This is a genomic window from Foetidibacter luteolus (assembly GCF_009650435.1).
In the GTDB taxonomy this organism is placed as follows: domain Bacteria; phylum Bacteroidota; class Bacteroidia; order Chitinophagales; family Chitinophagaceae; genus Foetidibacter; species Foetidibacter luteolus.
The window spans coordinates 1-43,051 of sequence record NZ_VVIP01000092.1 but is presented as its reverse complement, the minus strand read 5'-3'; the positions used below and the strand labels follow the sequence as shown (position 1 = coordinate 43,051).

At 44.6% G+C, this 43,051-nt stretch carries 24 protein-coding genes; 8 read left to right on the top strand and 16 right to left on the bottom strand.

The features are described from left to right. The 4 genes from F0364_RS27635 to F0364_RS27620 form a co-directional block, all read right to left on the bottom strand. Positions 1-259: Arm DNA-binding domain-containing protein (locus F0364_RS27635; RefSeq protein ID WP_235921332.1), on the bottom strand; the 259-nt coding region annotated here is incomplete at its 3' end. A 448-nt stretch (positions 260-707) separates the two neighbouring features. After that, positions 708-2,033, bottom strand: coding sequence for a tyrosine-type recombinase/integrase (locus F0364_RS27630; protein WP_153801064.1), 1,326 nt, complete (start codon positions 2,031-2,033; stop codon positions 708-710). Positions 2,034-2,298: 265 nt separating this feature from the next. Continuing rightward, positions 2,299-3,060, bottom strand: a complete 762-nt coding sequence (locus tag F0364_RS27625; protein WP_153801063.1) for a LytR/AlgR family response regulator transcription factor — start codon at positions 3,058-3,060, stop codon at positions 2,299-2,301. Between the two features lie 16 nt (positions 3,061-3,076). Next, the gene (locus F0364_RS27620; protein WP_207632916.1) at positions 3,077-6,166 is read right to left on the bottom strand and encodes a sensor histidine kinase; all 3,090 of its coding nucleotides are present in this window, start codon (positions 6,164-6,166) and stop codon (positions 3,077-3,079) included. Positions 6,167-7,232: 1,066 nt separating this feature from the next. Here F0364_RS27620 and F0364_RS27615 point away from each other — a divergent pair. Beyond that, positions 7,233-9,380: a T9SS type A sorting domain-containing protein gene (locus tag F0364_RS27615; RefSeq protein WP_153801061.1), complete on the top strand. Its 2,148-nt coding sequence runs from the start codon at positions 7,233-7,235 to the stop codon at positions 9,378-9,380. On the opposite strand, the gene F0364_RS27610 is transcribed toward F0364_RS27615, so the two are convergent. Then, positions 9,327-9,623, bottom strand: coding sequence for a hypothetical protein (locus F0364_RS27610; RefSeq protein WP_153801060.1), 297 nt, complete (start codon positions 9,621-9,623; stop codon positions 9,327-9,329). The two genes, F0364_RS27615 and F0364_RS27610, sit on opposite strands and share 54 nt — an antisense overlap. 50 nt (positions 9,624-9,673) lie before the next feature. On the opposite strand from F0364_RS27610, the gene F0364_RS27605 reads away from it, so the two are divergent. Both F0364_RS27605 and F0364_RS27600 read left to right on the top strand, forming a co-directional pair. Next, positions 9,674-10,525 carry an alpha/beta hydrolase family protein gene (locus F0364_RS27605; RefSeq protein WP_153801059.1) on the top strand — a complete coding sequence of 284 codons (852 nt, stop codon included), beginning with the start codon at positions 9,674-9,676 and terminating at the stop codon, positions 10,523-10,525. Between the two features lie 220 nt (positions 10,526-10,745). After that, a complete protein-coding gene (locus F0364_RS27600) occupies positions 10,746-11,831 on the top strand; it encodes a Gfo/Idh/MocA family protein (RefSeq protein WP_207632915.1) in 1,086 nt (361 codons plus the stop codon). 157 nt (positions 11,832-11,988) lie between these two features. On the opposite strand, the gene F0364_RS27595 is transcribed toward F0364_RS27600, so the two are convergent. The 10 genes from F0364_RS27595 to F0364_RS27550 form a co-directional block, all read right to left on the bottom strand. After that, entirely contained in the window at positions 11,989-12,414 is a 426-nt protein-coding gene (locus F0364_RS27595) for a DUF1801 domain-containing protein (RefSeq protein ID WP_153801057.1), read from the bottom strand. 196 nt (positions 12,415-12,610) lie between these two features. Continuing rightward, positions 12,611-13,189, bottom strand: coding sequence for a dihydrofolate reductase family protein (locus F0364_RS27590; RefSeq protein ID WP_153801056.1), 579 nt, complete (start codon positions 13,187-13,189; stop codon positions 12,611-12,613). Positions 13,190-13,325: 136 nt separating this feature from the next. Continuing rightward, positions 13,326-13,934, bottom strand: a complete 609-nt coding sequence (locus tag F0364_RS27585) for a hypothetical protein (RefSeq protein WP_153801055.1) — start codon at positions 13,932-13,934, stop codon at positions 13,326-13,328. Between the two features lie 663 nt (positions 13,935-14,597). Further along, a complete protein-coding gene (locus F0364_RS27580) occupies positions 14,598-15,590 on the bottom strand; it encodes an ROK family protein (RefSeq protein WP_153801054.1) in 993 nt (330 codons plus the stop codon). A 15-nt stretch (positions 15,591-15,605) separates the two neighbouring features. Further along, entirely contained in the window at positions 15,606-17,075 is a 1,470-nt protein-coding gene (locus F0364_RS27575; RefSeq protein ID WP_153801053.1) for a family 43 glycosylhydrolase, read from the bottom strand. A gap of 624 nt (positions 17,076-17,699) precedes the next feature. Next, positions 17,700-19,073: a sugar porter family MFS transporter gene (locus tag F0364_RS27570; protein WP_153801052.1), complete on the bottom strand. Its 1,374-nt coding sequence runs from the start codon at positions 19,071-19,073 to the stop codon at positions 17,700-17,702. A 298-nt stretch (positions 19,074-19,371) separates the two neighbouring features. Next, complete coding sequence (locus F0364_RS27565; RefSeq protein WP_153801051.1) at positions 19,372-21,093, bottom strand: RagB/SusD family nutrient uptake outer membrane protein; 1,722 nt, start codon at positions 21,091-21,093, stop codon at positions 19,372-19,374. Positions 21,094-21,280: 187 nt separating this feature from the next. Continuing rightward, complete coding sequence (locus F0364_RS27560) at positions 21,281-24,355, bottom strand: SusC/RagA family TonB-linked outer membrane protein (protein WP_153801050.1); 3,075 nt, start codon at positions 24,353-24,355, stop codon at positions 21,281-21,283. Between the two features lie 364 nt (positions 24,356-24,719). Continuing rightward, positions 24,720-25,736, bottom strand: coding sequence for a LacI family DNA-binding transcriptional regulator (locus F0364_RS27555; RefSeq protein WP_153801049.1), 1,017 nt, complete (start codon positions 25,734-25,736; stop codon positions 24,720-24,722). Positions 25,737-26,089: 353 nt separating this feature from the next. Further along, entirely contained in the window at positions 26,090-27,667 is a 1,578-nt protein-coding gene (locus F0364_RS27550) for a Na+/H+ antiporter (RefSeq protein ID WP_153801048.1), read from the bottom strand. 911 nt (positions 27,668-28,578) lie between these two features. Between F0364_RS27550 and F0364_RS27545 the strand changes: the two genes are divergently transcribed. The 3 genes from F0364_RS27545 to F0364_RS27535 all read left to right on the top strand — a co-directional run bounded on the left by F0364_RS27545 (position 28,579) and on the right by F0364_RS27535 (position 37,149). Then, entirely contained in the window at positions 28,579-35,316 is a 6,738-nt protein-coding gene (locus tag F0364_RS27545) for a fibronectin type III domain-containing protein (protein WP_153801047.1), read from the top strand. A gap of 273 nt (positions 35,317-35,589) precedes the next feature. Next, a complete protein-coding gene (locus F0364_RS27540; RefSeq protein WP_153801046.1) occupies positions 35,590-35,934 on the top strand; it encodes a hypothetical protein in 345 nt (114 codons plus the stop codon). 300 nt (positions 35,935-36,234) lie between these two features. Further along, positions 36,235-37,149, top strand: coding sequence for a thioredoxin family protein (locus F0364_RS27535; protein WP_207632914.1), 915 nt, complete (start codon positions 36,235-36,237; stop codon positions 37,147-37,149). 14 nt (positions 37,150-37,163) lie between these two features. Here the strand turns inward: F0364_RS27535 and F0364_RS27530 are convergent, their stop codons facing one another. Next, positions 37,164-38,036: a sterol desaturase family protein gene (locus tag F0364_RS27530; RefSeq protein WP_153801044.1), complete on the bottom strand. Its 873-nt coding sequence runs from the start codon at positions 38,034-38,036 to the stop codon at positions 37,164-37,166. A 905-nt stretch (positions 38,037-38,941) separates the two neighbouring features. On the opposite strand from F0364_RS27530, the gene F0364_RS27525 reads away from it, so the two are divergent. Continuing rightward, entirely contained in the window at positions 38,942-40,759 is a 1,818-nt protein-coding gene (locus tag F0364_RS27525; protein ID WP_153801043.1) for a hypothetical protein, read from the top strand. 62 nt (positions 40,760-40,821) lie between these two features. Further along, on the top strand, positions 40,822-43,051 hold a 2,230-nt coding region (locus F0364_RS27520), incomplete at its 3' end, for a hypothetical protein (RefSeq protein ID WP_207632913.1).

Below are 43,051 nucleotides of genomic sequence, written 5' to 3'. Positions count from 1 at the left end.
TAGAAAACTCAACGATATCTTCCGCAATGCGCAGCATTCGCTTGAGTTCACTATTTAAATTCATAAGGTTGCCATAAATTGCTGGCAAATCATCAGAAATGGATAAGCGTCTTTTCATCCAGTACGGTGGCGGTATCGCTATACCGGTATTAAGCAGTGTTTTTTTGTCTCCACTGTAACAATACTGAATCTGGATAAGACTTGTTCCGTCTCTGCGGGTTTTCCCTGGATTGCAAATTGGTCTGATTGGAAACAACATAATTAGTCGAATTTTTAGTCGAATAAATTGTTGCTACCCTTTGTAAAGTTCAAGGCTAAAAAAGTGATAAGTGTTGCAATTATTTAAAAGTCAATCACTTATTGACAAGTTCTATAAGGTGGAGATAAGTAACGACTCGTCCGAGCTTTCCCGGCGGGATTTTTAGTGAGGTCGATTTATTCTGTCGGGCCTTCAGAATCGCTACCACCACTAGCAACAACCAGAAATACCTTCGTATTATCAGGCCTTTCACACATTTTGTGTATACTGCAATCTGACGTCTGCACATATTAGATGGTCTAATTTATCATGTAAGCAAGGGAGGAATGCCGAATTGAATGTAGATACATCTACCACCCCTTATGCAGACATTCCTTCCTAGATGTCATCAGAGCAGGATAATGCAACATACAATTCCATTGATAAGATTGCAGGAATTGCTTCGACTTTAAGATTTGCAATTGACAATCTTCATATCCCCACGTTTTTCCCAAAGCTGCCTTATTTTATGGCCCGCTTCCTCAGGGGTGATACGTATATATCGATAAAAATCCCGCAGGCTTTTATGCCCACTGATTTTCATAATGAGATCAACCGGTGTTCCTGCCAAAAATTCATTGGTGCAGAAAGAACGACGACAGGTATGTGAAGTGATCCAGGCATATTTTGGTTTAACTTCCACTATGTCTTTATTTCCCTTTTTATGGGAAAACTTGATTAATGCATTAATGCCGGCAAGTTTAGCGACTTCTTTAATATAGAAATTAAAATCGGAGTTAGTGATGTTTGGTATGTTCTTTTTATAATTCATAAATATATTGTAAGCTTCGTCCCTTAAGGGAATAACAACCCAATGATCTGATTTATTCTGTTTCTTATAAAGCATCCTGCCTCTCACGTCATCTGAACTGATTGTTGAAAAGTCAGAAAAGCGAAGTCCTGTTAGACAACCGAAGACAAAGAGGTCTCGGTACTTACATAGGTATGGATGGGCAGACAAGTCCATTTCATATATGTGGTTAATCTCACCTAATGTCAAGTAAACTGCGTCCGTTTCTTCATCAAGTATTCTAAAATCCTCTAGATTAATTGGTGCAATAATTTTTCTTCGTATCCTGTTACGTAAAAAAATACGCAACTGTTTAATAGTTTTGCCTATGGTACTGATCTTGAACCCCTTGACTATTTCTTTCCTTCTTCGCTGAATATGCTCATATGTCATATAGTCAACGAATTCCTCATAAAAATTGAAATCAAAAGACTTAAAGCTGATTGGGGTTTTACGATGATCCTGAAATGCTTTCAATGTATCCCGCATGTTATTATAGACATTGATCATTTTAGGCGTTACCTGTTTTCTTTTAGAATTGATATATTCTTCAATCTGAAAAAAAACATCCAGGTTAATGTTGGGTTCTTCCACCTCTTTAGCTTTTTCTTCCAATCTTGAAATATCAAAGTCTGGCCTAAAGGTCTTCTTAAGAAAATGCAGTGGATCAGGAATCTTGTTTGCTATGGCGAAAGATACGATATCCTCGGCCAGCCTTGTCATTCGTTTCACCTCATTGTTTAAAACGTCAGGAACTCCAAAGACTGCCGGGAGGTCGGATGTCACTTTTAAACTTTTTCTATTCCAGAATGCCGGAGGAATAGAAATTCCTGTACTTACTTCTGTTCTCTTTTCGGAGCGTAAACAATACTGTATGCAAATAAGCGAGGTGCCATCACGCCTCATCTTCGTTTTCTTGCAAATAGGCTTGATAGGTAATAACATAATTTAGTCTATTTTTTAGTCTATTAAGATGTTATTAACCGTAGTAAAGATATAATGGAAAGAAATTGTAAAAAGTTATAAAATACTGAAAATCAACAAATTAAAATAACAAAAGATAAGACTATGTAAGATTAAAAATTGCCTTACCAATCCCAGCGGGATCACAGAAAAGGGATTACTTAAAAAGTAGTCCCTTTTTGTTTTTTGCCTGCAACTGCAAAAAACTTATGTTTTCCGGCCTTTGAAATTATTTAATGCTTATCGCTTAGTGGTGGAAATTTTCCCGGATCATTTCCAGGAACAGTTCTTTTTTCCTGCGGCTTACGGATATCTCCGACCCATTATTCATGACTACTGTGCCTCCCTCGCCCTTGATGTATTTTTTTATATATCTCGTGTTGATTAGATAAGACTTGTGTATGCGGGTAAACATCTTATCCTGCAGCAGCAATTCATAATCAAGCAACGGACGCGACGCACATAATTTCTTACCGCTGGTTAAATGAAAATTTGTGTAGGCGCCATCAGCCTCGCAAAAAACAATTTCTGAAACACTGATCATTTCAAAACCGTTTAAAATAGGAATGCACAGCTTGGGGTCGCCATCTATACTGTGCTTTTGCATATTGTGCAGCAGCGAAGCCATGCTGTTGCGAAAGCTTTGCTCCTCCACTCTTTTTACTGCCCTGTGAACGGCTTTAACAAGGTCTTCCTCGTCAACAGGTTTCAGCAGGTAGTCTATTGCGCTGAACTTAAATGCCTGTTCCATATAGTTGTTGTGTGCGGTAACAAAAATGATAGCAAAATTAATGTCACCAATTTCACGCAAAAGATCGAATGCCGTTTTACCCGGCAACGATATATCAAGAAATACCAGCCCCGGCTGCATGGTTTTTATTTTATCTATGGCCGTTGCCGGGTTATCGCACATGGCGGTAACTGTTAGCTGGGGGCAATACAACTCAATCATATTGCTAAGGCTGCTTAACAACCGCAATTCATCATCTACAAGAATGGTTGTGATCATAAGTGATGTTTTGATTTTATACCGTTTTGAGCAAGGGCAAGAGCAGTGTTGCCACCGTACCGCGTTGCGTACCGCCACCAGTGCTTTTATCGGTAAGCACCAGTTGCGCTTTATAACCGTATTTGCTGTTTAATAACTGCAGCCGTTTATTCAGGTTTTCCAGCCCTATGGAATGATGGTCCTTTGAAGTATTCCTGGTGCTGTTAATGCCTACGCCATTATCATCCACCTTGCAGATAAGCATATCCTCTTCTTCAGCATACTCTATGCGCAGTATTTTTTCTCCGCTGATGGATTGCAGTCCATGCCAGATAGCGTTTTCAGCAAGTGGCTGTATCATGAATGGTGGTATCATGGTATGGGCATCGTCAATATTAGCTGCAGTTATTATGCTGAAGCCGAATGAATTGTTAAGCCTTAGCTGCTCCATAACCAGGTAATTCTGCAGGTAACCGTTATTATCGCTTAAGGCGATAGAATCCTTCATGGAATGTTCCAGTGTTAGCCTGATAAGTTTAGCGAACTTGTTAAGATAGCGGGATGCATTTTCTGTTTCATTGGCCATTATCATTTGCTTGATGCTGCCCAGGCTGTTGAAGATAAAATGCGGGTTCATCTGCGCATGAAGGGCTTTGAATTCGTATTCAGATAACAGCCTGTCCATATCTGCCTTTTCACGTACGGTTGTCAGTCCTTTGCGGTAAATGAGCATGAATAACCCTGCCAGCGAAACCAATGCAATTAGCCTGAACCACCATGTTTGATAAAAAGGGGGTACCACCATCAACGAAAGCTCTTTTACCTGTTCCGGCCACCTGTTGTTTTCGGAGGTAAGCTTTATCTGGATAAGGTGGTTACCAGCCGGAAGGCCATACAGGTTAAGGATGTTTTTGTTGGAAAGCTTTTGCCAGGCGCTGTCTTTGGAAGAAAGAAAACGATATTCAAAAAGGTTGCATTCCGGGTTGGAATAATTGATGGCGGTAAAATGCACCTGTATGTTAGACTGATGGTAATCAAGCGTAACAGGCCCCGTTACATTATAGTAAGAGCTGTCGGATGTAGTGATGTCTTCAATTACCAAAGCTGGCCTTACAAGGTTAAGTGCCTTTTTAGGTGTATTGAACAGTGTAAGGTAATACCTGGTGGCATGGTACAGCAATTGTTCTGTAGAATCGTAAAACATGTTCTGGTCCTGTATGGATGTACTTATAGCTGGCAACCCATCGCCGGCATTAAATTTTTGCAGGGAGTAATCGCGGGTATCAAAACGTATAAGGCCATCATCGGTTCCCATCCATATGCTGCCGGGTATAAGCTTAAAGCATTTTACCATCTCGCCTATCTTGGCTTGCGGCAGCCGCAGGTATGTTGCACCCGTATTTAAATTGTACTCTATTATTTCATTATCTGGGTTAATCAGCCAGGCACTGTTGTTTTCGTCAATGCCTACCACATCCAACCTGCCGTTGTTGCAGGCAGATACTTTGGGGAAGAGCAGGGACTGGTCTATTTTTTTACTGCCGGTATTCCAGCGGCAAATACCGTTAGCGCCACCAATCCATACATTACCTTGTTTATCTTCTGCCAGCGACGAAATTATTGCCAATGGCTTAAACAATGGGTTTTCTTCTCTTGATACAGCAGTAAACACACCTGCAGCAGGATTGTAAATATCCAGCTCTTCGCTGCCTTTATACCGGTTAAAACCTGCCCAGGCATTGTTCTTCGAGTCACGCAGGTACACAAAACTAGGTGTCATTGTATGCCGTTCAGGCGAGGCCGGTATGCTTACCTTGCCGCTTTGCAATGTTTTAATATTAACCCAGTAAATACCCCTGTTGGTACCGGCCCATAATGTGTCTTCACTAATGCGCAAAAGATTAAATAAATCGTTGGAAGGTGGGTCGCCAGGGTCAAACAAAATCTTACTCCGGAGTGTAAAAGTAGTTTTATCCAACACCAGCAAGCCATGCAGGTTCAGCGAGGCAAGAAAAATTTTACCATCAGCCACTTCAATATCTTTTACCAGTACTGTTTCATTTCCCCCAGGCAATTTTGCCAGGTTAATGTTTTTAAAAAGGTTCATGGTAAAGCGTTGCTTGTACAGGCCATTCTCTGTACCCACCCATACAAAACCATCTTTGTCTTTTAGTATAGCGTAGCAATGCTTACCTGGAAAATACTTCACGCCATCACAGGTTACCTTGCGGGTCTGGGGGTTAAAATTGAGTATATAAAAACCGGTTGAGTTGGAATTAACAGCAATACTCGTTGGTGAAAGTTCCCAGAAATGAGTACGCCAACTAATCTCCGTTTTTAAATCAAATGGCAATATGGAAGACACAAAATTGCTTTTATCAACATCACCCACTTCTACTCCATTAATTTGCTCGTTAAAAAAGAAAAGATTGTTACCAGGCCCCCAAATGCAACGTGTTTCAAGACCTGTTCGTTTGCTGATATACCTGCTCCTTAAAAAATCAGCGGATTCTTTATCCGGTATTTCAATTTGTTGCTTAAACGGGTCATAGCGGGAAAATATAAAAGTGTAGGGATTGTTGTGCATAATCACACCACTTTGCAATTCATACAGATCGGTTCCGTAGTTGGGCGGCAGCTTATCCAGTTCAGGCATCCTCTCGGTTACATTTTCCCGCAACAGTATGCCTGCGCTGTCAAATATAAACAGGCCGGAACGGGTAGAAACAACGTAATTGCCTTGCGCATCCAGCCATGCATCCCTGCCGGTATTGTGATAAGTATACAGCTCCTTTGAGGCAGGTACCAGTAACGATGTAAACACATAAGTATCTGTATTTACAGCGAATGCGCCACCCAGCGTACTGCCGACAAGGCGGTTGCCATTTTTTATTTTTAGTTTATAAATGTAATTATTGGGCAGGCTTGTTTTAGGCGTGCTTTTGTCAAATTTTTTAAAGCTGCTGCCGTCAAACCGGTTTAAACCATTAGAGGTAGCTATCCATATAAAACCCTTGTTATCCTGCACAATACCAGTAACAACGTTAGACGATAAACCTTCCGCAGTAGTGTAACGGGTAAACTGGTTTTCGTCCGGCACCTGTGCATTTATTGCAGTGCCGGCCATAGCTGCAAGTAAGATTAAAATAGTTTTGGCTAAAAGGGGCATAAGTGTTTTTCAGGAGCCATTAAAGTTAAGCTAATCTTGTCATGGCATACCCTGCATATGAAGGCTATAAAAGTTCTATTGCCACAGATAGGTTTGTTTCCGCCGTTCACTATTTATAACCAACCGTTGAGTAATTGGACTGGCAAAAAATTTTATCGTAATTAACATATTGTCACATCTCTTTTACACCGTACGTCCCACACCTAGCATCTTACATTTCCTTTACATCGTGCATCCCACATCAAATATCTAACATAAAAAAAGTATTTCGTACTTCACTCTTCGTACTTGCTTACATCGTACATCCCACACCTAACATCTTACATGTCCTTTACATCATACACCCCACATCGTACATCTTACATATTTAAGTACTTCGTACTTCACCCTTTGTACTTGCTTTTGGGGGTGCCCCCAAGCTGCGCAAGGGGTCGGGCTTTCCGCTATTACTCCGGCACAAAAGCCCTGCTGCAACGGCTTCACCGGGGTAGCCGCTGCAATCCCTCACCCGAAAGTGTAACACGCCGCTGCTTTTACCGGGAGCCCTCTTTTATTGCTTTATTAGTAAAAGCAATTCAAAAATGATTACACAATCATCCCCGCCGTTCATTTCTATTTTACCGCCGTTGCTTAAAGCGTACTTGCAACCATGAGTAAGGTTTTGAAATTTTGTTGAAACCTCCCTGCAACAATATCCTTCCTGTATAACCAAAAATCATGTTGGTGAAGATGCTTCTTGTTGAAAACGCCTCAAGGTTGCCCCCTCTTTACAGGCCTTAACAGCAGCTAAAGCTTAACGGCTAATCTACTAACGAAGATGATTGTGGCAGCAGCCTGGCCAGGCAATAATCGCCTTGTTTGCTTAGTATCCATCTAAGCAACCGGGGTTTTTAACCGTGCCCTTATCGGGGGAGAAAACTTTTAAGTAGCAGTGTTGAGTGAGATGGACGGGTGGCAGTTTAAAACTGCCACCATTTTTCAACATTGTTGCCATACACCATTATTGGATCATTAAAAAAATTGTATGTCTTCAAAAATCTACAAAGCGGCCTTAATGGCCCTGGCAGTTTGCGCATATCAAAACAACCATGCGCAAAACGCGAATCAAAAGCTTTCCAACCTTACAGCGCCAACGGCTGTAAACACGGCTTTGCTGCCAAACGCTAATTCAACCATAGATCTCGGCAGCAGTACTTTTAGCTGGCGAAGCCTTTACCTGCGTGGAAGTTTTATTTTTAAAGGAGAGCCTATTTTGCAACGGCCCGGAACCACCAACTTTTTTGCAGGTCCCGTATCCGGCAAATCAACCGCTACGGGCACAAAAAATATCGGGTTTGGCGATTCGGCGCTAACAGCGCTTACCACCGGCTCTAATAATACTGGTGTGGGCTTTATGGTTCTGCCCTTTAACACCACGGGCAACAACAATACAGCAACAGGGCAGAGCGCTTTGTACGCTAATACCACCGGCAGTAACAATACAGCCATGGGCTCGGGCAGTTTGTACAAAAACAGGTCCAGCTTTAATACAGCCCTTGGCTATCGCAGCCTTTACAACAACATTTCCGGCAACAACAATACTGCTGTAGGAAATGATGCGTTGCTTGCCAATACTACCGGCATCTTCAACACCGCGGTGGGGAGCCTTGCGCTTAAAACAAACACAACCTCCAATTATAATACAGCGGTAGGTTATGGTTCCATGTTTTTTAATACAGATGGTACGTCTAACACAGCCATTGGCTACCGCTCTATGTATTATAACAGTACAGGCTTCGAAAATGTTGCTTCGGGTAATTTCGCCCTTCATAGAAATTCAACAGGTTTTCACAATACCGCCAATGGTACGTCGGCGCTTACTGAAAACACCACTGGAAACCATAATACCGGAACCGGCTTTGGAGCACTCTTGTTTAATAAGACGGCAGACAACAACACAGCCAACGGCGCTTTATCTTTATACAACAATTTTGCTCCCGGCAATTCAGCCTTTGGCGCTTCGAGCCTTTACCTTAATGAACAGGGGTCTTACAATGCGGCCATAGGTTTTGAATCGCTTTTTTCCAATAAGATCGGCGAGTTCAACACTGCTTCCGGAACTTATGCCTTAAGATATAACACCACAGCGTCTTACAACGTGGGTACAGGTGGGTATGCTATGTATAGCAATACAACCGGTGAACGCAACGTAGGCGTGGGTATGTTTGCCCTGTATTCTGCAACCGCAGAACACTATAACACCGCTATCGGTTATGCAGCGGGAAATTCAGCCCAAAGCAGTGGTTACAATACTTATGTAGGATCCTACACCGCGGCTACAACCGCCTTCACTTCCAACTCTACGGCGCTGGGGCAAAATGCTAAAATTACAGCCAGCAATCAAATTGTACTGGGAAACACAACGGTTACCAGCATCAGGTCTGGCAGCGGCTTTGTTATTTACTCCGATGGAAGGTTCAAGAAAAATCTGCAGGAAAATGTACCCGGACTTGAATTTATTAAGCTTTTACGGCCTGTTACTTACACCTACGATATACACGGGTTGAATGCCAAAATAGGAGGCCCCGAGGCTGTTAAAAATATGAAAGCAACCAAAAGTGCCGCTGACAAAGAGAGGGCCGAGGTAGAAGAAAAAGCCATCACCCAGAAAGAAAAAATAACCTATACCGGCTTCGTGGCGCAAGAAGTGGAAAAAGCCGCCCAAAAGGTTAACTACAATTTCAGCGGCGTGCACAAGCCACAGAATGATAAAGATGTGTATGGTCTAAGCTACAGCGAGTTTGTGGTTCCGCTGGTTAAAGCTGTTCAGCAGTTAAGCAAAGAGAAAGATGAAGAAATTGCAACACTGCAGGCACGCATCGAAAAACTGGAAGCCCTGCTGGTAAAGAGCGAATCTGCCACCAGCATTACCGATGCATCCCTGTCGCAGAACACTCCCAACCCTTTCAACGGCAGCACAGTGATCAATTACAACATACCTCAGAAATTTTCCACCGCAAGCATTGTTGTGTACGATGCAAATGGCAAAGCATTAAAGCAGATAAATATTACCGCCGCAGGTAAGGGCAATCTCAGGCTGGATGCCGCTTCTCTTTCGGCCGGCTCCTATCATTATTCTTTATACGTTAATGGCCGGGTCGTTGCTACAAAACGAATGATTCTGTCCAGGTAAAAAAAACTGGCGTTGCCGGGCTTTGCCATCAAAATAAAGTTGTTGCACAATGGCGAATAGAAATACCGAACGTACAAGTGAGTGACACAACAAAACCTGATAGTAGCAGTTCTGAATGGCCATAAAGCCTTGTTCAAAATGGCGATAGCCATTTAAGATAGCCGCAGGCAAAGGCCCGGCAGCAACGCCAAAAACGAGCATGTGAATTGGAATCTGATGGATTAAACGGGTGGTGTTTACCACCTGTGTTTTTTAATAAACCCTTTGTAAACAAACACCTGAACTTATTAGCTATGCAAAATATTATTATAACAGCGGCGGATGGTTACCAGCTTGGTGCTTTATATGCCACACCACCCGGGGAAAGCACAGGAACTGTTGTTATCAGTTCTGCTACCGCTGTTAAAAAAGAATTTTACCTGCACTTTGCCAGGTTCCTTGTGCAAAATGGTTACAGGGTATTGTTATACGATTATCGCGGTGTGGGGGAGTCGGCGCCTGCTAACCTGAAGGCCTCTACCTCGTATATGCACGATTGGGGTATTAAAGATATGAATGCGGTTCTCGGTTTCCTGGTTAATGAAAAAAAACTCACCGGTATAATTTGGCTGGGGCACAGCATAGGCGCCCAGTTAACAGGCTTCCTGGAGAACAGCCATCATGTAAAGAAGGTAATAGCTATCAATGCAGCCCTTGGTTACTGGGGATACTTTCCCTTTCCGAAAAACATTATCGTTTGCCTGCTATGGTATATAATAAGTCCGGTACTTACAAAACTGTATGGCTATGGCACCATGAAAGCGGTAGGCTGGGGCGAAAACCTTCCCCGCAATGTGTTGATGGAATGGCGCAAATGGTGTATGAGTAAATATTATTTCCGCAGCTTCTTGATGAATTACCTAAATACGGATGCCTTTCACCAATTCACAACCCCTATTACTTCGATATATACCAGTGATGATTTTATTGCTAATGACAAGACCGTGCCGTTAATGATGCAATTTTTTCCCAACGCACCGGTTGAAGTGATTAAGATAAACGTGAAAAAACACACAGCAAAAAAGGTAGGCCACATGGGTATCTTCAGCCGGAAATTTAATAAAGACCTTTGGCCACTCTTAGTTGAGGTAATGGAAAGGGCTTAAAAGACTTGTAGATATCTTTTGTTGTTTGGAACCCATTGCATTTAGGCAATACTGTATTTGCAACCTTCGCAAACGCAATCAATTATTGCAGTTGCGAAGGTTGTGCTGTTTACGTGTTGGTTACTTTACAACACCGTCATATTTTTCTGAGCCACTCGGCAAAAGAAGTATGCTATCTCATTATCTTCATTCAAGTATTATAACCTACAATTGTTTACTTATGCAAAAAACTAAAGTGGCCATACTGGGTGCCGGTTTTATCAGTGATATTCATATTGAAAGCTACCAGCGTTTTGTACCTGATGCTGAAGTGGTGGCTGTATATGCCCGTAACCTGGATAAGGCCGAAGCCTTTGCCAAAAAACATCATATCGCCCAATGGTTTAATGATATTGACCAACTGTTGCAACAGTCAGCATGTGAAGTGGTGGATATCTGTCTGCCCAACTTTCTGCACCATAAGGCTACGCTGAAAGCTGCAGCGGCCGGCAAGCATATCATCATCGAAAAACCCCTGGCCGTAACCCTTGAGGAAGCCGATGAAATGATTGCAGCCTGCAGCAAGGCGGGGGTATTGCTAATGTATGCCGAAGAGCTTTGTTTTGCACCAAAATACGAAAGGGTTCGCCAAATGGTAAAGGAGGGCGCCGTAGGTGAAATTTACATGCTTAAACAGGCTGAAAAACATTCCGGCCCGCACTCTGACTGGTTTTACGATATACAGCAGGCAGGCGGCGGCGTTCTGATGGACATGGGCTGCCATGCCCTGGGCTGGTTTCAATGGATGCTGCCTGCAATTAAACCTGTTAGCGTTTATGCAACCATGGGTACCATACTGCATAAGGGAAGAACAAAGGGGGAAGATAATTCCGTAGTGATTGTGGAGTTTGAAAATGGCGCTACCTGTATTGCGGAAAATAGCTGGGCCAAACACGGCGGTATGGACGACCACTGCGAAGTTTACGGAAAAGAGGGGGTAATTTATGCGGACCTGTTCAGGGGTAACTCTTCCCTCGCCTACAGCTTAAACGGCTACGGTTATGCTATGGAAAAAGCAGGGAGCACTGCAGGCTGGAGCTTCCCCATTTTTGAAGAAGCCTTTAACCAGGGTTACCCGCAGGAGCTGGCACACTTTATCGGTTGCGTACGTAATAATACCGCCCCGCTGGTTACCGGCCACGATGGAAAAGCCGTGCTGGAACTTATCTATGCGGCTTATGCTTCCGCCGGGCAGGGCAGGAAAATAAGCCTTCCTTTCAAGGCATCAGTTGATAAACCCGTAAATCTATGGCTGCAACCTCAATAACACGGATGATGGTTTGAGGTATCCGGAAGATGATATTATTGCTGTAATTAGTCTGTGGCATGCCGAAAAAGATCTTTCAGACTCAAGTGGTCTTCCGCATGGGTACGGCTAGCCGTTGCCTGCCGTTAACTTAACTGTCTTTTTGGTTATCGTGATATCAACATTTGTGATGCTCTGCAACATATTCAATAGAAGCTTTGCAAAGCGCTTCCAGGGTGGGAATACTTATGTCGGAAAGTTTTTTTACATAAATGCAGGACTTGCCCATTTTGAATTTGCCCAAACTGCTAAGAAGTTGTTTACTGTTCTCCGTAGGCGAATAAATATAGAATGAAAATTCTGGCTTCCGTGGTGAGAAGCCAATGATAGGAGCGTCACCTTCATGGCCGCTTGCATACTTGTAATGATACCTGCCGAAGCCAACAATCGTTGGCCCCCACATTTCAGGCTCACAGCCAGACCACCTGGTCATCAGCTCAATCAACGTATAAGAGTCGGCTTTCTTTTGTTCATTCTCAACGTAAGATTCTATAAATCCTTTTACATCAACTGGTGTCCAGGTTGTTTTGTTTTTTACTGCCATAAACTATGCTTTATTAATTATTTATATCGATAGTGCCATTCTCACTGGTTTAAGACCATTGGAAATGTGATGGCATGCTGTGCTTCTGCCGGTACCAATACCAACTGAAGATACAAAAGCTTATTGGTTATGCAGTTGCCCGGCATTATCACGGGCCTGTTAATTGGTTATATAATTGGGTGGGGGTTCATTGTAATTATCTGTCCACTATATAATTTAGTTCAGTTACCCCGCAGGTAAATTGGCGGGTAGACAACAGATTGAGTTTTATTTTGTCTTTGATGTCTTTAAACAATGGGATACCTTCCCCGAGAATAACTGGGTTAACAAAAAGCCAGTAGCCGTCAATTAAGTTCAGTTGAATAAGCGAATGTGTTGCTATAGGGCTGCCAAAAAGCAATATGTCTTCACTACTACCAATGCCGGATTGTTTTAGTTCATTTATCCTGTCCGTAAGGTTATCGCTAATAATTGTTGTATTAGTTAAATCCGCTTCTTTTAATGTTTTTGATAGAACAACTTTATGAACTTTACTATACCACTTTGAATGTTCGATGTCGTGCCTGCTCGCTGCCGGTTGGTCTGCTGCGGTAGGCCAGTAACCTTCCATCATCTCGTAGGTTATCCGTCCATATAATGCAGTGTCGCCTCCGCTTATCCGCTTACCAACATGGTCAAAAATTTCTTCGTCAACTTTAATCCAGTCCATTTCTCCGTTCGGGCCTGCTACAAAACCGTCAAGCGAAATGTGTATAAATGAAATCACTTTTCTCATTGGTTCTGTTTTTATGGTTGTCTGTGGTTTATTACTATTTTTTTAGATGACCGCTAATGTTAAGCATTGTGATGTGGTAATATTCTGTGTTTAGGACTGTGAATATACTTGTTGCCCGAAATATTGCCAGGCAATGTTAGTGGTCGTTTTTTCGTCTCCATAAGGTTCTCAACTCTGCAATACTTTTTTTCTTGTTCCTGGAAAGAAAAGCTTCTATCTCATCATATTTGTCAAAATTGCAATTTGAACCATTATCATATTTACATTCAAAACACTCCAACTCATCTTTGTATCCGGTCAAGAAATTTTCAAGTAAGATAATAACCGATCTTGAATTAACCAGACCAGGTAAGTTGCACTCTGATAAATATGAGCTTATGGGATTATGATATTTGATCCAAAGCCCGGAATTTGTGGTGTCATACTTAAAGCTCAAAAGCCATGTGACAAAGTCCCGGTCTTGTTTAAAAAACTTTTCATTGCTTTTCCAATATCTAATGCTGTCGATTCTGAATATTGAGTCAGACGTTGGCATGCCCCAGCTATTTAGGTTACTATCAATCTCTTTGATACTTCTGTAATATAGAACATAGTTGAGCTTTAAGCCATCCACAAGCTGTTTGTATGTTGTATTACCTAAATCAGAAGCGGTGTTAGATGCTTTCTCGACCTGCACTGGTTCATTCGACGAATTAGAACAGCTTAATAAGGTAACGGAAAGAAAAAATATTGTGAACTTTTTCATGATGTTTGATTCTATAGAAATGACTGCTAAAGTCGTCTTTAACGCACTCTAATATATAAACAATTACAATTAACCAAAGCCCTTCTATAAGTATCAGAAAAAAATCAGCAGTGGGCGAAGTGTACACGTGTTCCAGCCTTGCTGCTTCGTCACGCAAGATTGCTTAAAAAAGCTTCCTGTTTATCTTCCGCCGGGCTATAGTTTCTTTCTCCTTTTTTATTTCCTCAGCGCAAAGCGCAGCCGTAACAATGCTATGTGGCTAGTCTCGCTGTTAAAAACTCTGTTAAGCAAAAACTCGCAGTTGGGGCCGATTGCCCAAGGCGAAGGACTGGTTGGTTGTACTGGCTCTGCGATGAGTGCTTCGCCCTGCAATTGACCATCTATATGAATCTGGGGGGAGGAATCAGTGCAAACACCAGCTATATGGTGCCAGTTGTTTTTCCAGTCTTCAGGATTAACAAACCGGCAATTTGTAACCGGTAACCTGCAACGGGCTGTCGGGTGAGGGATTGAAGCGGTTACCCCGCTGAAGCCTTCGCAGCCAAGCTCCTGTGGCGGAGTAATAGCACAACCGAGAAAAAGCAACTAAGTGTTGCTTTAACGAAGGTTGCGAACGCAGTTCTGCCCGACCCCTTGCGCAGCTTGGGGGCACCCCATGTAAATTCACCCGCCTACGGGTACTGCCTGGCTGGCGGCCTGTACGCCCAACGACAAGGCTGCCATGTCACCAATGTTCTCCGCAAGGCTTGCAGGCATTATTTTACAGGCTTCGTAAGACGTTCTGATGGTTTCTTTCTCCAACACTTTTCTCATCGCGTCTTCAAGCAGCGATTGTGCCCTGCCATAAATACTGCCGAGCAAGATCAGCTCGGGGTTAAGTACATCAATCAGCAAAGACAGGCCTTTACCAAGATAGGTGCCACAATCAGTATAAATTTCAATTGCTGTCTGGTCGCCTTCATAAGCTGCCTCCGCTACTGTTTTAGCCGTTAGGCCAGGCAGTTCATCAAGGCTTTTACAGAAAGAAACCTGTTGCCCCATCTGCAGTTGTTGCCTTACCCTTATTTGTGCCAGTTGCGCAATGCCGCCGCCGCTGCACCAGCCCTCAAAAGAACCTGCTTTGCCAAAGCCAACAGGGCCCATATCAGACAGGCGCAGATGGCCTACTTCTCCAGCCAGGTCTGTTGTGCCTGAATATAATTTTCCGTTGAGTATTAGCCCGGCGCCCATACCTGTGCCGAAAGTGAGAAAAATTAAGTTTTCGTAGCCTTTGCCTGCGCCATATTTCCACTCGGCAATAGCACCGGCATTGGCATCGTTTTGCAGCAATACCGGTTTATCAAACCTCTTAAGTGCAAGTTCAACAATCGGTATATTATCCCAGCCGGGTAAATTGGGCGGGGACAATATAACCCCATGCCTGCTGCTTAACGGACCGCCGCAACTTATGCCAATTCCCTGTATGCCTTCTAATGCTATATTGTTTTGCTGCAACAGAACATCTGCCTGGTCAAATAAAAATCCAATCATTTCGTACACCGGCTTATCTGTAGGCATTACCAGCTTGTCTTTAATAACAATCTTATCACTGCGCATTTCTTCGCCCAGTATTACAGCGCATTTGGTGCCGCCTATATCAAATCCTAAAATCATCATACAAGTGTTATCTGTTTATGGTTGCAATGGGGCAATCTTAAAAGCACTGAAAGTAACTTTGCCATGTTTGGCGAATAATCCGAGTGCGGCTCCCTTACGCTCATATAACCTGTTAACAATACAACGTTTGCCGCCGATGCATACATCAATAATGTCGCCTTTCATAACTACCTGCACCTTTGTTTTTTTATCAAGGCCATCAACGGCTTTAATAGAGGAGTTGGCCAGGCGCACTTCTCTGTTAATGGCGGAGAAGCTTAGTTTATAACCCTCGCCACCGGTGGCATTGCTGCGCAGGTAAAGCCCCCAGTCTTCCACCAGGCCCGATGTTTCCATCTCAAAACTAATGTAACAATCTGTGGGAATATTTTCAAAGAAAACAGCATCTAATCCTCCCGGCGTGTTTATGGTGTAATTGTCCGCGCCGGTTTTTGTAACATGGTTGCCGCTAGTGCCGGTAGGGGTAAGTGTTGCCGTGGTAGCAGGCAAGGCCTCCGCAGGCCAACCGGTATTTAAGGTGCCATCCTGTTCCTGTGTTAACTCTCGCAGAACAATACTGCCGCCAAATATTTCGTGTCCGTTGTCCTTACTGTCTTTTTTGTTGGGTATCCAGCCTGCTACAATGCGGCGGCCATTGGTAAATTCAGCGGTTTTGGCAACGTTTACCCAGTCTTCATCCAACGCCTGGTAACGGGGGTACTCCCATGGCCCGTAAGGCTTTTTTGATTTCAGGTAAAAAGTACTTCCACCACGGCCATATACCAGGTAGTACCAGCCCTTCCATAAAAAGTAATCTGGGCATTCGGGCACATCAAGCTGGCCGTATATCAGGGGTTCATTAACCGTCCATGTTTTCAGGTCGTTAGAGGTTAGGTGCACCAATGCGCCGTCTTCCGCGGTTTCAGAAGGTTCTTTGGCTGAAGATACAAACAGGTGAAAAACGCCGGCATTGTCCACTATTACCTTGGGGTCGCGAAAATTACGTTTGTTGTAACCCGGCGCAGAGGTATAAAACGGGTTGGGTTTTTGTTTGTTAAAGTGTATGCCATCGTCGCTTATGGCATAGCTCAGTTGTTCATTTACATTGCCGTTTGCGTCAATTAACCGCGTTGCATAAAAAGCGTAAAACTTTTTATTGTGGTACACTACAGAGCCTGTGCAAATTGATTTTTCCCAGTCTTCATCTATGCCCAATACAACGGGGTAATGCTTCCATGTTTTTAAATCTTTTGATGTGCTCAACGTCCATTGGTGGCCGCCCAGCCCGCCCAATGCGGAGTGGTGCCCGGAATCCAGCAGCCAGTACAGGTAATAAGTGCCTTCATGATAAAACGGTATGCAGTCACCTACAAATAAATTGCCTGTTGGTTTAAAATACTGTATGCCGTTGGTGGGCTCCTGTTCCGGGTGAAAGCTGCTGATAAATTGCGCATTTGCAGACAGCACTAAAAAAGCGGTAACAAATGCTAACATTAATTTCTTCATGTAACTGGTTTTAGAATAAAGTGTTTCAAATTTTATTAAGGTTATTGTCTGCATTTTTCAATGATAGTTGTTAGTGTTATTTGGGGGTGCCCCTCGTGCCTCGGGTCGGGCTTTCCGCTGCAAGTCCTCGCCGTTCGTTCCTCACGGCTGTGGGCTTTCCGCTTCAATCCCTCACCCGCATCCGACAAGCTTAGGCTAACTTCATCAAATGAATATTGAGCAAGGAACAAGGAATGAAGAATGAAGAAGTGGAATGCGTCCCCACTCACAACTCCCCACTCGCCATTTTAATATCGAACAAGGAACAAGGAATGAAGAATGAAGGAGTGGAATGCATCCCCACTCGCCACTCCCCACTCACCCTTCACCACTCCCCACTCACCATTCACTAAATGCAGCAATTAGACAATTGCCGCCCATTAAACAAAGTAAAAAATAAACATTTCCAAAACTAACCGCTAAAACTATGATGAGTAATTGCCTGCCGGACAATGTCATTAAGTTAAGAAAACGAATGTCAGGTAGAGCTTGTCGAAACCGGGGTTATGCAAGTTGTTTTTCACCACTCCGCCTTCGACAAGCTCAGGCTGACAACCTAGCTTAATAACATTGGCCTTACGGATACTATATCTCCCTTGGCTTGCGGCCCTGCCGCCACGATTGTTCTATATCTTCCAGCGACTTGCCCTTCGTTTCCGGTATATAAAAATAGCCCCAGACAATGCCTGCTATGCAAATGAGCGAATAACTTAAAAAAGTGGCTGATACACCAATGGTGTTTACCAGCTTCAAAAAGGTAAAAGCGATGATGGCATTAAAACCCCAGTGCGCCAGCGAACCAATGCTCATGCCCACGCCACGTACTGACAGGGGAAATACTTCAGAGATAAGCAGCCACCCCAAAGGGGCAAGGCTAATGGCAATGAAAATAATGAAGCATACAATGCTTAGCACAGCAAAATAGGGAAGGCTTGCGCCCAGGGCTTCTTTAAAGTAAAAGCAGCAGCCCAGTAAAGCCAGCGAGGGCACCATGCCGCTAATGCCGATCATATACAGTTTTCTTCGCCCTATTTTGTCCAGCAACAGTATGGATACAAAACAAGCCAGCACATTAACAGCGCCAATAATAATGGCTGGTAATATGGAGCCCGTATTGCTTACAATGCCCGCCATCTGGAATATGATAGGGGAGTAGTAGATAATGGTGTTAACCCCGGAAAACTGCTGAAAGAAAAAGATGCCGATTGTAATAATCAAAGCAGGCCGCAACCAGGGCTTTAGTATTTCTTTCAGTTCACCTTTTTGCTCTGCGGCAAGGGCCGTTTCTTTCTGCAGGTCCTGCAAAGCCTGTTCAACCAGGTCGGCGTCTTCTGTTTTTTGCAATACCCTTTTGCCTTCTTCCCAACGGCCCTTGCTGATAAGCCACCTTGGTGACTCCGGGAGAAAGAACATGCCCACCAGCAGTATGATTGCCGGTATAAAGCCCGCAAAAAACATCCACCGCCAGGAGGCCGGGTTATTATCGTCTGACAGGGCATAGTCTGTGATATAAGAAACAAGTATGCCGATGGTTATCATCAACTGGTTAAGTGTAACCAGCGCCCCCCGTTTTCTTACCGGGGCTATTTCGGCAATGTACATGGGCACCACATAAGAGGTTATGCCGATGGCAATGCCAATTACCATGCGCATCAGCATCAGTACGGTTATGTTCCAGGCAAAGGCGCAGCCCAGCGCTCCGGCGCAGAAAATGACGGCATTTATAATGATCATTTTTTTGCGGCCCAGTACATCAGAGAGCTTTCCGCTGCCCAGTGCGCCTATTACGGCGCCAATCAATACCGTAGTGGTTACCCATTCCAGGCTGGCATCATCCAGTTGCCAGTGTTGTTTCAAAAAAGGCAATGCCCCGGAAATAACACCGGTATCAAAGCCAAACAATAAACCGCCGGTTGCGGCAATTACTGCTATTAAAAGAACCTTTAGTTTTATGCCCATGTCTTATGTTGTTATCAGCTATCTGTAATTATCCGCCTCCAAGTGGTACGGAATGAATATCGAACAAGGAACAAGGAATTTTGAATAATAAACGGCGAAGCGCAATTCCCCCACTCACCATTCACCGAATGAATATCGAACAAGGAACAAGGAATTTTGAATAAGGAAGTAGAATGCATCCCCATTCACTACTCCCCATTCACCACTCGCCATTTTAATATCGCACAAGGAACAAGGAATGAAGAAAAAAGAAGTGGAATGCGTCCCCACTCACTACTCCCCACTCACCATTCACCACTCACCATCCTGCGTTCTGTTGATAAAGCCCCTTGCTGAAGTTTATCTGGTTAAGCGGTATGGGCAAATACTCATCCCGCCCTTTTTGAAATTTTGCTGTTTGCAGGTAAGTGCGTTTGGGCGATTCTTCCTTAAAATAGTTATTCATGTACACATCTGCAATTCCCCAGCGCACCAGGTCGAACAGGCGGTTGCCTTCCATTGCGAATTCCAGGCGGCGTTCCCACCGGAGTGCCTGCCTTGCAAAAGCCTGGTCCCACGTACAGTTGACGCCCGGCTGGTAGGTATGTACTAAATAGTTGGAAGTAAAACTGCCATCCTGCTGTTTTAGCCTGCTGACGCTGTTGGCAGCTCGTGCACGTACCTGGTTAATCAGGGGTAGCGCTTCATCCTGCCTGCCCAGTTCAATCAATGCCTCTGCTTTCCAAAGAAGTAAATCCGCATAACGTATCAACTCCCAATTGGCAGAGCTTGACATAAAAGGCGGTATCTTTTGAAAGGTAGGATCATCAGGCGCAACGGTGCCTTTTAATGTGGTAAAGAAGCCATAAATCTGCGGCGCCCTGGCCCAGGTTTTCTGGTACACAAAATCTGGTTTGTACTTCCAGGGGTGGCCGGGTATGGCTACGGTGTGGTCTAAGCGTGGGTCGAATGTGTTGTCGAAAAAATCATCACCTTCCACCGCGTCTGACTGGTTGTAGCCGGTGAACATCGGTAAGCCTTTGACATCTGTTTTAAAGGAGTTTACCAGGTTTTGGCTGGGTATGTGCTGCCAGCAGCAACCAAACTCTTTATTCATAGGATAAACGAGCGCCTGGCCCATATTTATCCTGCCGTAGGTGGTATTGTCATTGCGGGAGTACTGTATGGCAAAAACAGATTCAGGCCCGTTTTCAGTAGCGCCAAGGAAATTTTCTGCAAAATCAGCGGCAAGGTTATAACGGCCGCTGGCGATAACTTCATTGCAAAGGCTTACCACTTCCTGCAGCTTACTATTGTCTATGCCACTTATGGAATTGTCTTCGTTTTGCGCATAGGCCTGGTACAGCAATGTTTTGGCAAGGTAGGCCTTGGCTGTAAATTTCAGGGGCCTCGCTATTTGGGTTTGCGTTTCGGGCAAATGGTCTGCCGCATAGCGGAATTCATCAGCTATTTTGGTCCACAGCTCATCATTGGAAAACTGCCTGTTAGAGATGGTTGCATATTGTTCTTTGGGCACTGTCTCATCTAAGTAGGGTACATACTTGAACAGAATTTTGAGCATGAAGTAAAAATGCCCACGCAGGAAACGCATTTCAGCCTGGCGCTGCACTTTTTGTGGGTACAAAGGCTCTTCCATGTTGTTAATGCGGCCCAGCGCTTCGTTAATGCGGGCAATGGCATTGTAGATCTGTGCCCACATCAAATCTGAACGGGAGTTGGTGTTGCGATTGGTGACATAGGTTTCATAATCGTGCCATTCCGTATTGTCGCCGGGGCCATCGCCACCCTTATAAGCATCGCCGCTGCGCATACTGCCCCAGGGCCACAGGCTGTAGGATGTGTGTATGGCTTCGTTGCCCAATGCGGAGTAAGCAGATACTACCAGCTTTTCTACATTTTCAGGCGTGTTAAGGTCATCGCCGGATACAACACCCTGCGGCGGTTGCTCCAGGAACTTGTCGCAGGAGGCGGCAAGAAAGATGCTGCCTGTTGCGATGATGATATAAACAATTCGTTTCATTTGAAATTATTTTTAGTCAGTAACTGTTATACAGATAAGATGAGGAAATGAAGGGAAGCACGCTGATACCAGTTCGCCGGTGAGACCTGCAGTTCGTGGCCGGGTTGCTCAGTAAAGAACAAAGCGTACAAGTGAGTGACACAACAGGCGATGATAGTAGCAATACTGTCCGGTCCATAAAATGTATTTAAAAACTTACGTCAATACCGATGGTCCCAATGACAGGTATCGGGTAAAAGTTGTTGGGGTTCTCCGGATCAACGGCGGTAAAACCACTGCTTTTAAACGTGAGCAGGTTGCTGGCCTGTATAAATACTTTGGCGTTTTGAAATTTGAGTGTTTTGAATGCGCCGGTTAAATTATATGCCAGCTGCAGGTTGCGCAACTTGAGATAGGAGCCGGGTTCTATAAGATAAGTTGACAAACGGCTTTCATTGTTCCTGTCTGCCACGGTAAGCGCCGGTATGGTGCTGTTAACGTTTTGCGGCGTCCATGCGTCCAGCGTTCTTACACCCCAGTTGGTGCCCTGCGTGATGGACGAAAAATCTGTATATGTTTTGTAATTGTTAACCACCTGGCCGCCTTTAAGGCCCTGGAAGAAAAAGTTGAGATCAAATTTTTTCCAGGACAGGGAAACATTGAGGCCGTAAGTAAAATCGGGGTTAACGTTGGCAATATAATCCCTGTCTTTGTCATCAATAACGCCATCGCTGTTGAGGTCTTTGAAGCGTATGCGGCCCAGCCCTTTACCGGGTTGCGCGGCTGATTTTTCAACCTCGTCCTGCGAGCGGAAAAGACCGTCTGCCACGTAACCGAACAGGGAGTTAACCGGATGACCGAGGATGGTTTTATCCTGGCCGTTGCCAGGGTAAGCTGTCAAAACTTCATCTGGTAAATAAGTTACCCTGTTCCTGAAAGTGGCCATGTTGCCGGTGATGGAAAAGTCCAGGCCATTGGCCAGGCGGCCGGTGTAAGACAAAAGAATTTCTATGCCTTTGTTTTGCATGGAAGCGCCGTTAAACCAGCGGTTGCCACCTTCGCCAATAACGGCGAGATAGGGCGGGCTTATTAAGATGTCGGAAGTTTTTTTAATGAAATAATCTACAGAGCCTGAAAGCTTGTTGTTAAAAAGGCCAAAGTCAACGCCGATATTGGACTGTGTGGTAGATTCCCATTTCAGCGAGTCGTTGCCCTGCTGTATCCTTACAAAACCGGATTGCAACTGGCCCTGGCCAACACCGTTCATATCGTAGGCGGTGCCCCTGTCGCTGTCGAAAACGTGGTCTGTTCCATAGATGGCGGAATAGAGTCCGAAAGTAGCATTGTTAGCTATTTCCTGGTTGCCGTTCCTGCCCCAGCCATAACGCAGTTTTAAATCGCTGATGGCAGGAATATGTTCTTTGATAAAACTTTCTTCACTTAAACGCCAGCCCACTGAAAACGCAGGGAATGTACCGTAACGGTTGGCGGAGCCGAAGCGGGAAGAACCATCCCGGCGCACTGTGGCGGACAGGAGGTATTTATCATCCCATGAATAGTTTACTTTTCCAAACCAGCTTTGCAGGGAATAATTACTGCCACTGCCACTGTTATTGAGGTTGGACGAGCCTGCATCAAGGTAGGCATAGTTGATGTTTTCCAACGCATAGCCCTGCCTGCTGGCAGCAAAATTCTGGTTGATGTATTTGATTAGTTCAGAACCGGCCAGTACATCAAACTTATTCCTGTTTACAGTAAACTGGTAACTGGCGGTGTTTTGCCAAACCCAGTTGCCGTCGTAACCCTGCGATGTCTGGGCAAGGTTGGAAGGGTCTGACAGGAAGCCAGATACATAAGACTTCCGCAAAGTGCGTTGATAGTTTCCTGCATAGTCAACACCGAAGCTGGTGCGGAAATGCAGGCCCTGCAGAATGGTGAGGTCAGCATAAGCGTTACCGAACACCCGGAAAAAATTGCTTCTGTTTTGCTTATTGTCTTCAATAAGGCGAACTGGGTTATGCCTGTCAGACATGCCGGGTGCCGGGCCTCCCCAGCCGCCATCAACCGTATAAACCGGAACTATCGGCTGGCCTACCAACGCCGTAAACATTACATCGCCAATGTTGATAATGCTGTTCTTGATATAGTTGGCCGAAAGATTTTCGCCCACTTTCAATTTGCCGTTAAAGAAAGAGTAATCTGTATTAAACCTGGCGGTTACTTTTTTGGAGAAAGTTTGTTTAAGTATGCCTTTGTTATCGTAATAGCTGATGGAAAACATGGAGTTGCCGCGTTCGCCACCATTGGAGAAAGTAAGATTGTAAAACTGGAGCAGCGATGTTTGCGCTATTTCATCGTACCAGTTGGTATTGGCAGGGCGCATGGTTTTGGCCGCGTCAATAAACTCCGGCATAATCACTTTGTTTAGTACCGGGTTGTTAAAATCGTTATTCCATTCGTATTGGTAAATCTGGTTGTTGTTGGGGTTCGACCTGTCGTTAACGGCAGCCTGCCAGTAAGCCCGGCCACGTTCCTCAGCGTTAAGCATCTTCAGCTTGCTGTCATAGTATTGAAGCGAGGTAGAAGCGTTAACATCAATACGGCTGAAGCCTTTGCGGCCCTGTTTGGTGGTAACGATGATAACGCCATTGGCCGCACGGGAGCCATAAATGCTGGCCGAAGAAGCGTCTTTCAATACCTGTATGGATTGGATATCGTTGGGGTTTAATTCCTGTAAGCCCCTTTTGGTGGGGATGCCGTCAATAACATACAGTGGGTCGTTGTTACCCAGGGTGCCAATGCCCCTTATCCTGATGGTGGCGTTGGAGTTAGGGGCGCCGTCCGTATTGATAAAAACACCCGGTATCCTGCCCTGCAGCGCCTTTACGGGGTTACCTAACGGAATGTCTTTTACATCATTGAGGTTTACAACTGAAACGGCGCCTGTAAGGTCTGCCTTTTTTTGAGTTTGATAGCCCGTTACAACTATCTGGTTTAGATCGTTGCCGCTGGTTTCCAGCGTTACATCAAGCGTGCCCGAAGCCGGGGCCGCCATGGTGATGGTTTTCATGCCTACATAAGAAAATACCAGGCTTTCACCCGGGGTAGCCGTAATAGAAAAACGGCCCAGGCTGTCTGTAATAACAGTCTGGCTTTTTGATTGAACTGTTACACCTTCCAGGGGTGTATTTGTTTCTTTTTGAATAACCGTTCCGGTTATTTTTTGCTGCGCCATGGCGCAAAGGCTAAGCAGTAGCACAGCAATCGTTAATAATAGTCTCATAAACTTTTTTGATTGGTTTGCATTTAGGTGTGGAGTATGGTGATATTTCTTGTTAAGGCGGATGTACCGGTTTGTGAAAAGCAAGCATAATGGTTGGTTTAATCGTTTAAAATTTTATCTGTGAAATAAGGAAGCCTTTGCTTCCTTAAACGTTTAAAGTATTTAGGGTTAAAAAATTCCTTTACGGAATTGAATTTTCTGGATACCAGCTTTCAGGACTTGTGGCATCGTTTCTTGCGTCGCAAACCGACGAAGGAGGTTCGCCAGCGCTAAAATAAAATAACAAAGCTGGCTGGCAATCCTTTCATCGCCTGGTTCTATGGGCAGCGATTAACGGGCTATTCATCATCCTGTTTCAGAAACATCATTCACCACAACTCTTGCCTTTGATAAAATCAGACTCAAGTACAATCCTGCGCTTTACTTTATTGTTGGCAACAAGGTCAAGCAAGGTGGTAACTGCCAACTTTCCTATGTCTTCTATCGGTTGCCTGCCATGGGTAACAGGGCAACTGAACAATTCAAACGCTTCCGATTCGTCAAAGCTTAGCACGCCCAACTCACCAGGTACTTTTATTTTCATGGCGTTGATGTTCTTTAACCCGTGAATGGCCAGTATATCGGTAGCGAAGAAAACACTATCAGCCGCCGGGTTTAAAGCCATTACCTGCTTAATGCCTTTTCGTACATCTTCTTCTAGATGTTTTTCCCTCACATCAATCACCAGGCCTGGCTGGGGTTCAATGCCATTGTCCTGCAGGGCCTGCCGGTAGCCCCTGTTGCGTTCCTGTAAATGAAAGAGCGTGGTTTTATAATTTACGAAAGCTATGTTACGATGCCCTGTTTTAACCAGGTGCGCAGTACATTGATAAGCCGCTTTGTAATTGTCAATGGCTACCATGTTGGCGTCCAGCCCGGGAAAATACCGGTCTATCAGCACAAACGGAATGTCATGTTTCTGAAGGTACTCAATTTCCTGCTCAGAATTTTCAACCGGAACCAGTATCAACCCATCCACCTGCCTGTTAATCAGTACATTGGCCAGTTCATGAAACTTTTTATTGCTCTCGTCGGAGCTGCCGAAAATAACCGTATAATTATTCTTCTTTGCTTCGGCTTCAATGGCCCTTGTAACACCAGTAGTAAAACGGTAAGCTATATCGGCAACAATCAATCCTATCGTATGGGTCTTATTGGTCTTAAGGCTTTTGGCAATCTGGTTGGGCCTGTAATTAAGCCTTGCAGCAGCCTCCCTTATTTTTAAAGCAGATTCTTTGTTTACACCTTTCTCTTCTTCCTGGTTATTCATTACATAAGAAACCAGCGCTGTAGAAACTCCCAGTTCCTTAGCAATATCTTTCAGGGCTACCTTTCTTTTCATAAGCAGTCTTATACCGCTAAAGTAATCTTCATGCTTTGAGTTTCAAAAATATTATTTTAAACGATTAAAACAAATTTTTTTTAAAATAATTTATCTAAGATTAAAAAGGTACTTCGTAAACGTACATCATCCATCCCACACCATACACCTAACATTATCATGAGGTGTCCCAGGCTACGCAAGGGGTCGGGCAGAACTTCGTTCGCAACCTTCGTTAAAGCAACATTTGGTAACTTTTTCCTTGGTTATGCCATTACTCCGGCACAAAGCAGCGCAGTCTCTACGCCTTTATCGGGAGTCGGAGGGGGCTCACCGGTTAGCGGCTGTAATCCTCACCCGCAGGAGTAACCTGTTTACAGGTAGCGCAGCTTTTCCTCTTCAAGGTCAAGCCGTACCAGGTGTTTGCGTACTATTTCTTCATCCAGGCTTTGTTCTTCTTTGTTTTTGGCCAACAGCCACAGGCGCTGTTTTTTTAAAAGCGCCAGGCAAACCATTTTACATTCTTCATTAAGGATGCTTTCGGTTTCGATTGAAGTGGCATGGTGTTCCCACTTCTGGGCCATCTGTTGCAATACCGTGTGGCTGTTTAGCTGCTCGCTGTAGGCATCTTTTAACTGTTGAAGCGCATATTGGGAAAGCTGTTTTTGCAGTTGCTGTTCCGCTTCCTCTTCTGTAAGGGTTTTATCGGGGTCTTCCATGTTTATTTTGCGTATCAACCATGGCAGCGTAAGGCCCTGTACTACCAGGGTTAGCAGTATAACAACGAAGGTAATAAACAGTATAAGGTTGCGTTGCGGAAAAGCGGAGCCATCAGGCAGCGTGGCCGGTATAGATAAAGCGGCAGCCAGCGATACCACACCTCTCATGCCTGTCCAGCCTATCAGCAGGGGGGCTTTAGCGCCGGGGTTCCTGGTGTCTGCAACAGTAATAAAATTCCTGGCTATCAATGTAACAATTACAGCACCGTAGGCTGATAATATCCTGCCAATAATCAGTACCAAAGTTACCAATACCCCATACCAAATGGCAGAGGTTAGGCTTACCCCTTCCAGCCCGGCTGTTATCTCTGGCAAATCAAGCCCTATCAGCATAAATACCAGTCCGTTTAACACAAACACCAGGCTCTCCCAAACATTGGCGCCACGTAGCCGGGCACTCGTAGGTAAAAAAACATGCCTGTTACTGGCCAATAACAAACCGCCACTTACCACAGCCAGTACGCCGGAGCCATGCACTTCTTCCGCTGCTATATACATTAAATAGGGGGCTACGATAGTAAGTACAATATTGGTATTATCATCCGTAGGCAGGTATTTGTGTACTTTCATAAATATCCAGCCGATAAGCAAGCCGGCGCCTATGCCGCCAATAAGCATCCACGAAAAGCTTAATGCAGCTTTATACCAAAGAAATTGCCCTGTAGTTACTGCCACCGATGCAAAACGGAATATAATAAGTGACGATGCATCGTTTAGTAAGCTTTCCCCTTCCAGGATGGAAACCAGGCGCCGCGGCGCTTTTACAAATTTCAGGATAGCGCCGGCGCTTACCGCATCCGGTGGGGATACAATGCCGCCCAGTAAAAAGCCTAATGCCAGCGAAAAGCCCGGTATAAAGCGGTTGGCAATAAGTGCCACGGATAGCGCGGTAAGAAACACCACCACAAAAGCAAAACTGCTGATGATGCGCCGCCACCGCCACAATTCCTTCCATGAGATAGCCCATGCAGCTTCATACAGAAGCGGAGGCAGAAAAATAACGAAGATTAGGTCAGGATCAATATGCAGGGCTGGTATGCCCGGTATAAAACTGATGGCCAAGCCAGCTAACACCAGCAGCACGGGGTAGGCAACCTTTATTTTATTGGCCAGCATAATCAACAGCACGATGGCAATAATTAAAGCCAGGTAAAAAGGAAAGTGGTCCAGCATAGATTGGCAGGTTTAACTACGCAAATGTATATGCTGAAAGGTGAATGGTGAAGAGTGAGTAGGGAATGGTGAATAGTGAATGGTGAATAGTGAATAGTGAATGGTTAGTAGGGAGTTTACATCCCACATCGTACATCCAATATAAAAAAGTACTTCGTACCTCTAACTTTGTACTTCGGCGTGTCCCCAAGCTATCGCAAGGGGCCGGGCTTTCCGCTCATACTCCGGCACAGGGCCATTGCACAGGGCCTTCACCGGGGTATCCGCTTCAATCCCTCACGCACATTACCCGCAGCCCTGGGTATATGTGTTGATAAGGGCTAAGGCCACCTTCAAAAATGTTTACAGCCTCTCGCTGCGACAGAATGCTGCCGGCAGCCGTTACAGTATTTGTCTTTTTGAGAGAACGAGGTTTCCCATATTTGGAAATTTTAAGAAACGGATGATGCGTAACAGGTTGATAATGAATATGCTTTTTTCTGGCATCGGCATTGCCAATATGCTGGCAGGTTTTTCATAGGATATTGGATTAAAAAACGGGGCCGCATTTCTATGCAAGCCCTTTATTCTTTAGACGCGTTAGGTTTTGTGAGATTTCCTGGTGAAGTAACCGCCTAAACATAGCACATACTAATATGAAAAAACCGGTTTCTTCAGCTTTTATTAAGCCCTTAAAGGAAAATATAATTTACTGTGGAATTGATAAACACTTTAACTTGCGCAGCAATTCAACCCCAATTTTCCATTCCTGCGCAAAACTTCCAGATAAATATTTCACGCCTGGTTTAATTGTTTACAACAGTTGACAGCGGGAGATTTTTTGTATATCCAACAGCCGGTCTTACCAAATAGGTAGCCGCATACCAAAGCTAAACCACCTCACAAATACCATTCGTAAACGCTTATTCAACATGAACCTTTTTACACGATCACTTGTAGCCATGATGCTCTTTTTTGCTCTTGCAGGTTTACAGTCAACACAGGCGCAAACCGGTGTACTGGACCCCGCGGACAACATTGTAGTGTACAACCCTGATGCCCCGCCTGCAAACCCTGCTTTTGGCACTATGGCCAAATGGGTAAAAACCAACCGCCTTGGCTGGAATACTTCTTCGTTTAAATCATACTTCTACAAAGGAGTAGCCTTCCGGTTAAAATTCCCCAAAACTTACCAGCACAATGTTAATGATGGCAAGAAGTACCCGGTGTTTGTGTTTTTTCATGGCCGTGGCGAGAAAGGTACCATCTATGATAACGAATACCAGTTGTACCATGGCGGCGAGCTGCACATGAATGCTGTTGACAATGGTTTGTTTGATGGCTTTTTGCTGTACCCGCAATCTCAAACAGATGGCTGGAGCTCTCAATCTATCATCAATGAAATTATACAGAATTACCTGGTTCCCCAGGTAAAGGCCGACCCCTGGAGGGTTTACGTGAATGGACTTTCCGCTGGTGGTGAGGCAACATGGAAATACATGGTTCAGTTTCCAAAATTTACAACTGCCTGCCTGCCGATAAGCAATACCAATTTTGATTACCTGGCTGCATTGCAGCAGTTTAAGTTTACGCCCACCTGGCAGTTCCAGGGTGGTGTGGATGCGGCGCCGGCACCGGGTTATACAAAACAACTGGGCGATTCCATACTTGCTGCAGGCGGTAATTATAAAGTAACTGTCTATCCAGACCAGGGCCACGGTTGCTGGTACAGCGCATGGAACGAAGCTGACTATTTTCCTTTCATGGTAAGGGCCTACAAATCGAACCCCTGGGTATTGGGTGGCAGAACAGAATTTTGCCCTGGCGACCCAATAAATATAACCGTTGGCGTTACACCGGGCTTTGATGCTTACGAATGGCGTAAAGACGGCGTGTTGATGAGTGAAACATCCAATGCCATAACAGTTACGGCGATTGGTACCTACGAATGCCGTATTAAGAATGGGGCAAACTGGTCAGAATGGTCACGCATACCGGTTATTATAAAATTAAAACAGGCTACCCTAAGCCCCGATATACAATTAACAGCAGGTTCAAGCGCCGTATTACCGGTATTGGATGGCAGCGAAGGCGTAAAGCTGGAAGTGCCTGCCGGGTACACTTCTTACCTGTGGCGTAAAAAAGATTCTGCAACTACACTCAGCACTACACGTTTTCTAACTGCCACCGCACCCGGAAAATATGAAGTAAAAGTAACCGAGCAATATGGCTGTTACAGCAGCTTTTCAAATCCGTTTACTGTTGTTGATGGCAATGCGGCTAACGGGCCCACAGCGCCAACTTCATTAACGGTAACCCCGGCCGGTATTACTTCTGCCAGTCTTGCATGGGCACAGGATGCAGCCCCCGTATTCAATGAAACCGGCTTTGAAGTATACCAGGCCACAGCACAGGCAGGGCCTTACAAACTGGTTACCGTAACAGCACAGAATGCCGCGGCTTATACTGCAACGGGCCTTACTTCCGCGACAGCTTATTGGTTTAAACTACGTGCGGTTAATGCCAATGCAGCTTCATCAGTAACGGCGCCGGTTCAGGTTGTTACGCTTAAGGATACACTTGCGCCTTCAGCTCCGCAAAACCTGCGTGTGTCTGCTTTCAGCCGCAATGAAGTTACCTTGCAATGGGATGCTTCAACCGATGATGTTGGTGTTATTGCGTATGATATCTACAGCAATGGCGTAAAATCGTATGTTACCACCGGCACTGCTTTTACGTTGCATGCGTTAACTGCCAACACTACTTATAACTTTATCGTAAAAGCCAGGGATTACCAGGGCAATACGGCAACAAGCAACCAGGTTACAGCTACCACTTATGCCAAAGGGTTAACTTACCAGTATTATAACGGCATCTGGGATGTGCTTCCTGATTTTAATGCGCTCATGCCTGCTGCAAGGGGTGTGGTTCCTAACATCAGCATCAGTACTGCGGATGAAAGTGAATATTTTGGTTTCCTTTTCCAGGGTTATATTAAAATAACGCAGGCTGGTAGCTACACTTTCCGTCTTAATTCCGATGACGGCAGCAAACTGTATATCAATGTTCCTTATAGCCATACTGCCACTCCGTTGGTAAATAACGACGGACTACATGGTTCGCAGGATGTGGATGGTAACATCACTCTTAATGCAGGTGTTTACCCAATAGCCGTAACGTTCTTCCAGAAAGCAGGGGGCGCTAATTGCAACCTTTCGTGGAAAGTGCCAGGCTCTTCAAGCTTTGTTGCGGTACCGGATAGCGTATTTACTGATGGCTTTGTTGTGCCGGGCACAGCGCCTGCCGCACCTTCTGCCTTAACGGCCACGGCAAAGGCTTACAATGCCATCAAACTGCAGTGGACTGACAAAAGCAACAACGAAACAGGTTTTGAAATCTACCGTTCTTCTAATGCAACAGGACCATTTTCTAAAGTTGCTATAAGCGTAGCGAACAGCAGTACTTATACAGATAGCCTGCTTTCAGCTTCAACAACTTATTACTATAAAATAAAGGCTATTGGCAAGTACGGTGAGTCTGACTACAGCGATGGCGCTACATCTCAGCCAGTTTACTATTATTACGAAGGCAGCTACGATGTGCTGCCCAATTTTAGCGCAATGACGGCTAAGAGAACAGGCAACATCAGCAACTTTAATATCAGCATAGCCAGTGTGCAGGATAATTTCGCTTTCCGTTTTGAAAGCATCATTAATATACCAACCACAGGCAATTACACCTTTTACACTGCCAGCGACGATGGCAGCCAACTGTTTATTGATGGTAACCTGGTGGTGAATAATGATGGCCTTCATGGCACAGTAGAAAGGTCTGGACAGGTTAGCCTTACCGCAGGTGTTCACAACATAAGGGTTACTTTTTTTGAAAGAGGCGGCGACCAGGTATTGAATGTAAACTGGCAGGGCCCCGGGTTTGCCAAACAAGCCATTCCTGATGCGGTATTGAAAATAACCCCTGCCAATGCAACTACTTTTGCCATACCGGGTGCCCCGGCTGTACCGTCAGGTGTAAGCGCGGTGGCCGAAAGCAGCTCATCTATACGCATCAACTGGAACAACAGTGATGCTACAGTAACCAAGTTTGAGTTATACCGTTCTGCTGCCAGCAACAGTTTTTACACGCTGGCCGCAACAGTAAATGGCTCAACCCTTGCTTATGCGGATAGCGGCCTTACTTCTAATACAGCCTACTACTACAAGGTAAGGGCGTTTAATGTAAGCGGTTACTCAGGCTACAGCAGCGAGGTAAATAAAACCACGCTTAATAACATTCCTAAGCTGGCTGCAATACCCGGCAAAACAGTGCCGGCTTCCACGCAGTATGTTCAGGCAATTTCCGCCACTGATGCAGATAGTGAAAACATCAGTATCTCATTCCTGCAACTGCCATCTTTCGCGGTTTATACCGGTACCGGCAATGGTACAGGTTCATTAACCTTTAGCCCTGCGGCAAGCAATGTGGGCGTTTATAACATCAAGGCTATTGCTGCAGATGCCCATGGCGGCGCCGATACGGTTGCATTTACCATCACGGTAAACAATAGACAGTCTCCCGTTTTAAATTCCATAGCCAATGTTACGGTAACCGAAGGCAGTACATCATCCGTTAACATTACCGGCACTTACCAGTCCGGCGATGTCATCAGTTTAACGGCCACTAACCTTCCTGCCTTCGCTACCTTGCTGGCTGCGGGCAACAACAGTTTTTCCATGCTGTTGAACCCTTCTGCTGCCCAGGTAGGGTCTTACAACAACATTACCTTAACCGCTACCAACCAGGATGGTGTTAGCGCCACCCAAACATTTAATGTATTGGTTGCTGCTAAGACAAGCACCAGTATTTTAATCAACTTTAATGCTGCCAGTGGTGTGCAGCAGGCCTTACCATGGAACAGTACCAAAGGTATTATTAGCGCCGGCAGCATTTTTGCCAACCTGAAAGATGAGAACAGCGCTTCAACCAATGTTAACCTTACGCTGGTTGATGCATGGACAGGTACAGCCGCTACAGGCGCTACTGCCAACGGCGCAGGTGTTTATCCTGACAACGTTATCAAAACGATGTATTATGAAAACTCATCAGCTACCAAAAGGCTGCTGTTATCTGGCCTTTCTTCTGCCAACAAATACGACTTTGAATTTTTCGCCAGCCGTTCAGGTAGTGCCACTTCAGCAGATAACAGGATAACCCGTTACAGCATTGGTACGCAGACTGTACAGTTGGGCGCATCCCCCAACAATATTTCGCAGACTGTGCAGATAGCTGGCATAATCGCTGACAGTGCGGGCCAGGTTCAAATCAATATCGCAAAAGATGCAGGTTCTCAGTTTGCACACATCGGAGCATTGGTAATTAAATCAAAACCTGCTGATAACAGCAATGGGTTAGCAATACCCATTGCGACAGCTACTGCTATTGCTAAAAACAAAATAAGAATTGACTGGACAAACGCTTCCGGTAATACAGCTTCAACAGAACTATGGAGAGGCGCATCCGCTACCGCGGCATTTACCAAAATAGGTACGGCAGGAACCGGCGTTTATACATACGTTGATAGCAGCCTTTCTGCCTCCACCGCCTATTATTACGTACTAAGGTCTGCCGCAGGCACTAACTATTCCGCTTTCAGCAATGCTGTAAATGCTACCACGCCTTCAGGTATTGTGGCAGTGCCTGCCGGCTTAACCGCCACCGCGGCCTGGACAAACAAGATAGTATTATCCTGGTCTCTGCTGGGTAATGAAACCGCGTTTGAAGTGCTGCGTTCCAATAGCGTTAATGGCAACTATGCTGTAATAGCAACTCTGGCAGGCAATAGCGGCAATTACAAAGATTCTTTCTTAACGGCGGCAACCACCTATTTCTATAAAATAAGAGCCGCCGTAAACGGTAACTATTCGGATTATACAAATACAGTTAGCGCGGCTACTTACAGCGAAAACATACCTGCCGTCTATATTAACTTCAACACCGCCACATCAACACAGCAGGCCACACCATGGAACAACCTGAACGGCCTTATCAGCGCCGGCGCCAGCTTAACAGGTATTAATGATGAAGCAGGGGCGGCAACCGGCATTACGCTTCTGCTGGAAGAAGCCTGGACAGGTGCCGCTTATACAGGCGCCGGTACAGGCAACAACAGCGGTGTGTATCCTGATAATGTAATGAAGTCTTTGTATTATGAGTCATCCGGTGCTGTTAAGCATATACAGTTAAACGGGCTTTCTGCGAATAAGAAGTATGATGTTGTTTTCTTTGGCAGCCGCTCAGGCAATACTACCGCTACTGATAACAGGATAACACAATACTCCATCGGCGCAAAATCGGTGTCATTGTCAGCCGCTAACAATACAACCCAAACTGTTACCATTAAGAGCGTATCGCCTGATGCTTCCGGGCAAATACTCGTAAGCGTGGCTAAAGATGCCAACTCTGCCATGGCCGTGCTAAACAGTATTGTACTGGTGCCACATTGGTACGATGGTACGCCTTATATACCGGTAAGCCTTACAGCTACAGGTGCGGCAAAAGATAAAATTAAACTGGCCTGGCAACTGAACGACTCTGTTCAGGACAGTGTGGAAATATGGCGGTCGGTATCTGCAAATACGGGGTTTGTTAAGGTAGGCGCAACTGTTGGTACCGCCACAACCTTTACCGATGCAGGCCTTACCGGTAATACCATTTACTATTACAAGATAAGGGCGGCTAAAGCCCCCCTGTATTCAGCCTACAGCAATGTTGCTGCATCTGGTACTGTTTTGTACAATGTTAACATCAACTTTAATGATGGGTCTGTAACATCGCCGGCACAGGGTGGTAACTGGAACAATACCAACACCCTTATTTCTACAGGGTTTACGCTCAGCAACCTGGTAACAGATGAAGCCATCAATACGGGTATTAACCTTGGCGTTGCCCAAAACTTCAGCGGTTATAATACAAAAGGAGCGGTAACAGGTAATAATTCAGGTATTGTGCCGGATAACGTGATAAAAGGGTTTTACTATGTAAACTTTAAGGATACAGCCCGCCTGCTTATTACCAACCTTAACCAAAGCATGCTGTACAATTTTGTTTTCTTCGGCAGCACCACTACTGTTTCCAACACCACAACATTATACTGGATTGGTAACGAGTCAGTAAGCCTTAACCCATACCAAAACACCAGCAATACGGTGCAGATAAACAATGTGCAGCCTGATGCCAATGGCAATGTGCTTATCACCATTTATTCACCTGTAAGCTTTGGTTATCTTAACTACATGAGCATACAGGCATTGCCTTCGCCCAACCCGGTTGTTGCGGCAAGAAAGGCAACTGCGGCCAATACAGTGGCAGTAACAAAACCAGCGCAGGCAGTGGCGGCGCCGGCTAACGAAAACATAAAAGCTTTTGCTTACCCCAACCCATTTGTAGATTATGTAACGCTTTCTGTAAACCTGCAGCAGGATGTTAAGAAGGTTGTAGTGACTATGACGGATGTAAAAGGTAATGCCATTAAAGCCTGGAGGTTCAGCAATGTTTCAAAAGGTAAATGGCAACAAAACCTTGCACTGAGCGATGCTGGTATTAGCAATGGACTTTACTTTGTTAAAATAAGCATCCCCGGAGAAAAGGATAAAGTTATCAGGCTGGTTAAATAAACATAGTGATACGCTGTAAACCTTTTTGCAAAAGATGCCGCGTGTTACACTTTGGGTGAGGGATTGAAGCGGTTACACCGGTGAAGGTTTGTGTGAGGGCACTGTGCCGGAGTAATAGCGGAAAGCCCGACCCCTTGCGATAGCTTGGGGGCACCCCATAAAATATATTCCTATCAAGGTCACTTCAGTTAATCATGTTGGCTGCCGCATATTTTGCGGCAGCTTTTTTATTGTATAGCTTGTGCTATTATTCAGTACATTCGATTATCCGTTATGAAACAACTGCTGGTAATTATACTTTCCATGTCTTTGTATGCGCCCTCAGTGGCACGCATATTGGCATTTGCAGAGTGTTTAGCAGCCGCGTCGCCAGGTACTGAAGAGTTTTGTGATTGCATCGGCGCCAGCAACAGTCATCACACGCCTTCTTCTCATTCATTACCCGATAAGCAAAAAGAAATAACACTTAAGACTGACTGGAAATATACCGGAACAGCAGCGTTAGAAAGTATTGCCTGCCCGGTGGTGGCATTATGCTGCAACCATATAAAACCAGCCTGCGACAAATTGCCCCACTCTTTTCTTTACGGCATATTTCATCCTCCGCGAATTGTGTAACAAACCCCGCCGTCCTCTCCAATGGGGAGTATTTATGAGCCCATCTTTAGAATCTGCTATGAAGCTTCGTTGCGTCGCACTCTTGTGCGGTTAGATTCGCTATGCAGCTTTTCCCACAGGGTAGATTTGTATCTGCTGCTGTTGGCGCCAGTTACTTGTACAATGTTAATTGTGGCTGTGGTAGTAGCTATTTATGGGCCAGGTATTTTATTCAACATTCTTCACCAGTGCGCATGTTGCTGTGCTGCAATGCTGCGCCTGTATGTGTACTCATTATATCCATACTTAATACTTCTGTATATGAAATTTTGTTCTGTTATACTTGTTGCATTATGCCTTTTTGTTAGCGCCTGCCAGCGCCGCATGGCTTTGCCATCTGCTGTTTATAACAACATTGAAACCGTAAATGCCCGGGGCGATAAAATGTTGCTGGGCCATTGCCCGCCTTACCTGCTAAGCCAGGGAACTTACAAGCATTGGTACGATACCGCTTACCTTAATTACAAGCCAGACCAAAGTATTGTGCAATCAATAAGCCCACTGCTGAAAAACAAAACCATCCAGGTATTCCTGGGCACCTGGTGTGGAGACAGCAGGAGAGAAGTGCCCCGCATGATGAAGGTGTTGCAAAGCGCCGGTATGGATACCGGCCATATACAATTGATTTTTGTAAGCAACGCGGAGACTGCTTATAAACAAAGCCCGCAACATGAAGAGCGGGGCAGGAATATTCACCATATACCCACATTTATAGTATATGACAAAGGCCATGAAATGAACCGAATTGTTGAATGGCCTGTTCAAAGCCTTGAGAAAGATTTGCTGGCCATTTTGCAGCGGCAGCCCTACACGCCAAAATATAAAGCCGTTGTTTACTGGCAAAAAAATATAACCGGCAGAAACGTGGAAATGAGCGACCTGGCAATAGAAGAAGCCGCCGCCGCATGTAAGCCACTGGTAGCCTCTTTTGGAGAGTTTAACGCATACGGTGTTGTATTGTTTTATGGTGGAAACCCTGTGGAAGCGTTGAATGTATTACGGTTAAACGCGTTGCTGTATCCGCAAAACAGCATGGCTTATGAAAACCTTGGGGAAGTTTATTTGCTGACAGATAAAAATAAAGCAAAAGCCAGCCTTGAAAAAGCATTGCTGTTAAATCCCAAAAGTGAGAATGCTATGCAACTGATGAAGCGTGTTACTGAATATGACAACTAACGATGCTTGAGACATCAATGCTGCTCTTTTCTTAACTGCCGTGTTGTTTTGCTGCTGCCATCGTGGCTCCAGCCGGGAGAGTTAAAAAGGTAGTTCCAGACATCTTTAAAGGTTTTGGCTTTGCGCAGATCTTTGCCAATGTTCATCCATTCGTGAAAGGCCACACGAACGGGATTGAATGTGTTCACATTTTTAGTGAGGCCATATTTTGGGCGGTGCTGTTCGGCCTGGAAAGTACCGAACAGCCTGTCCCATATTATCAGGGTGCCTGCATGGTTTTTGTCGAGGTAAAGTAAATCGCTGCCATGGTGTACCCTGTGATGGGATGGCGTGTTGAATATAAACTCGTACCAGCGCGGCATTTTGTCGATGGCTTCGGTATGTATCCAGAACTGGTACAGCAGGCTGATGGCCTGCATGGTCATTATCATGCCCGGATGAAAGCCTGCGAAAGGCATCCATATCCAGAACAGGAAAGCGCCGGTAAGGTTGCCCGTCCATGTTTGTCGCAAAGCAGCGGCCAGGTTATAACGTTCTGATGAGTGGTGCACCACATGGCTGGCCCAGAACCATCTAACACTGTGGCTTACCCGGTGAAACCAGTAGTAGCTGAAGTCATCTGCAAAAAAGCAAATTGCCCATGCCCACCAGGCACTGTAAGGGATGGTAAACAGCCTCAACTCGTAAATGAAAGAATAGACAGCAAGTATTAGTGTTTTGGTAAGGATGCCGGTGAACAGGTTGCCAAGGCCCAGCGAAATGCTGGTAGCGGCATCTTTAACCTCGTATAATTCCCGCTGTGTTTTAATAGCGAAGATTACTTCTACAACAATCAGCAAAATAAAGCCGGGTACGGCCTGTACCAGTATGTTTGGAAATTCCGGCATGGCAAAAAAATCGTTAGGGTGTAAAGTTAGGGAGAGATGGTGGAATGTGTGATAAGATTTACATGCATTGCGGGAAGAAGCGAAGGAGGCATCCTTTGCCCTTATAAAAAAAGTTGTGAAGAAGAACTGTTTACATTTTAAGTGGAATGCTTGGAGATGCCTGGCCTGCTGAAACTATTTTTTGCCTGTTTGTGATTTTTTTGTTGTGATAATTTTTATTATCACAGATTAATTGTTACGCAGTAGTGATAATACTGTTGTGATATTCTAGAATATCGCATTGGAAAGTATCACAACGAAATGGAGCTGTACTGTAATAAAAGATGAAATTTTTTATGCTAAAAGTTGAATGCGTAAATGGCATAGGATATAGGACAAGAATTATTTGCCTTTGCCCTTAATAAAAAGGGGGAGGTTATTACAATATTTTGAGAACCAAAAAAAATTTGTTGGTAAAACATTTTATGATATTTTCGTTTTGACAAAACTAATTATACAACAAAATCAACCAATAAACCTTATCCTATCCGTTTTAAGTCAGCGTATTTCATTTCCTTTGTGGGCTAATCATTTGATATATAACCTTTTGCTTTTAACCTATTTTAATGCGCCTTGCAACTGAGCAAGCTTGGAGGGTTTGTGCTCTTCAGCTTACTACCTTGATTGCAAATTGCCTTTGACATATTGAGGATAGTAACGAGTCTTAGTATCCGTTTTCTGTTCTCGTATGTGGTAATGTAATGCTGTTAAATTTAATAACTGCATCCATAGGCTTTGGGTAAATAAAATAATTTGTACAAGTAAAATCCAGTACCAATATGAATTGCCAATTTTCAGGGAAACTTAGTTACGCAATACTCAAAGTTTGCTTTGTTACTCTTTACTTCCATTTTTGTGCCGTGGCTGTGGCCCAGACTTCAATTGATGTGCAGCCCAATTCTGTAAAAGTTGTAAACGGTGAGTTGACGATTGAAAATGCAACAAAAACTGTTCAGGGTTATCTATACAATATGGGTAACGGGTTAACCCAGTTTAAGGAAATTACCGGTTTGGAGAATGCCGCGAACCTGATTAGCGGAGGTGTGTTTTTTGTGTCAAAAAAGTATGCCGGCACTGCAAAAGCCACGATAAATGGCCTCACTGTTGCAAGTATCAGCTCTACTGAAGCTTCTTATACGCAACAACTGCAGGCGGCCAAGATGGGAAGCCTTCTTTCCTCATACCCGGATCCATTTTCCGCACGCAATGCTGCTTTAGAGCAAATTTCGCAGGGCGTAATACAATCCGCTACGATAGTTGTTGTAGACAATCAACAATGGTATGTTGGCTCCAATAATTCCGAGCAAAACGGAAACTATGCGGGAACATCTACCACCGGGGGTATAGCTGATATTCAATTCTCGCAGGCTAATGGTTTTAGCCCGGTAGCCTCACTTGCACACAATAAAATAAACTATTATTTCGGGGTTAATGCAGGGCTGTATTATATAAATTCAACGTACCCAATTTTTGCAGTGTATGCAGTTGATGGTTCCGATCAGTCATTTGAATCGAAGATACAAGGCAGGGGCTTCTTTAAGCAATATTTTGGCGAAGCTCAAGGCATGCAAGGCGGAGGGAAAACCAGCAGCAGATTTTTCAAGGTGGATAATGCAAAGGCTATCGTGACATTGGAGGCAGATGAACTTTGGCTTCAGCAATGGAGGAATTTTGAGATTTTCAGTTATAAAACAATTTTTCTTGGTGCCCGTAAAATAATTATGGCGGATGCCGATTTAATCGCGTTTGAATCAAATGCAAGAAACGGGGATGGCTCCCCCTCAAATTTTTCTGCAAATTTTTCCGAAATACAGTTCAGTAATAACATGTATCCAATAGGAGACCACCCTACTGATTATTGGTACCTGGTTTCAACGTATCCCGGGCCTGATGTCAACAATAACACCGGATCGTCTTCCGCAAGAACAAAAACCATCAATCTGAATTTCGGTGATGTTTTTCTCAATAACTATGGAGAGGGCACTCTTTTTTATTTTGGTTCTGAGAACCCATCCGTTTATATTGTAAATACCACCATCAATTGTAATGTCAAAAATCTTCACGTAGCCAATATCAATACTCTGGGTTTAGGTTCGGGATTGATATATTTTGGAAATGGTACAACCGGATTGGTAAGTAATACAAGCTGGAATTTTAATATTGATAATTACATAGGCAATGACAAATTATTGGGCGATGTTAACCTTACCAATAATGCTTCTTCTCAAAATAACCAGATAACCATTAATTTAAAGAAAGCCATCAGAAGGCCGGTTGTTGAAACCGCTGCGGGTGGAACAAACTGTATGTTTTATGTTCATGGCGGGTACTCCGGATCGTCCATTATTGTAAAATTGAATGCTGACTATGCAAAAGACATGATTGGCAATCCATTTGACATAGGGGAAACACATAACAAGTACATTATTTCAGGTACGTATTTGTCTGCCGGAACTCAGGAAGTTCTTCAATTCATTCCAGGAGTAACAAATTTTGATAATGTCTTTTTGAAAGACTGTACACTGATCAGTAAAACAGGGATACAGGCTATTGGTAATCCTTCTACGTCGTGCAACCTCAAAGCATCGAATCTAACTTTAAGCTGGGGCTATCCTTCGACAATTACCTTTTTTGGGCAAACTCAGCCTACTGTAATAACAGATTTGTCAATCTTTAATCCATAAAAAGAAATTTTGGCAATAGGGTGTTCACCCTGTAAACGCATTCACCACAAATAGAAGTTTTAATGAAATCCGTATCCCTGCAAATACTCCTATATCTGCTCCTGGTGGCCCCCGCCATCTCGCAGTCGCTGCAGGATACGGCAATCCATCCACTCAAAAATTTTTACGAGTACATCATAGACAGCACCCGCCAGCCCCATTTGTCTATTTTTCTTACAGACCGCGGCTCACATATCGCTTCCACATCCAGGAATTTCAGCAAACAAACAATGCCAGCTACAGTAAAACCAATCCGCAAACCCTGGTTAACCGTACACGGTAATGTGTTATACGATGTAAATTATTATTCCAACATAGACACACCATTTCTACTTAAAGATGTTTACCAGCACACACTGCAGGCCTACCTGGATATAACGGTAAAGGACCATTATCCCATGCGGGTATATTTTACCACCCGCTTTGGTAATACGGGCTTATTCCGAAATTTTACCAATGCCAATATGCTGTACAGCAGCAACATGTTCAGCCAGCATATAAAAGAACGGCTCAAACAAAAAATGTTTGAGTCAGCCCGCTCACTATCCGGCCTGGATTCTTTAAAAAACCTGCTTGAAAAAAAATACCACGAACTTGACTTAATAAAAAAAGGCCAGGCCGATCCCGGCATATTACAGAAAATGGTAGAGGCAAGGGAAAGGGCTTTTGCCCGGCAACTGGCAGAACAAAAAGGCAGGCAGCCGGGTGGTTTAAACAGTATATCATCCCCTGGCCTTGATGCGGTATTAGATTCGTCCTCACACAATAAGAAAGATTCCATCCTGCACTTGTATGACAGTATCCATCAAAAGGCCGGCAGCATTCCTTCCAGCCCAGGGCAATTGATGGATGTGGCAAAAACTAAAGCCCTGAACGTCCTTCAGCAAAAAAACACAGCAGATAAAATCAAGCCGGATTCATCCTTAACAGGCAAAGCCGATTCCATCATAAACCGCTACGACTCTGCACAAAAACATTATGATTCGTTGTATGCGCAGGTCATGGCACTACAGCAAAAGTATAACCGGCTAAAAGAACTGTATACCGGTAAATCATTGCTTGATGCAAAACAGGTAGACGCTATCCGCAACTCAAAAGAGCTGCGCCAAAAAATGCAGGAGCTGGACATGCCTGATTCATCCATGCCCAAAGGTTACAAAACATTAATGGCGCTCAAAACGCTTGGTATCGGCACCAATATTCTCAACTATTCCGAACTCTCTGTTAAAAACATCAGCGCCACCGGTGTGCAGGTAGAGTATAACCCATCCTGGTATCTTGCTTTCGCGGCGGGAACGGTGGAATACCGCTTCCGCGATTTTATCGTAAGCAACAACAAACAGCCAGGCCAGTATGTGGCAGTTCTTCGTGCCGGCATGGGTATGAAGGAAGGCAACAATGTGATTTTTACTTACTATACCGGCCGCAGGCAGATGTATAATTACTTTACAGATACAATCAGCCGGCCTGCACAATCACCTTCGCCCTATATCATGGGTTTCACGGTGGAAGGTAATTACCGCATAGACCGCAACAATTTGCTTACGGCCGAGATAGCCAAATCTTCCGCGCCGTATTATACAGCTAACAAACCATCCGGAGCACTTAGTTTTAAGGATCATTCAAACGAAGCTTATTCTATAAAACTGGCATCGTTTATACCGGCCACCCAAACCAGTTTCAACGGCTATTACAAACGCATGGGCATAAACTTCCAGTCGTTCAGCATTTTTACCAATGGCTCGGCGCAAAACGCTTTTAACATAAGGGTAAGCCAGCCGCTGTACAATGGTAATATTAGCAGCATGGGTGTGAACGTGGAGAAGCTGGGCAGCCCGCTGTTATACAATTATCATTACGACCAGTTGAACAGGCTGGTGGGTATGAATGCGCATCAGGCTGGTAATGTGGTGTGGGCGGGGTTGAATGCTATACCTGACTTTAAGGAAACGATTAGCTATGACCCGAATGGAAACATCTTAAGCTATGACAGGAACGGCAACCACACCTTTGCCGGTAAGCCGCTGGCGATGGATAAACTTGGGTACCGGTACAAGCCCAATACCAACCAGCTTGACCATATTACGGATGATGTGAATGCGGCCAATTATACGGAAGATATTGACGGGCAGGGTACCAACAATTATGAGTACGATGAAATAGGCAACCTTGTAAAGGATAAAGCGGAGGGTATAGGGCAATCGCAGCAAAGTAAGATTGAGTGGACGGTATATGGCAAGATCAGCAGCATTA

Coding starts and splice junctions, on each gene's coding strand:
- F0364_RS27630 (WP_153801064.1), bottom strand. CDS start 2,033: ATGTTATTACCTATCAAGCCTATTTGCAAGAAAACGAAGATGAGGCGT.
- F0364_RS27625 (WP_153801063.1), bottom strand. CDS start 3,060: ATGATCACAACCATTCTTGTAGATGATGAATTGCGGTTGTTAAGCAGC.
- F0364_RS27620 (WP_207632916.1), bottom strand. CDS start 6,166: ATGGCCGGCACTGCAATAAATGCACAGGTGCCGGACGAAAACCAGTTT.
- F0364_RS27615 (WP_153801061.1), top strand. CDS start 7,233: ATGTCTTCAAAAATCTACAAAGCGGCCTTAATGGCCCTGGCAGTTTGC.
- F0364_RS27605 (WP_153801059.1), top strand. CDS start 9,674: ATGCAAAATATTATTATAACAGCGGCGGATGGTTACCAGCTTGGTGCT.
- F0364_RS27600 (WP_207632915.1), top strand. CDS start 10,746: ATGCAAAAAACTAAAGTGGCCATACTGGGTGCCGGTTTTATCAGTGAT.
- F0364_RS27595 (WP_153801057.1), bottom strand. CDS start 12,414: ATGGCAGTAAAAAACAAAACAACCTGGACACCAGTTGATGTAAAAGGA.
- F0364_RS27590 (WP_153801056.1), bottom strand. CDS start 13,189: ATGAGAAAAGTGATTTCATTTATACACATTTCGCTTGACGGTTTTGTA.
- F0364_RS27585 (WP_153801055.1), bottom strand. CDS start 13,934: ATGAAAAAGTTCACAATATTTTTTCTTTCCGTTACCTTATTAAGCTGT.
- F0364_RS27580 (WP_153801054.1), bottom strand. CDS start 15,590: ATGATGATTTTAGGATTTGATATAGGCGGCACCAAATGCGCTGTAATA.
- F0364_RS27575 (WP_153801053.1), bottom strand. CDS start 17,075: ATGAAGAAATTAATGTTAGCATTTGTTACCGCTTTTTTAGTGCTGTCT.
- F0364_RS27570 (WP_153801052.1), bottom strand. CDS start 19,073: ATGGGCATAAAACTAAAGGTTCTTTTAATAGCAGTAATTGCCGCAACC.
- F0364_RS27565 (WP_153801051.1), bottom strand. CDS start 21,093: ATGAAACGAATTGTTTATATCATCATCGCAACAGGCAGCATCTTTCTT.
- F0364_RS27560 (WP_153801050.1), bottom strand. CDS start 24,355: ATGAGACTATTATTAACGATTGCTGTGCTACTGCTTAGCCTTTGCGCC.
- F0364_RS27555 (WP_153801049.1), bottom strand. CDS start 25,736: ATGAAAAGAAAGGTAGCCCTGAAAGATATTGCTAAGGAACTGGGAGTT.
- F0364_RS27550 (WP_153801048.1), bottom strand. CDS start 27,667: ATGCTGGACCACTTTCCTTTTTACCTGGCTTTAATTATTGCCATCGTG.
- F0364_RS27545 (WP_153801047.1), top strand. CDS start 28,579: ATGAACCTTTTTACACGATCACTTGTAGCCATGATGCTCTTTTTTGCT.
- F0364_RS27540 (WP_153801046.1), top strand. CDS start 35,590: ATGAAACAACTGCTGGTAATTATACTTTCCATGTCTTTGTATGCGCCC.
- F0364_RS27535 (WP_207632914.1), top strand. CDS start 36,235: ATGAAATTTTGTTCTGTTATACTTGTTGCATTATGCCTTTTTGTTAGC.
- F0364_RS27530 (WP_153801044.1), bottom strand. CDS start 38,036: ATGCCGGAATTTCCAAACATACTGGTACAGGCCGTACCCGGCTTTATT.